Consider the following 55,411-nt stretch of genomic DNA (forward strand, 5'->3'; position numbering starts at 1 on the left):
GGAAAAGTTTATTCACAAAAATCTCCTGCAGAGCTTCAACACGAACTTCAAAAGCCTTACGATACTACCTATATACATACGTAGTTATCCCTAAAGTCAAACCCGCACTTCCGCTTCCCTGCACCAACATGGACATTGATTACCGCCTGGCATTCGACATGGCTCCCGTGGGTCTGGTGCTTTCGCGCAACCGGGCCATTGTCGACTGCAACCAGCATCTGTGCGAGATGTTCGGCGCCACGCGCGAGCAACTCACCGGCCAGTCGTTCCAGATTCTCTATCCAAGCGCGGACGAGTATGAACGCATAGGTGCGCGCATGTTGCCCATCCTCAACGCCAAGGGGCATTACGCCGACGACCGCATCATGAAACGCGTGGACGGCCGCCTCAAGGGCGAGACCTTCTGGTGCCATGTCACGGGGCGAGCGCTGAACCGGGCCTCACCGCACGAGTCCGGCATCTGGACCTTCGAGGACCTCAGCTCGCGCCGGCCCGTCAAGGCCGAACTCACCGCGCGCGAGCGCGAGGTGGCCGCGCACCTGATGGACGGGCTGACGTCCAAGGAAATCGGCCGCGCCCTCGTCATCAGCCACCGCACGGTGGAAATCTACCGGGCCCGCCTGATGCGCAAGTACAAGGCGTCGACCACGGCCGACCTGGTGCACAAGCTGATGGCGGGTTGAACACAACGCTACTTTATTAATAGCGCTTCCCGCTTGCCTGAAAAGGGCTGGCGGCCTCCTAGATCATCACCCTGGAAACGCGCGCAGACTTTTCATCGACGGTTTCCGGTCCGTCGCTGCCGTCTGTCGCGGCCAGCTCGCCGAACGGCAGCGCCTGCTTGACCAGCACCACCGTGCACGGCGCCGCCATCGCGACCCGGATGGGCACCGTGGCCAGCAGCCGCTGCATCTGCAAGCCATGGGTGGCCGCACCCATCACGATCATGCTGACCTGGTTGCCTTGCGCATAACGCAGCAGGGCCTGAGCGACGTCACCGTTTTCGAGGATGTGGAAGGAGACGGTCTGGCCGCTCAAGTCCAGTGGCTGGGCCCATTGCCGCAGCATGCCGAGGTAGCGCCGGTGAACCGTGGTCTCGCTGGAGGCAGCATCGTGGCCCGGCGTTTCACCGGGGTTGATCACACTCACACAGGCGAGCCGGGCGCCAGGCACGGTCCCGAGGGCACGCGACACCGCCTCGCGCAGGGAATACAGGGTGGCATCACTCACGTCGCGGTTGGGAACGGCCACCATGATGATGGGAACCTCGTCAATCTGCCGGGATGGCAATACGCTGGGCTGGTAGTGCATGCCGGCGGCGCGTACCCAGCGTTTCAGGTGCGCCCAGAAGCCTGTGGCTCGGACGCGCCGCCCACGGTCGCTCACCTGCACCTGCTGCGGGTGCGAGAGATCAAAAGCCAGATGCGCGGCAGAGGCGTAACGCCGCGCGGCCTCCGGTTCCAGGCAGCGCAGGATCACTTCCTGCAGCCATTCGGGCAGTTCCGGGCGCCACTTGCGCGGCGGCACCGGGTCCATCCACAGGCGCTGGCGCAGCCCGCCGCTGGTCTGCGGATTGCCAAAAGGAAGCTCGCGCGTGGCCATTTCATACAGCATGACACCGATGGCAAAAATGTCGCTGCGCGGGTCACCGCGCACGCCCACCACCTGCTCGGGTGCCATCCAGGTCGGTGATCCCACGGCCGGGCGCAGTTCCTCGGCCAGCAGGTCCGGATAGTGGGCGTGGCAGGACAGGCCGAAGTCGAGCAGCACCGCCCGGCCGTCCGGCCGTATCAGTACATTGGCCGGCTTCAGGTCCAGGTGGCAAACGTCCTGCAGGTGCAGGCTGTGCGCGGCCTGCGCCACGGCCGCGCCCAGCCGGGCGATCTCTTCAGCGGCCATCGGCGCGGGCTCGTCGTCCAGCCACTGCTGAATGGTGCGTCCGGTCACCTCTTCCATGACCAGGTACGGCAGAGTCGCCAGGTCACCGGCGGCCACCAGGCGCGGCACGTGCGGACCGGTGAGCACCGACAGGATCTGCAGTTCCACCTCAAACCCGACGATGTTCTCCGCGCCGTCGCCCTCGGTCATGCGCGGCACCTTCATGACCATCGGAAACGGCACGCGCTGCGCAACGCAGGCATAAGCGACCTGGTAGATGTGGGCCATGCCCCCGGCATGCAGGCAGTCACCGACCTGGAAGCCGTCAATCACCGTCCCGGGGGTGAGCAGTTTCACAAGCCCTGCTCCAGCCGTTTCGCAAAATCCTCAGGCAGCCCTGCCGCCCGGACATCGGCCGCAGCCGCGAGATGGTCGTAGGCGACCCGATGAAAGGTCAGTTCGGCGCGCGCCGCGTCAAACATCGCATACATCGCGTCGGTGTTGCCATCCCGTGGCTGCCCGACCGACCCCACGGTGGCAATCCAGCGGCGATGCGGCGGTAGCGGAATGGTGGCGCCCGCCGTGGGCTCAAAACGCAGGAGCTTTTGGCTGGCGCCGCGGAAATAAAGGGTCTGCTGATGCACGTGGCCGCCAAAAACATAACGCACCCGCGTGTCGGTGCATGCCGCATGCAGGCTGGCCTCGGCGCGGTGCCCGCTGTCGACATACAGCCAGCGCTGCGGTGCATCGGCACTGGCATGCACCAGAAACACGGCGCCGTCGGTGGCGGTCAGCGGCAACCCGGCCAGGAAGTCCAGGTCTGCGGGCGCCAATTGCGAGCGGGTCCACGCCGCGCCAGTCGCGTCCATCTTTCCAGCTTGCACGAGCGGGGCCGCCGCCATCGCATCGTGGTTGCCCTGAAGGACGATGGCGCCGTCCTGCGCGAGCTCGCGCACCCGGCGCACCACCTGCGCAGGCTGCGCCCCGTAACCCACCAGATCGCCAAGCACGGCGAAACGCTGCGCACCCTGGGCGGCGGCGTGGTCCATGCAGGCGTCCAGCGCACGCAGGTTGGAATGGATATCGGACAACAAGGCGATTTTCATGGCTCGTGGGCTACATCATCGGCCCCGAACCTGATGCCAGGCTTGCATCGGACCCCGGCCGGCATGGGGCGACCCCCACGCCTGCGGGTCACACCAACTCCAGGCCAACTTGCTATCATATTTATAGCTATGTGCGCTTGAACCCATTGGGCTGAAGGCCAAAAGCACTCGAAAGCGAAAGCTGGCTCCAGGGCCAACGCCAGTTGCTGGCGGCGACCTACCGGGAGCTCAGAGGGTGCCGGGATCGGGTTCACGGCGGATGGAATCCCGTGAACGGTGGTCGCGCAGCTTGTCCAGCGTGTGTTCGAGCACCCGCTTGAGTTTCTCGCTCGCGCCCCGGAAGGCTTCGTCCTGGCTGGAGGCATGGTGGTTGACTGCCAGCGGCTCGTGGTGCGCAAGCCGGGCCTCGATCATGCAGCGCTTGTGGTCGGCACTGACCTTGTCGCTGTTCTCGTCGCTCATGTGCACCTCAATGCGGGTGATGTCATCCTTGAAGCGGCTCAGCGACGCATTGAGTTCCGTGCTGGCCCACCGCTCAAACGACTCACCGGTGTGGATCGTGTGGTTGGAGTTGACTTGAACTTGCATGTGTTTTTTCCTTTCAGGGTCTGCAACCCGCGCCGTGAAAGCCGGGCTGCCATGAAGTCACACGGTGGTGACTGGAAATTCATTGTGCGCCCTGCCCGCCCGAGGGCGTGTAGTCCGCATTCCCCCGCAAAAGTAGGTGACTCAAATCCGTGGCACTTGCTGCGACATCACTTCCCTTCCCGGTAGCGGGAAGAATTTTCCGCTTGCAAGCCTTCCGGGAAGCGGGTGACCGACCTCCAGGCCATCGCCATACACAAAAGGGATGTGCAGGATCTGCATGGCAGGACATGGCAAACCCAGGCAGAAGAAAGCCTGGCACGTCGCCCCGCCCCCCTACTTGCCGTCGATCACCTCGGCCGCGCTGCGGAAGGCGTCCACCGCCGTGGGCACACCGCAATAAACGGCGGCATGCAGCAAAACCTCCTGAATCTCGGCAGCCGTTGCGCCATTGTTGAGCGCACCACGCACATGGGCCTTGAGTTCATGCTGCTTGCCGAGCGCCGTGAGCATGGCCACGGTGATCAGGCTTCGCGTCTTGCGCTCCAGGCCCGGTCGCTGCCAGACATCGCCCCAGGCCTTGGCGGTGATGTGTTCCTGAATGGGCCGGGTGAAGTCGGTCACATTGGCGAACGCATTGCTTACGAAGTCTTCGCCCATCACCTGCTTGCGGGTGGCGAGGCCTTTGTCGAATTGGGAATCCATGGGTCAAGTTCTCCTGGGTAAATCGCCAGCATAGCCGCTGACGTCCCCTTCAGCCTGCGCCGGCAAGCCGAACCCTCAGTGTCAACCGGACCTGAACGTATCATTGCCGGACCATTCACCCGCAATGAGACAAACCATGCCCACAAGATATCCCCTGCCCGACCTCAATAGCCTGCCCGATGACATCAAGGCCAAAGTGCTGGAGGTGCAGGAAAAGGCCGGCTTCGTACCCAATGTGTTTCTGGCGCTGGCGCGCCGACCGGCCGAATGGCGCGCCTTTTTCGCCTACCATGACGCACTGATGTTGCGCGAAGAATCGGGCCTGAGCAAAGGCGACCGCGAGATGATCGTGACCACCACCAGCGCGGCCAACCACTGCCTGTATTGCGTGGTGGCGCATGGCGCTCTCCTGCGGATCTACGAGAAAAAACCGCTGGTGGCCGACCAGGTGGCGGTGAACTACCGCAAGGCCGACATCACGCCGCGCCAGCGCGCCATGCTGGACTTCGCAATGAAGATCTGCCAGACGTCGGACGAGGTGGAAGAAGCCGACTTTGCCGCACTGCATGCCCACGGCTTCAACGACGAGGACATCTGGGACATCGCCGCGATCACCGCCTTTTTCGGCCTGTCCAACCGCATCGCAAGCTTTTCCAGCATGATGCCCAACCCCGAGTTTTACCTGATGGGCCGGGTTCCCAAGCAGAAGTGATCTGCGTTTTTGCCATTTTTTTTGTAGCTGCTTTCGCCCACCCAAAAAGGGCTCAGACCCGATTTGATGCTTAACTGACGATGGCGCGCATCCAGTCGGGCAGGTTCGCCGCTTTCTGGCTCGGGAAGTCCACCCAGATCGTCGTGGCGCCGCCTGCTGCGCAAATCACCCCGGGCTGATCGGCGCGCTCCATGGTGCCCCAGCTCTCGAAGGTGGTGCGGCCCGGGTCGCTGACATACATCTTGACCAGTACGTCGCCAGGGTATTCGAGCTGCTTGTAGAAATTGCAGAACGCATTGACGATGACCGGGCCTTCGCCTTTCGGATCGGGCACACAGCCAACGGAATGCATCCAGTCGATGCGCACCGTTTCCAGATAACGGAAATAGCTGGTGTTGTTGACATGGCCCATGGCGTCCATGTCACCCCACCGGATGGGAACGCGCATTTCAAAAACCAGTTTCTTGATGTCGGGAATTTCAATTTTCATGGGACTGTGACGGCGACGGAAAGTCGGGTGAGAAAGAACAAAAGAAAGAGGGTTGATGAACAGGTACCCGGCGGCGCAGGCCTCAGGCCCCGAAGCCGTCGTCCGCCGCAATGACAGCGCCGTTGATGAAGTGACTCTGCCCACTGGCCAGCATCACCAGCAATGCATCCAGATCCTCCGGCTTGCCGATGCGCTTGCGCGGCAGCATCTGCACCAGCTTCTTGCCCTGCTCGGTTTCCCAATGGTGGTGGTTGATCTCGGTGTCGATATAGCCCGGGCAGATGGCGTTGACATTGATGCCGAACCTGCCCCACTCCAGCGCCATGGCCTTGGTCATCTGCACCACCGCCGCCTTGCTCATGCAATACACGCCTATCTGGGGCAACACGCGCAGGCCGGCCATGGAAGCAATGTTGATGATGCGCCCGCCGGAAAAAGTGCCCGGCGCCGCGCCGCGCGACCGTGCCAGCATGCGCTTGCCGACTTCCTGGGCCACAAAAAAAGCGCCCTTGACGTTGGTGCCAAAAATGAAGTCGTAGTCGTCCTCACCCACGTCCTGCAGGCGCTGCGTGGTGCTCACGCCGGAGTTGTTGACAAGGATGTCGATGGGGCCGACCTCGGTCTCGGCGTGCGCCACCGCCGACTTGATGCTGGCATGGTCCGTCACATCCAGCAGGACCACATGCGCATCGCCGCCCTCGGCCTCGATCTGCGCGCGCAGATCCTTGAGCTTGTCCATCCTGCGACTGGCCAGCACCACCGCTGCGCCCGCACGGCTCAGGGTCCTGGCGAACTGCGCACCCAGACCGCCGGAGGCGCCGGTCACGAGCGCGACACGCCCTGAAAGATCCAGGCTGTAAGCCATTAGAGAGTCCTCCCGATAAAAGTGGACCGATGCGAACGAGCGCTCGCATCGGTGGATTCACGACATAAAATCAGCTGCTGCGCTGCGGCCGTTCCCTGACGGACAACCGTTCCTGAAATTGATTATCAGCGAGTCCACCATGAATAACCAAGAGATCCTGGCCCAGTTCGGCCCCCGTGAAGCGATGGAATACGACGTCGTCGTGGTTGGGGGCGGCCCCGGTGGTCTGGCCACGGCCATTCGCCTGAAGCAGCTGGCCGCAGAAAAAGGCACGGAGCTTTCTGTCGTGGTGCTTGAAAAAGGCTCGGAGCCCGGCGCGCACATTCTCTCCGGCGCCGTGATGGACCCCAAGGCGCTCACCGAACTGATTCCGGACTGGAAACAACTCGGAGCCCCCCTCAACCAGCCCGTGACCAGCGACGAAGTGCTGTTCCTCAGCGAAACAGGGGCGACCAAAACTCCGGCCTTTTTTGTGCCCGAGTGTTTCCACAACGAAGGCAACTACGTGGTCAGCCTCGGCAATGTGGTGCGCTGGCTGGCGCAGCAGGCGGAGAACCTGGGCGTTGAAATTTTCCCCGGCTTCGCAGCGGCCGAGGTGCTTTACAACGACAACGGATCGGTCAAGGGCGTGGCCACCGGCAACCTGGGCGTGGGCAAGGACGGCCAGCCCAGCGACCATTTCCAGCTCGGCATGGAACTGCACGGCAAGTACACCATCTTTGCCGAAGGCGCGCGCGGCCACCTGGGCCGCCAGCTCATGGCGCAGTTCAAACTCAATGAGGGCAAGGACCCGCAGGCCTATGCGCTGGGCGTGAAGGAACTCTGGGAAATCGATCCGGCCAAACACAAGCCCGGCCTGGTCGTGCACACCGCCGGCTGGCCCATGGACAGCCAGACCTACGGCGGCGGCTTCATGTACCACCTGGAAGACAACAAGGTCACGCTGGGCCTGGTGGTCGGCCTGGACTACAGCAACCCCTGGCTCAGCCCCTTCGAGGAAATGCAGCGCTGGAAGACCCACCCAAGCATCAAGGCTTACCTCGAGGGCGGCAAACGCATCAGCTATGGCGCGCGTGCCATCACGGCCGGCGGGCTGGTGAGCCTGCCCAAAACCGTGTTCCCTGGCGGCGCGCTGATCGGCTGTGAAGCGGGCTACCTCAATGCCGCACGCATCAAGGGCAGCCATGCCGCCATCAAGACCGGCATGCTCGCGGCCGAAGCCGCCTACGAGGCAGTCACCGCCGGGCGCCAGCATGACGAACTGAGCGCCTACCCGCAAGCCTTTGCAAAAAGCTGGCTGCATGCCGAACTGAACCAGTCGCGCAATTTCAAGCAGTGGTTCAAGAAAGGGGTGTACGTCGGCGCCTTCATGACCGGTATCGAGCAGTGGCTGCTGCCCAAGCTGGGCATCCGCAACCCGCCGTGGACGATTCGCCGCAAGACGGCCGACCATGCGATGCTCAAACCGGCGGCCGAATGCCCGCAGATTGTTTACCCCAAGCCCGACAACAAGATCACCTTTGACCGCCTCAGCTCGGTGTTTGTGTCCAACACCAACCATGAAGAGCAGCAACCGGCGCACCTGACCCTCAAGGACGCCAGCGTGCCGGTCAACATCAACCTGGCCATCTACGCCGGACCTGAATCGCGCTACTGCCCGGCCGGCGTTTACGAGTACGTCAAGAACCCCGACAACAGCGACCGCCTGCAGATCAACGCGCAGAACTGCGTGCACTGCAAGACCTGCGACATCAAGGACCCGACGCAAAACATCGTCTGGGTCACGCCAGAAGGCGGCGGCGGTCCCAACTACAGCGGCATGTAAAGGCTCTACAAGGCGGGCCCACCGCCCCAAAAGCGCAAACCGCCGGGACGGCGCCAGCCCTGCACAATTTCCGATCAACCTCCAGAGACCCCCGATCCCATGAACATTGTCATTACCGGCGGCGCCGGTTTTCTGGGCCTTCGCCTGGCCCGCGAACTGCTCCAACAAGGCACGCTGTCGCTGGCCGGCAGTCCTGCACAAGCCATCACCCGCGTCACCCTGGTGGACCGGGCAGCACCACCGGCCGAGCTGATGGCCGACCACCGGGTGCGCGCCATCGAGGGGGACCTGAACGCCCTGCTCGAAGCCGCCCCGGACGCCGGCCCCGTGGTTGCCCGGGACACGGCGGTGGTTTTTCACCTTGCCGCTGCGGTCAGCGGCGAATGCGAGGCTGATTTCGACCTCGGCATGCGCAGCAACCTCGACGCAACCCGTGCCCTGCTGGAGGCCTGCCGCCGCCTGGGAAGCTCACCGACGCTGGTATTTGCCAGCTCACTGGCCGTGTTCGGCAATTCACCGCAGCAGCCCTTGCCCGCGGTGATTGAAGACACCACCCTGCCGACGCCGCAAAACAGCTACGGCATCCAGAAATTCATTGGCGAGCAACTGGTGGCCGACTATGCGCGCAAGGGGTTCATCCGCGGGCGCAATGTGCGCCTGATGACCGTCAGTGTGCGTCCCGGCAAGCCCAACGGCGCGGCCTCCAGCTTCCTGAGCGGCATGATCCGCGAGCCGCTGGCCGGCGTGCGCGCCGTGTGCCCGGTCGCTCCCGACACCCCCGTGGCGCTGTCCTCGCCCAGCCGCACCATCCGCGGCCTGATCCGGGCCGTCGAAGCCAGTGACGCCGATTGGGGCGCGCGCACGGCCATCAACCTGCCCGCACTCAAGACAACACCCGGCGACATGGCGGCGGCACTGGAGCGTATGGCAGGCAGGGAGGTGGCCGCGCTGATCGACTGGACGCCGGATGCCGCGATTGCCAACATCGTGACCAACTGGCCGGCCCACATCGACGCGGCGCGCGCACGCCGACTGGGCTTGCTGCCCGACGACAACTTCGATGCCATCATCGCGGAATACTTGGAAGTGACCCCGACGCGTTCTTAAGCGAAAACCCCTAGGCGGCGCGGTCCGCCAGCAGGTGAAAATCCCAAGTTGTATGACAACTTTTCCCTCCACCCCTTTTTCACCCCGAGGAGACATTCCATGACTTTTTTCAAACCTATGCTGACCCGACTTGCCCTGGGCATGACGCTCGGGCTTGGCCTGGTGGCCGGCGCCGCGGCGCAAACGACCATGAAGATCAGCATCTCGACGTCGCAGAACTCCCACCAGGGCGTGGCCATTGACACCTTCGCCAAGGAAGTGGAAAAACGCACCGGCGGTCGTTACAAGGTCCAGACCTTCTACAACGGCGCACTGGGCGGCGAGCGTGAATCCATCGAAGCCGTGCAGCTGGGCACCCAGGAACTGGCCTTCTCCTCCACCGGCCCGGTCCCCAACTTCGTGCCGGAAACCAAGATTCTCGACGTGCCCTTCCTGTTCCGTGACAAGGCCCATGCACGCGCGGTGCTGGATGGCCCGATTGGCCAGGAATTGCTGGGCAAATTCGATGCCAAGGGTTTCAAGGCACTGGGCTGGGCTGAGAACGGTTTCCGCCACATGACCAACAGCAAGCGCGACGTGAAGGCGCCCGAGGACCTGAAGGGCCTGAAAATGCGCACCATGGAAAATCCGGTGCACATTGCCGCCTACAAGGGCTTCGGCATCATCACCACCCCGATGGCTTTCCCCGAGGTGTTTACCGCCCTGCAGCAGGGCACGGTTGACGGCCAGGAAAACCCGCTGTCGGTCATCATTTCTGCCAAGTTCGACCAGGTCCAGAAACACCTGACGCTGACCGGCCACGTCTATTCGCCCTGCATCTGGGTGATGAACAAGGGCGCGTTCGACAAACTCAGCGCTGCCGACAAGAAGGCCTTCCTCGAAGCGGCCACCGAAGGCACCAAGGCCAACCGCGCCCGTGTGGACGAAGACGATGCCAAGGGTGTGGCCGACCTGCGTGCCAAGGGCATGACCGTGATCGACAACGTCGACAAGGCCAAGTTCGTCGCGGCGCTGGCCCCGGTGAATGCCGAATTTGAGAAGCAGTTCGGCAAAGCCAACATCGAAAAAATCCGCAGCGTCAAGTAAGCCACCCCGTTCGCTACACTTTTTGTAGCTGAACACGCCCGCAGCCATTAGGCTGGCGGGCGTTTTCCTTGTAGAACCGGGATTTCCATGAAAAACACCTTTCTCAGACTCGAACGCTGGACCACCGGCTTCGCCACGCTGGTGGCCTGCCTCATGCTCGTCATCGCCTCCGCGCTGGGCATGTTCCAGATCGTGACGCGTTTTGTACTCGAGCAACCTGCCGAGTGGAGCGAGATCCTGATCCGCCTGTCGCTGATCTGGATGGTCTTCATGGGCATCCCGGCCGCTTTCCGCCAGGGCGCCATGGTGAGTGTCGATGTGCTGTACCGCTGGAGCCCGATCAAGGTCAAACGCGTCCTCGACTGGGTGGTCTGCCTGGCCGCCCTGGCACTGATCGGCGTCATCATCTGGTGGGGCTGGGACTACGCCGTGCGCGGCCGGGTGCAGTCCATGGCGGGCCTGGAGTCCATCTCCATGTTCTGGGGTTATGTGGCCATGCCGATAGGCGGCATGTTCTGCGTGATCGGCATCATCGGCAACCTGCTCGATCCGCAGCGCGAGGAACTGGAGACGGCGACATGAACGGCATCTTCAACAACACTGACAGCATCAACTTTTTCCTGGAGCTCGCCCAATGACCGCCGTCATGCTGACCACCATGATCGTGTGTTTCGCACTGACGATCTCCGTTGCCGTGTCCATCGGCCTGGCTTCCATCTTCGGCATCCAGGCAACCAATGCCCACATGCTGATCTCCGTCAAGGAGATGTTCAACGCCATCAACAAGTTTCCGCTGGCGGCCATTCCGTTTTTCATCCTGGCCGGCAACCTGATGGAGACCGGCGGCATTTCGCGCCGCCTGGTCGAGTTTGCGAAAAGCATTGTCGGCGGCGTGCAGGGCGGCCTGCCCATGACCTGCGTGCTGACCTGCATGATTTTTGCTGCCGTTTCCGGCTCGTCGGTGGCCACCACCTTTGCGGTGGGCGCGATCCTGATTCCCGCCCTGATCAAACATGGCTACCCCACCAGCTACGCCGCGGCCCTGCAGGCCACCAGCGCCGAACTGGGCGTGATCATTCCGCCCTCGATTCCGCTGATCCTGTACGGTGTCAGCGCCGAGGTCTCGATCGGCGAGCTGTTCATTGCCGGCGTCGGCCCGGGCATCCTGATCAGCCTGGCGCTGATGGCTTTTGTCTATGTGTATTGCAAGATCAAGGGCTGGGGCAAGAACGACGGCGACGGGCGCCTCGGTTTTTTCAAAGCCACCTGGCAGGCCGGCTGGGCCTTGCTGATGCCGGTGATCATCCTCGGCGGCATCTACGGCGGCATCTTCACGCCGACCGAGGCGGCGGCCGTGGCCGTGTTCTACGCGCTGATCGTCGGCGTGGTGATCTACCGCGAAATCAAGCTGCCGACGCTGGTGCTGGTGCTTCGCAAGTCGGTGATCTCCAGTGCCGTCATCATGTTCATCATCGCCAACGCCGGGCTGTTTGCCTTCCTGATCACACGCGCCGGCGTGCCCGATGCGATCGGCCGCTGGCTGGAGGCCGTGCTGCAGTCGCCGACCCTCTTTCTGCTCGGGGTCAATGCCGCACTCTTCTTCATCGGCATGTTCATCGAAACCAGTGCCGCCATCATCGTGCTGGCGCCCATCCTGGCTCCCGTGGCCATGCACTTCGGCATCGACCCGGTGCATTTTGGCCTGGTCATGGTCGTCAACCTGGCGCTGGGCATGATCACTCCGCCGTTCGGCGTGAACCTGTTCGCCGCCTGTACCGTCGCCAAAATATCGCTGGACCGCATCATCCCCCACCTGCTCCCCTTCGTGCTGGTGATTCTGGCCTGCCTCATGGTGATCACCTATTTCCCGGCCATCTCGCTGACCTTGCGGGATCTGGTCTATAGCAAATAGAGCCCCCACGGTCACTCACTGCGTGTAGCTCCCGAGGCCTTGCAGGCCGCGGCTCGCGAGACGCTTCGCCTCTGTCGCCTGTCCAAACCTGCTCAAGCAGGATTGGAGCCGCAGGCTCCAGCCCCTCGGGGCCGCTGCGCCTGCGGGCCGATCCCGGCCTTGGGCTACACTTGCGCGGTCAGGAGAGAGTTTTCCCCGTGAAAACCGCCGAAGGCGCATGTACCCCCCCAATGGTGTGCTTAACGCTCAGGCAAAAGGACTGGCAACCGCCACCCGGGCGACCATCTCCCGGGCGGCGTTCCCTACTGGAGAGAGGCCACTTTCGAGGTGGTCCACCGAAGGAGCAAACCTGCATCGCCAGGCGAATCTCTCAGGTAAAGCGGACAGCAGGGGCAGCCCATGGCTTATCGCCATGTTGTATGTTTGCCCCGGAGAATGCCCGTGTCCGCCACCGACCCCGTCCTGTTGAAAACACCGCTGCATGCGCTACACCTCGAACTCGGGGCGCGCATGGTGCCGTTTGCCGGGTATGCCATGCCGGTGCAGTACCCCGCCGGTCTGATGGCCGAGCACCACCACACCCGCCAGGCCGCCGGGCTTTTCGATGTCTCGCACATGGGCCAGCTGCGCCTCGTCGGTCTTGACGCTGCCGCCGCGCTGGAGACGCTGATTCCGGTCGATGTGATCGACCTGCCCGCCGGCAAGCAGCGCTACGGCCTGCTGCTCAATGAGGACGGCGGCATCATCGACGACCTGATGTTCTTCAACCGCGACTACCTCAACGGCGGCGAAATCTTCGTCATCGTCAACGGTGCCTGCAAGATCGGCGACATCGCGCATATCCAGCAGAAAATCGGCACACGCTGCGAGGTCATCCCCATGCCCGAGATGGCGCTGCTGGCACTGCAGGGCCCGCAAGCCGTCACCGCGCTCTCGCGCCTGGCGCCCGGCGTGGAAAAACTGGTGTTCATGACCGGCGGGCGTTTCAGCGTGGCCGGCTGCGACTGCTTTCTGACCCGCAGCGGCTACACCGGCGAAGACGGTTTCGAGATCTCCGTACCCGCCGCACAGGCCGACACGCTGGCCCGCGCCCTGCTGGCCCAGCCCGAAGTCAAACCCGTCGGCCTGGGCGCGCGCAATTCGCTGCGGCTCGAAGCCGGCCTGTGCCTCTACGGCAACGACATCGACACCACCACCACACCGGTCGAAGCCAGCCTGAACTGGGCGATCCAGAAAGTGCGCCGCACCGGCGGCGTGCGCGCCGGCGGCTTTCCGGGTGCGGACAAGGTGCTGGCGCAGCTGGCCGACCCCGCCACCTTGACCCGCAAGCGTGTGGGCCTGGTGGCGCTGGAGCGCATTCCCGTGCGTGACCACACAGCCCTGCAAAGCCTGGACGGCACGCCGATTGGCGAGGTCACCAGCGGCCTGCTGGGGCCCAGCATCGACAAACCCGTGGCCATGGGCTACGTGAAGCCCGAATTCTCGGCAATGGGTACACGCGTGAACGCCATCGTGCGCGGCAAACCCGTGCCCATGGAAGTCAGCGCCATGCCTTTTGTTCCGAATCACTATTTCCGCGGTTGAAGTTTTTATTATTCTGGAGAACCCCATGATCAAGTACACCGAAGACCACGAATGGATCAACGTTGACGGCGACATCGCCACCGTCGGCATCACCCACCACGCGCAGGACGCACTCGGCGACGTGGTGTTTGTCGACCTGCCTTCCGTTGGCAGCACGCTGGCGCAAAAAGAAGTCGCGGGTGTCGTCGAGTCGGTCAAGGCCGCGGCCGACGTCTACATGCCCATCAGCGGCGAGGTCACCGAAGTCAACGAAGCCCTGCGCGACGACCCTTCGCTGGCCAACACCGACCCCTTGGGCGCCGGCTGGTTCTTCAAGGTCAAGCTGGCCGACAAGGGCCAACTCGACGCGCTGATGGACGAGACCAGTTACACCGCTTTCTCCGCAACTGCATAAATAGCCCTACCGCCCCACCGTCCGGACTGAGCCTGTCGAAGTCTTGCCTCTCGTTCACCGACCCTTCGACAAGCTCAGGGCGAACGAATCCTGGAAACTGCCATGCTGATGCCCACCGCCAAGCCGCTGCGCGAGCTTGAAAATACTTCCGAGTTCATTGCCCGCCACATCGGCATTGATGAGACCGACGAAACCCACATGCTCAGCGTCGTGGGTTCCGCGTCGCGACGGGCGCTGATCGACGGCATCGTGCCGCGCAGCATTGCCCGTAGCCAGGCGATGGCGATCCCGGCACCCGTCACCGAAGCGGCGGCACTGGCCGAGCTCAAGGCCATGGCGGCGAAGAACAAGGTGTTCAAAAGTTTCATCGGCCAGGGGTATTACGGCACGCACACACCCGGCGTGATCCTGCGCAACATCCTTGAAAACCCCGCGTGGTACACCGCCTACACCCCCTACCAGGCTGAAATTTCGCAGGGCCGCATGGAAGCCCTCATCAACTTCCAGACCATGGTCTGCGACCTGACCGGCATGCCGATGGCCAACGCCTCCATGCTGGACGAGGCCACCGCCGCCGCCGAAGCCATGACGCTGGCCAAACGCAGCGTCAAGAGCAAAAGCAATGTCTTCATCGTGGCCGGCGACTGCCACCCGCAGACCATCGAGGTGATCCAGACGCGCGCCAAACCACTGGGCATCGAGGTCAAGGTCAGCACCGCCGCCGCGACCGTGCCGCAGCTGATGGCCGAGGGCAACTACTTCGGCGTGCTGGCGCAGTACCCGGCCACGACCGGCAGCATCCATGACCTGCGGCCACTGGCTGGCCAGGCGCATGTGGACGGCGCCGCCCTGTGTGTGGCCGCCGACCTGCTGGCGCTGACCCTGCTGGCGCCGCCCGGCGAATGGGACGCCGACATTGTGCTGGGCAACACCCAACGCTTCGGCGTGGCCATGGGCAACGGCGGGCCGCACGCGGCCTACCTCGCCTGCCGCGATGAGTTCAAGCGCTCCATGCCGGGCCGGCTGGTCGGCGTCAGCATCGACGTGCACGGCAACCCGACCTACCGGCTGGCGCTGCAGACCCGCGAGCAGCACATCCGCCGCGAGAAAGCCACCTCCAACATCTGCACCGCGCAGGTGCTGCCGGCCGTGCTGGCCAGCATGTACGCGGTCTACCATGGCCCGCAGGGCCTCAAGCGCATCGCTCAGCGCGTGGCGACCTACACCGCGATATTTGTGCGCGGCATGCAGCAGATGGGTTACGAGATCGCCAACAGCAGCGCTTTCGACTCGGTCACCATCAAGACCGGTGATGCTACCAATTCAATAGCTGAACGCGCCCGCCAGTCGGGGGCTAACCTGCGTTTTCGCTTGAACAACCACCTGGGCGTGTCGCTCGACGAAACCACCACGCGGGAAGACCTGGAGATGCTCTGGGCTTTCTTCGTCAAGCCCGGCCAGCCCATGCCTCGCCTGAGCGACTTTGAAAAAGGCATCGAGCCGCTGATCCCCGAAGCGCTGCGCCGCACCAGCGACTTCCTGACGCACCCGGTGTTCAACACGCACCACTCCGAGACCGGCATGCTGCGCTACATCCGCATGCTCAGCGACAAGGACCTGGCGCTGGACCGCACCATGATCCCGCTGGGCAGTTGCACCATGAAACTCAACGCAACCAGCGAGATGATTCCCGTCACCTGGCCCGAGTTTGCCAACATCCACCCGTTTGCGCCGCAGGACCAGTTGCAGGGTTACGCCGAGCTCGACCAGCAGCTGCGCGACTGGCTGTGCCAGGCCACGGGTTACGCCGGCATCAGCCTGCAGCCCAATGCCGGCTCGCAGGGCGAATACGCCGGCCTGCTGGTCATCAAGGCCTGGCTGGACGCGAACGGCCAGGGCCACCGCAACATCTGCCTGATTCCCTCGTCGGCCCACGGCACCAACCCGGCCAGCGCGCAGATGGCCGGCATGACGGTGGTGGTGACAGCCTGCGATGCGCAGGGCAACGTCGACATGGCCGACCTGGAGGCCAAGTGCGAGCAGCACAGCGCGAACCTGGCCTGCATGATGATCACCTACCCGAGCACCCACGGCGTGTTCGAGACGCAGGTGAAAGAACTCTGCGCGCTGGTGCACAGCCACGGTGGGCGTGTTTACGTGGACGGCGCCAACATGAATGCACTCGTCGGCGTGGCCGCCCCGGGCGAGTTCGGCGGCGACGTGAGCCACCTGAACCTGCACAAGACCTTCTGCATTCCGCACGGCGGCGGCGGCCCCGGCGTCGGCCCGGTCTGCGTCGTGGCCGATCTTGTGCCTTACCTGCCCGGCCATGCGACGGCAGGCCTGCCGGTCAACGGCGTGGGCGCCATCTCGGCCGCACCGCTGGGCAATGCGGCCGTGTTGCCGATCAGCTGGATGTACTGCCGCATGATGGGCCCCGAAGGCCTGCAGCAGGCGACTGAAGTAGCCATCCTCAGCGCCAACTACATCAGCGCTCGGCTGAAGGACCACTACCCGACGCTGTACGCCAGCGAGAACGGTCATGTCGCGCACGAGTGCATCCTGGACCTGCGCCCGCTGAAGGAAACCAGCGGCGTCAGCGCCGAAGACGTGGCCAAACGCCTGATGGACTACGGCTTCCACGCGCCCACCCTGAGCTTCCCCGTGCCCGGCACGCTGATGGTCGAACCCACCGAAAGCGAAACCCTGGCCGAGCTGGACCGTTTCATCAACGCGATGGTTGCCATCCGCGAAGAGATCCGCAATGTTGAAAACGGCACCTGGCCGCAGGACAACAACCCGCTCAAACACGCGCCCCACACCGCCGCCAGCCTGCTGGGCGCGGACTGGGACCGGCCATATTCGCGCGAAACCGGCGCCTTCCCGCTGGCCACGCTCAAGCAGGTCAAGTACTGGCCGCCGGTGGGCCGCGTCGACAACGTCTATGGCGACCGCAACCTGTTCTGCAGCTGCGTGCCGGTGGCCGATTACGCGTGAAGCCAAGCGTCCCGGGCACAAGCAGCCCGGGGACTTTTTACTATTGATTCCATAGCTGTCTCCGCCCGTCTCAGATGGGCGGGAGGCCGATTTCCCTTGTAACCCGGGAGTTGGCAGGCCATCGCGCTAGCGCCTGTGCACCCTTGCTGGCGATCGAGGCCGCGCCGCCGCACCTGCACCACAGCCGGTTCCTGGACAGCCAATCTACCGGGCGGTTTCCTGTGTTTGAGGGGAGGCCCCTCAGCAAGGGGTCAGGCCTCACTGCCCCCTTGTCATCACTGCAGAAGCCCAAGCTCCCTGGGTCCGGCGGGCGTTTCTATCTCGGCCACCAGTGAGCAGGCGTTGGCGTAAAAGACCGCTACTTCAGGCCAAGGCGCCAGACCCATCCTGGCGAACGCCGCCAAGACTTGTGCCGGCTCGGGATGATGAATGCGCAAACGGCGCAAACGCAGGCCGACATCGGCCAGCCTGCTGGCCGGATGGTCGTGAGATGAGCGCTGAATCAGTGCAGGAACCGCCCCCTGAAATGGAACGCTGCCGTCGGCAGTGAGAGTCATCTGCCAGGTAAACCCCGCACGGCTCATCGTCTCCACAGTCCCCATCTCGGGGATCACCGCGCTTTCGATGTTGTCTGTGCCTGCCACCCAGGCGGCAAGGCGGGGAATGCCGGAGCGGGAAACCTGGTCCAGACCAAACCACCTGGGTCTGGCGACCGGCGGTGCGTCGGGGTCCGGCGCGATGACTTCCAGGTAAACCCGCTCCCCCAGCGCGAGCAGGCGGTTGTGCGTACCCATGTCGGGGTGTTTTCTGCCGGGGAACGGTTCGATACCAAGGGCCTGGTGGACGAAGCGTGAGCCGGCGTCGAGTGACGGTGCAACGACGGTGATGTGGTCAAGGCAAGTGGGCATGTCGGTGAGGTTGACGTCAGTTAGACCACAAATGGTCGCGCAATAACTCGCGGACCTCCTCTGCAAAACCTGTCATGAACCATTTTTCCGCTTGAATGAGTCGCTACATTAAAGATAGCGGCAAACGCTCGCAGTCCGCGAGCGGTGGCTGGATTCCCCCCGGAGGCGATTCTGCATCGCCCGATGTGGTTTGAACACCCCCCATCGGATGGGGCTGTGAGTTTTTCCGCCCTCCCCCCAACCTGGATAATGCATCCTGCCGTCCGCCCGCCCAAAGACCCGCGCCCTGCGCCCACCCAAGCACCCGCCATGTTCGACCACCTGATTCTTTTCCTTCTGCACTGGGCCATCACCGCGCTGTCGCTCTGGCTGGCCAGTCGCGTCTTTCGGGGCATCAGCTTTGCCGATACCTCGTCGCTGGTCATCTCGGCCCTGCTGCTCGGTTTTGCAAATGCGATTGTCAAGCCGCTGCTGATTGTGCTGACCCTGCCGCTGACCCTGGTGACCTTTGGCCTGTTTCTGCTGGTCATCAATGCCCTGATGATTCTGCTGGTCTCCGCGCTGGTGCGCGGCTTCAAGGTCTCCGGTTTCTGGACGGCTTTTTTTGCCAGCATCTTCATCGCCGTGCTGAGCTGGGTGATAGGCGCCTTCGTGCTGGTGGGCAGCGGGCCCGATGCCGTCCCCATGCAGATGCCCCGCAACGGCGTGTGGCTCTGAGTCCGGCAGGCACCGGTTCAACAAAATAACACGCCAAACTCCCCCCCAGCCCCTACAAGGCGGGCCCAAGCAGCTATCTTTTCAGCAGCACACCCGGCCCGCCAACAGCCCCTGACAGCGAGTTGCTAGCGCCCCTTGACTACGGGCTCCAGGTCGTTTTTTTCTGAAATTTTCGGAGGTTGACCGTTACTGGCTTTTCACCGCTTTGCTCCTTCATTTGGAGGATGCGTTCCGGTCGGCACGCGATCAGAATTGCGCAATAGAAGGGACGGGTCCCTGCAAAGGAGCTTCCATGCGCCACCTGATCATTCTTTCGCTCGCCGTGTTGTGTAGCAGTTGCGCGCAACTTCCTCCTGCCGCGGTGGCGGATGCGCCGCCCAGGCAGGCGCAGGCCGTGGTGTTCGACATCGACGGAACGCTCACACCCGCCGTGTCGACCATTTTTGAAGCGCGCGAGGATGCGGCCAAGGCTGTGCGTATGTTCGCCGACAAGGGCTACAACGTCATCTACCTCAGCACCCGGGCCAGCTGGTTTTCGGCCAACATTCCTGGCTGGCTGAAAGACAACGGTTTTCCTGCCGGCAGCCTCCATGTGGCACAAACGGATGAAGATCGCAGCCGCCCCGATGTCTACAAGACGCGCATGTTGAAAGACTTCATGGCCCATGGCTGGCAGCTCAGGTTTGCCTATGGCGACTCCGACACCGATTTTTTGGCCTACGCCGCAGCCGGCATCCCGAAGGAAAGTGTCTTCGCGCTGCTGCGCAGGTACGAGGCCGATTGCCAACCGGGTCAGTGGAAGGTTTGCCTGAAGGGGTGGACTGAACACCTGGACTTTGTGACGCGATCCGTGCCGTCTGTGCTGGACAACTGACGGCCTCTTTTTCGCCCAGGCTGCCCGTTGGAACCGCTATCGATTCAATAGCTGCTTGCGCCCGTGACACAAGGGCCAGAGGCCAAAAAGGTTTCATTTTTCCAGCCAACTACTCGCTGACCCCACCCTTGCCGCGTGACGCCTTGATTTCCGAACGCTGACTTTTCCCCGCCAGGCGTCGCTGCTTCGAGCCATAGGTCGGCTTGGTGGCACGGCGCACGCGCGGCGGGGTGGCGACGCTGTTCACGATTTCGTTGAGCCGGGCCAGCGCGTCGGCGCGGTTCATCTCCTGGCTGCGGTGTTGCTGGGCCTTGAGCACCAGCACGCCTTCCTGCGTGATGCGGCTGTCGCGCAGGCAAAGCAGCCGCTCCTTCACGCCCTCGGGCAGCGAAGAGGCCATGATGTCAAAGCGCAGGTGCACCGCGCTGGACACCTTGTTGACGTTCTGCCCGCCGGCGCCCTGCGCGCGGATGGCGCTGATCTCGACTTCGGCTTCGTTGACTTCCAGGGGCATGCGGCATTCTAGAAGAGACGCTGCTGTTGGAGGAAGCAAGTTGGTGGCCTCCTCGTGCCTTCTATTGAACGCTACCAGGCCGGCTCTCCCCCCTCACCGGGGATCACCGGCATCACGCTGCGCCTGCGGTCCGCGCTGGACAGTAGATGCGACTCCCCACTCCCTCCCCCCGCCCCTCCCTCGCCCCGCTGGGCGATGGCGGGGAGCTTCATCTGGCCGCGTTTGTTGCGCTCGCGTGCAAACATGAGGGCCGCTTGACTCCGACATGACGCGCCTTGCGCGTCATGTCTCCCCGCACCCGATCTCGAACCCGCATTTGTTCCCCCACCCGTCGGGCTGGGCCGAGGAGCGCAGGCAAAAGCGGATCAGGGCTGGCGTTGTTTGAGCCGCAGGCGAGTTTAGCCAGACCCCGCTTTTGCCGAGCACCACAGGTTGCCCGCAGCGAAGCGGAGGGACCCAGACCATCGGGTCGCCTTTCTTTTGGGTACTTTTCTTTGGCGAAGCAAAGACAAAGTGCCTCGCCCGCCGGGGCGAGTCCCGGCTTGCCCGAAGCACCACAAAGACAACACGGCCAAAGGCCTCAACCAGCGCGCGCCGTGTTCCCTGCACACCGCGCCGGAATCCCGGACAATCCCTGATCCGACCGGCCTTTCATGCACACCCGACACTTCCTCCAGCTTATCGCCCTGTCCGCCCTCTGGGGTGGCTCCTTTCCCCTGCTTCGCATTGCCAGCCCGGCGTTCGGTCCCTGGCTGCTGGCCGGGGTGCGCTGCATGCTGGCTGCGCTGGTGCTGACGCTGCTGATGCGCGCGCTGCGCGAGCACTGGCCGCCGCGTGCCGCCTGGCCGCGCCTGGCGCTGCTCAGTGTGCTGACCGTGGTCGCGCCTTTTGTGCTGTTCAACTGGGCCGCGCTGGTGATCCCGGCCGGGTATTCGGCCGTGCTCAACGCCACGGCGCCGCTGTTCGGCGTGCTGGGCGCCGCGCTGGCGCGCGAGGAGCGGCTTTCGTCGCGCCGGCTGCTCGGTTGTGCCGTGGGTTTTGCCGGTGTCGCCCTGCTGGTGCAGCTGGGGCCGGTGGCGGTGACGCCGCGCGTCGTGCTGGCCGCGCTGGCCTGCACCGCCGCTGCCGCCGCTTATGGCTTTGGCGCCATCCTGATGAAACGCGCGACCATGGCGCACGACCCGCTGCCGGCCTCGGCCGTGGTGCATGTGGCGGCCGCGCTGTTCCTGCTGCTGCCCTCCGGTGTGGCCCTGCCCTCGGCCCACTACACCAGTGGCGCACTGATCGCGGTGGCGGTGCTGGGCATCTTCACCTCGGGCCTGATGTACTGGATCAGCATGCGCCTGATGCGTGAGATCACGGCCAGCGCCGCCACCTCGGCAGCGTTCATGATTCCGCTGTTCGGCGTGGCCTGGGGCGGCCTGTTTCTCGGCGAGCCGGTCACCTGGGGCATGGCGCCGGGCTGCGTGCTGGTGCTGGCCGCCACCGCGCTGATCACCGGCTTCAACCCCTTCCGCGCCCCGCCGGAACGCTAAACGGCTCAGCGCCGTACGCTACAGTATTGATAGCTGCTTGCGCCCGCGGGACAAGGGCTAGAGGCCTGAAACGCTTGTAGACCTGCCGCTTGTCAGGGTGCGGCAGCGCCCAGGCTGCGCTGCACGCGCCAGGCCCGGTAGGCACAGGCCGTCGCAACCAGGCTGGCGGCCAGGCAGGCCCAGTACACGCTGACCAGCCCGAACGCCGAACTCAGCAATCCGCCGACCAGTCCACCCAGCACACCCGGCAGGCCGTAAGCCACCACCACGTAGAGCGCCTGCCCGCGGCCACGCAGCCGTCCGGGGAAATGGTGCGACAGCAGCGCGATGCAGACCGTGTGGTGCGTCGCAAACGTCAGCGCATGCAGCGCCTGCGCCACCAGCATGAGCAGCAGCACGCCGGGCCAGACGGCGGTGATGCCCATGCGCAGCGCCATGGCGGCCGAACACACCATCAGCCAGGCGGTCAGGCTCAGCCGTGGCAGCCAGCGGCCCTGGGTGTAGAACCAGCCGATTTCTACCACCACCGAAAACGCCCACAACACGCCGATCATGGTTTTGCTGTAGCCATTGGCGTCGAGGTAGAGCGAGAAAAACACGTAGATGCTGATGTGCGCCAGCACATGAAAAAACGCCGATGCAAAAAACCACAGCACGGCGCGCTGGCGAAGAATCGGCAACACCGGCAACTTCAGGTCGTGGGGACTGACCGCCTCCTTCAGGTCCGGCAGCAACCAGACACTGACCGTCACGGCCAGCAGCGACAGAAAGGTCCAGGCCGGGAAGTGTTTCATGCCGAAGATCTCGAACCAGCTGCCCGCGGCAAACACCGTGAACAGAAAACCCAGCGAACCCCACAGGCGAACGCGGCCGTAACGCCGCGCGTCAAAGGCACCGCCCTGGCTGATCAGGTGCGCCATGGCGGCTTCACTCATGGGCATCATGGAACTGGTGTGCGTGAACATCACCAGCAGCACCGCCGTGAGCCACCAGACGCCGTAGCTGGATTCAAAGTCCAGCCACAGGCCGAGGGAGGAGATCAGCGCCACAGTGGCGCCGTAACGCAGCAGCTTGACGCGCTCGCCGGTGTGGTCGCTCAGCGCACCCCAGCCGTAGGGGGCAAACAGGCGCGTGGCGGCCTGCACCGAGGTCAGCAGGCTGATCGCCAGGATGCTGAAGCCCAGGTCCTTGAGCCACAGCGGCAGGTAGGGATTGAAAAACCCGATGTGCGCAAAATAACTGGCCGACAGCGCCGCAAACGGCACCAGCTGGCGGCGCCTGGCCGCAGCTTCAGGCATGGTCAGGACCTGTTCACACGGAGCCCTTGATCGCCTGCATGGGCGGCACCACGTCGCCGCATTGCGCGCGCTGGCGCAGGGCATGCTCCATCACCACCAGCGCCAGCATGGCCTCGGCAATCGGCGTGGCGCGTATGCCCACACACGGGTCGTGCCGGCCCTTGGTGCTGACCGAGGTCGGCTGGCCGGCCATGTCCACCGACTCGCGCGGCGTGAGGATGGAGCTGGTCGGCTTGATCGCCATCGACACCTCCAGGTCCTGCCCGGTGCTGATGCCGCCCAGCACACCACCGGCGTTGTTGGACTTGAAGCCCGCGGGCGAGAGCGAGTCACCGTGTGTGCTGCCGCGCTGTGTGACGCTGGCAAACCCGGCGCCGATTTCCACACCCTTGACCGCGTTGATGCCCATCATGGCAAAAGCGATGTCGGCGTCGAGCTTGTCGAACAACGGCTCGCCCAGGCCCACCGGCATGCCCGTGGCGGTGATACGAATGCGCGCGCCACAGGAGTCGCCAGCCTTGCGCAGCTGGTCCATGTAGGCTTCCAGGGTTGAAACGTCAGCCACCGGGGCAAAAAACGGGTTGTTCGGCACGTGCTCCCAGGATTCGAAGGGAATGGCGATGTCGCCAATCTGCGTCATGCAGCCGCGAAAGGTGGTGCCGTATTTCTCCAGCAGCCACTTTTTGGCCACCGCACCGGCCGCCACCATGGGCGCGGTCAACCGGGCCGAGGCCCTGCCACCACCGCGCGGGTCGCGGATGCCGTACTTCTGCAGGTAGCTGTAGTCCGCATGGCCGGGGCGGAAGGTGTCCAGGATGTTGCCGTAGTCCTTGCTGCGCTGGTCGGTGTTTTTGATCAAGAGGCAGATCGGCGTGCCGGTGGTTTTGCCTTCGTAGACGCCGGAAAGGATTTCCACCGCGTCCGGCTCGTTGCGCTGCGTCACATACTTGCTGGTGCCGGGCCGGCGCCGGTCCAGGTCGCCCTGGATGTCGACCTCGCTCAGGGCCATACCGGGCGGGCAGCCGTCAATCACACAGCCAATGGCCGGGCCGTGGGATTCACCGAAGTTGGTGACTGCGAATAGGGTGCCGAAGGTGTTGCCGCTCATGCGGGGGATTATCCCAGATGGGCCTGGTGCCGACCTCGGTCACCGACTGCCGTATCACACCCGGCTTTCAGCCGCCCTGTACCGGCAACGCAAAATGAAACACCGCCCCCTGGTCCACCTTGCCTTCCGCCCACACCCTTCCGCCGTGGCGCGTGACCACACGGCGCACGGACGCCAGACCGACGCCGGTGCCCTCGAACTCCTGGTCGGTGTGCAGCCGCTCGAACACTTCGAAGAGTTTGTCGTAGTGCGCCATGTCGAACCCGGCGCCGTTGTCACGCACGGTGTAGACGGCTTCCGCGCCCTCGACGCGTCCACTGACCTCGATCTGCGGATTGGCGGTCAGGCTGCTGTACTTCACCGCGTTGGACAGAAGGTTCACCCACACCTGTCGAAGCAAGCCCGGGTCGGCAGGCGCCGGCGGCAGCAAACCGAGCTGGATGACAGGTTGGGGGGCGCCCGGGCCGCCGACCGGCAGGTCGGCGACCACCTGCGCAGCCAGGGCGTTCATGTCAACGTCGGTTTTCTGGACCTCCTGCAGGCTGAGCCGGGAAAATGACAGCAGGTCGTCGATCAGCCTGGCCATGCTTTTGACCCGGGAGCCGATGACGGACAGATAGTGCAGGCCTTTTTCGTCCAGGCGGTCGGCGTAATTTTTCACCAGCAGCCCCGCATAACCGCCAATGATGCTCAGCGGGGAACGCAGGTCATGCGAGGCTGCCGAGGTGAAACTCTCCAGGCTCTTGTTGGTGGCCTCCAGCTCGTCGGCACGCAGCTTCAGGGCGGAATGAAGGTCGGCAATCACCTTTTCCAGCTCCTTCTTCTCGGTGATGTCCTCGGAGATGCCCAGCACATGGGTGGGCTCGACGGCTTCGCCAAAAACCGGCACCTTGCGTGTGTGCAGCAGGCGCAAGCCTTTGCTTTGCGAGAAAAACCGGTCTTCCGGAATCTCCTCGATGAGGCCGCTGGCCAGCACCCGCTGATCCTGGGCGGTGAACCGGTCGGCTTCTTCCTGGCTGAAAAGATCGTGGACGGATTTCCCCACCATGTCCTCGCGCGCGATGCCCGTCAGTTGCTCCTCCGCGGAGTTGACACGCACATAACGAAGCTGGGCGGCATCCTTGATGAACACCGGCGTCGGGATGTGCTCAATCATCGAGTCGAGAAAACGGTTGGCTTCCAGCACCTCCGCCGTGCGTTCGCGCAACTGCTGGCGGCTTTCGTGAAGCTCGTTGTTGCGCTGCATGGCCGCGTCGTAGGTGGACATCAGCAGGTTCAGTATCTGGGTGCGGCTGGCAGTGATCTGGTGCCGCTCGCCGTGGAAAAAAATCTCGGCCGGCGGTCCGTCTTCCGTCATATGCGCGACGTCGCGGTTGCTCAGGGCGTGCTCCACCCGCGCCAGCATGTGGCTTCGCTCGTAGGGCTTGATGACGAAGCTGTCGGCACCACACTGCAGGCCAAGCAAGACCTCGTTGGGGTCGGACAGGCTGGTGACGAGAATCACCGGGACCGGGGAGAGCCCGGGCCCGGCCTTGATCTGCCGGCACAGCTCATAACCGCTCATTTCGGGAATGGCCACCCCGCTGATGATGAGCGCGGGGCGAATCGCCCTCGTCATTTCCAGCGCGGCCACGCCGTTGTCGGCAGTGCTGACCTGGTAACCCTCTTCTTCGAGGATATGTTGCAGCATCAAGGCCTGCGCCGTGATGTTTTCCACGATCAGGATATGTCGGGGCGAGGCACCACCGGATTGCACAGTAGCCATGTTTTTTCTTCCCTTCCAGTGTCAGCCAAATAGCTCCACCTATTTATGGAATGGATAGTACTGGGTAAGCGGTTCCTGTGCGAAGCGCCCGGCCTTTTCAGTCCGCCGGGCATGCCCCTGCCCCTGGTCGACGGCAACGTGCGCAAAGCCAACATGGTCCGCCGCACCTTATGGACGACCGTTGAGGGCGAGCGCAAGGACACCGGCTCCGTCGGCCAGACGGTGGTGGCGCAGGACCTGTGCCGCCGCATCCGCCCAAGACGGGTGTGGGGTACCACGGCGTGTTCAGTGGCCGCCAGTGGACTACGCAGATTCATCCGCGGGTGCGGGAGATGATTCATGCAGGCACGGGATGAATTTGAAGCAAAATCTGCCTCCAGCCCTTTACGGGTGGGCGGTAGCAGCTATAGCATTTGCAGCAAAAGGCAGTGCACCGGTGGCCGGTTGGAGGCTTTCACCGCTGGCCTGCCGCGGGAAGCGGGGGTCAGATCCACCCGTCGAGGCCCTTCCCGGCCCGCGTCAGAGAAGGGGTGCCTGGTTCGGCTCTTCCTCGGCCGGCCAATCGCGAATGTAGGCCTTGAGCATCTTGTTCTCGAAGTTCTGGCCATCGACCACCGCCTTGGCCACGTCGTAAAACGAGATCACGCCTTCGAGGACCTTCTTGTTGAGCACCGGCATGTAGCGCGCGTGGCGGCCCAGCATCATGCGCCGGACTTCGTCGATCTCGGTGTCCGGTGTGCAGGTCAGCGGCGCATCATCCATGGCCGTGCGTACCAGCGTGTTGCCGATCTCACCGCCGTTTTTGACAATGCACAGAATCACCTCCCGGAAGGTCAGCATGCCGACCAGGTCGCCGTGCTCCATGACGACCAGCGAGCCGATGTCTTTTTCCGCCATGATCTGGGTCGCCTTGGACAGCGGCTCATCGGGCTGGACGGTATAAAGCGTGTTGCCTTTGACGCGCAGGATATCAAGGACTCTCATGGGGCACTCCTTCAGGAATTTGTCTCGGCAGTCTGCAGGTTCTTCCCCGGTGCGGGCCGGCGGAAAATTCAGTTCAAATATAGCCCACAATCTGTTCGCAAGCCACCTCAAGTTGTTTCAGGCTGGCTGCTGTTTTTCACCGATCCTTCCGCTTTTTTCTGGAGACACCATGTCTGGCTACTCTGACCCGGGCTTTGACACGCTGGCCCTGCATGCCGGCGCCGCGCCCGACCCGGCCACCGGCGCGCGCGCCGTGCCGATTCACCTGACCACCTCGTTTGTCTTCGAATCCAGCGACCACGCCGCCAGCCTGTTCAACCTGGAGCGTGCCGGCCACGTCTATTCGCGCATCAGCAACCCGACCAACGCGGTGCTGGAGCAACGCGTGGCCGCCCTCGAAGGCGGCATAGGCGCCATCAGCACCGCCAGCGGCCAGGCGGCGCTGCACCTGAGCATTGCCACCCTGATGGGCGCGGGCTCGCACATCGTCGCCTCGACCGCGCTTTACGGCGGCAGCCAGAACCTGCTGCACTACACCATGCGGCGCTTCGGCATTGAAACGACGTTTGTCAAGCCCGGCGATATCGACGGCTGGCACGCCGCAGTGCGCCCCAACACGAAACTCTTCTTTGGTGAAACCGTCGGCAACCCCGGGCTGGACGTGCTGGACATGCCCACCGTGTCAGCCATCGCACACGAAGCCGGCGTGCCGCTGCTGGTGGACTCGACGCTGACCTCACCCTGGCTGGTCAAGCCTTTCGAGCACGGGGCCGACCTGGTCTACCACTCGGCCACCAAGTTCCTGAGCGGTCACGGTACGGTGATTGGCGGCATCGTCGTGGACGGCGGCAGCTTCGACTGGGAAAAGTCCGGCAAATTCGCCGAACTGACCGAAGCCTACGACGGTTTTCACAACATGGTGTTCAGCGAGGAAAGCACGGTCGGCGCCTTTTTGCTGCGCGCGCGCCGCGAAGGCCTGCGCGACTTCGGCGCCTGCATGAGCCCGCACACCGCGTGGCTGATTTTGCAGGGCATCGAAACCCTGCCGTTGCGCATGGCGCGGCACATGTCCAACACCGAGAAGGTCGTGACCTTTCTCGCCAGCCACCCGCTCGTTTCACGCGTCGGCCACCCGATGCTGGAGACCCACCCCAGCCACGCGCTGGCCAAAAAGCTGTTGCCACGCGGCGCCGGCTCGGTGTTCAGCTTCGACATCCGGGGCAACCGGGAGCAGGGCAAGGCCTTCATCGAAACCCTCAAGGTGTTCAGCCACCTGGCCAATGTCGGCGACTGCCGCAGCCTGGTGATTCACCCGGCCAGCACCACCCATTTCCGCATGACCGACGAGGCGCTGGCGGGCGCCGGCATCACGCAGGGCACCATCCGACTCTCGATCGGCCTGGAAGATCCGGACGATTTGATTGATGACCTCAAGCGCGCGCTGAAGGCGGCCGAGAAAACCGGGACCTGAACATGTACCTCGACGTCAACGGCCACAGCACCTACTGCTATACCGGCGGCAAGCCCTTCGATGCCGCCAAACCCACGGTGGTTTTCATCCACGGCGTGCTCAACGACCACAGTGTCTGGATTTTGCAAAGCCGCTACCTGGCCCACCATGGCTGGAACGTGCTGGCAGTGGATCTTCCGGGCCACTGCAAAAGCGCGGGTGACGCACCCTCGACGGTGGAAGAAGCCGCCGACTTCGTGGCTGCCCTGCTGGCCGCGGCCGGCGTGCAGCGGGCCGCCCTGATCGGCCACAGCTGGGGTTCGCTGATTGCGCTGGAGGCCGCCTCCCGGCTCAAAGAGCGGGTGAGCCACCTGGTGCTGGTCGGTATTGCCTACCCGATGAAGGTGTCCCCGGCCCTGCTGGAGGCCGCCCTGAACGAGCCGATGAAGGCGCTCACCATGATCAATGTTTTTTCGCGCAGCACCCTGGCCGCGCCGCCGTCAGCGCTGGGCCCGGGCACCTGGGTCTACGGCGCCAGCATGGCGCTGGGGCGGCGTGTGCTGGCGAGCAACACCCAGGTCAATGTCTTTCACCGCGGCTTCAAGGCTTGCGACAGTTATGCCAACGGCGACAAGTCCATCACGCAGATCACCTGTCCGGTGCTGTTCCTGCTCGGTACGCAGGACCAGATGACCCAGGCCAGAGCCGCTCAGCCCCTGGTTGAGAAGGCGCGGGCCAGTGGCAAAACCGTGCAGGTCGCCAGCCTGCCGGTCGGCCACCACCAGATGACCGAGGCGCCGGAAGAAACTTTGTTTGCGATGCGGGACTTTCTGAAAACCAGGTGAGCCCGGCGGCAAGACGCGGTTGCGGCGCCACCTCTCGTGGCCGCACCGGCGTCGGGGGGATGTCCGATGAATGCGCTCAACTGTTGATGACCGTCAAGTTCCAGCCGGAACCGGCCGGTACAGTGGCTGTGCCATCACGCACAACCCACTACATCCACGATTGCCATGACCTCCACCTCACGCCGCACTTTTGTCATTCACGCCCTCACCGCCAGCGGAGCGCTGGCGGCCAGCAGCCTGGCGCTGTCCCAGACGGCGGCCGCGCCCATGGTCCAGGACACCGACGCCAACGCTGTCGCCCTGGGTTACAAGGCCGACGGCAGCAAGACCGACACCAAAAAATACCCGAAGTACGCCGCCGGCCAGAACTGCGCCAACTGCGCGCTCTACCAGGGCAAGGCAGCTGACGCGGCGGCCCCCTGCCCCCTGTTCGCCGGCAAGCGGGTCGCGGCCAAGGGCTGGTGCAGCGCCTGGGCGAAAAAAGCCTGATAGCCGTCCGGGCGCCTGCGCTGTGCCGTCAGGCGCGCGGGCTTCGGGCCAGGTGCGCCCTGCACCAACTGCCGGGGCTTCAGGCGGCGCAGTGGCAGGCAAGCGCTGACCCTCTCGCGATCCAGCAAAAACCACGCCCTGCCGCGGTCTAAACAGCCCGCTACCATGGGGGCATGACCGAGTACACCTCCCCGTTTCCTCACACCCCGCACCAGCGTGGCCTGCAGGGACCCGGTGCCACGGCCTGCCCCATCCGGCCACCAGCCTTGGCGGGCTGCGCATGAACCTGCCGAGCTGGCTGCCGGACGTCCTGCGAGAGGGCCTGAACCTGGTGCCCGTGCTCGCCACCTTGCTGCATCTGGCGCTGGCGCTGGGAGTGACCCTGCACGCGTTGCTGACCCGGCGCCATGTATCGACCACCGTCGCCTGGATCGGGCTGGCCTGGCTGGCACCGGTTGTGGGGCCACTGCTTTACCTGGTGCTCGGCGTCAACCGCATCCAGCGCGCCGGCGTGGCGCTGGGCATGAAAGAGGCCTGGCAACGCGAACACCAGCGCGCACACGGCGGTGCGCCTGCCATCGGCGCGGCCGCCGGGCCCGATGCGCCTTGCGCCCCGGCGCTGGCCGGCATCAACCGCCTGTCCCGGCAGACCACCGGCAACGCCCTGCTGGCCGGCAACGCCGTGACGCCGCTGATTGACGGCGACCAGGCCTACCCCGCGATGCTGGCAGCCATCGCCGGCGCCCGCCGGTCGATCACACTGGCCACCTATATCTTCGACCTCGACGAGATCGGCAGCGCCTTTGCCGATGCCCTGCTGCAGGCCAGCGAGCGCGGCGTGGCGGTGCGCGTGCTGGTCGATGCCGTGGGCGGGCGCTACAGCCGCACCCGCATGGTGGCGCATCTGCGCGCACGCGGCGTCACGGCCGCGGCCTTTTTGCCGCCACGTTTTCCCGGTCTGCTGGCCTATGCCAATTTGCGCAACCACCGCAAGATCATGGTGGTCGACGGTGCGCTGGGCTTCACCGGCGGCATGAACATCCGCGCCGGACACCAGCTGGCCCTGCACCCGGCCCATCCCGTGCGCTGCCTGCACTTCGCGGTGCAGGGGCCGGTGGTGGCCGACATGCAGCGCGCCTTTGCCATCGACTGGGCCTTCAGCACCGGCGAGGCCCTGCTCGGCGACACCTGGTTTGCCGCAGGCCAGGCCTGCGGGCCGGTGCTGGCGCGCGGCGTGTCCGACGGCCCCGATGGCGACATCGACCACATGCGGCTGGTGCTGCTGGGCGCACTGGCCAGCGCGCAGCGACGCGTGTGCATCCTGACGCCTTATTTCCTGCCTGACGAAGTCCTGCTGACGACGCTGCAGATCACCGCGCTGCGCGGTGTGGCGGTGGACATCCTGCTGCCGGCGCGCAGCAATCTGCCGCTGATGGACTGGGCCATGCGGCCACAGCTGGGCGGCCTGCTGCATGCGGGTTGCCGCGTTCACCTGTCGCCGCCGCCGTTTGACCATTCCAAGCTGTTTCTGGTGGACGATGACTGGTCGCTGATCGGTTCGACCAACTGGGACGCGCGCAGCCTGCGGCTGAACTTCGAATACAACCTGGAATGCCACGACGCCGGGCTGGTGAAGCAGCTGGACGTGCTGGTGCAGCAGCGTCTGGCGCAGGCCCGTGCTCTTGATGTGGCGCTGCTGGACCGTCAGCCGCTGGCCGGCCAGCTGCGCGACCGGCTGACGGGCCTGCTGTCGCCTTACCTCTGAACCGGGTAACCCGGCCGCTGCGTGCAAAATCGGGAGCATGCAACCCATGACCCCCATCACCCCGCCGATGTCGCCCGCACGCGCACGGGACATTGCCGCCAGCTTCGACCTGCGCGCCCTGCCCGCCGACTTCTACGCCAACCCCTACCCGGTTTACGCGCTGCTGCGCGAGACCGCGCCGGTGCGGCGCATGCCCGACGGCTCGTATTTCCTCACGCGTTACGCCGACCTGGTGGCGGTCTACCGCGATGCGCAGACCTTCAGTTCGGACAAGAAGGTGGAGTTCACGCCCAAGTACGGCGCAGGCGCGCCGCTGCTGGAGCACCACACCACCAGCCTGGTGTTCAACGATCCGCCGCTGCACACGCGGGTGCGCAAGCTCATCATGGGCGCCCTCACGCGGCGGGCCATCACCGACATGGAGCCGGGGCTGGTCACCCTGGTGGACAGCCTGCTCGATTCCATCGAAGCCCGGGGCGGCGGCGACCTGATTGAGGACTTTGCCTCGGCGATTCCGGTGGAGATCATCGGCAACCTGCTGGGCGTGCCGCATGCCGACCGCGGGCCGCTGCGCGACTGGTCGCTGACCATTCTGGGCGCGCTCGAACCCAAACTCACACCCGAACAGGAAGCGCTGGGCAACCACAGCGTGAGCGAGTTCACGGCCTACCTGCAGGCGCTGGTGGCCGAGCGGCGGCGGCGCCCCGGCGATCCCGAGCACGATGTGCTGACGCGTCTGATCCAGGGCGAGGAAGCCGGTGAAAAACTGAGCGAAACCGAGTTGCTGCAAAACTGCGTTTTCATCCTCAACGCCGGCCACGAAACCACCACTAACCTGATCGGCAACGCCCTCGTCGCCCTGCAGGAGTGGCCCGGCGCCCGGGAACACCTGCTATCAAAAGTGAAGCTGCCTGCGCAGAACCCACAACGGCTGGAGCCTGATTTGACTGTAGAAATTGACGAGTTCCTGCGTTTCGAGTCGTCCAACCAGCTCGGTAACCGCCGCGCGCTCAAGGCCTGCCAGGTCGGCGGCGTGGACCTGCCCGAAGGTGCGCTGCTCACGCTGTGCATAGGCGCGGCGAACCGCGACCCGGCGCAGTTTGACCACCCAGAACAGCTCGACCTGACGCGCGAAAACAACCGGCACCTGGCCTTTGGTTTCGGCATCCACCAGTGCGCCGGCCTGAGCCTGGCGCGGCTCGAAGGCCGCATCGCCGTCGGGCGCTTTCTTCAGCGTTTTCCCGACTACCACCTCACCGCTGCACCAACCCGGGGCGGGCGCGCACGTTTCCGCGGCTTTCTGAACGCGCCGTTTGCCGCAGGCTCAAGCTGAACTGAGCCGCCGGTGCAGCGCCTGCACCAGGTCCGTCAGCGCCGGATCGGCCGAACCGGCGACCGCGGCCTGCTTGTCCAGCGACGCCAGCAAACGCGACAAGGTTGCGGCATGCGGCAACATGGGCCCGGCGAAGCGAAGCGCCGCGCCATCGGCAATCAGCAGCGTCGGAAAGGTCTCGATGTCGAGCTCGCCCACCAGTTCGGCCTCGTCTTCGATGTCCAGCCAGAGAAAACGCAGGCCGGGGTGCGCCGCGACCACCTGGTCAAACACCGGCCGGTAATCCCGGCAGGTGCCGCACCAGCCGGCACAAAGACAGGCGACCCAGCGCCCGTCGGGAACCTGCAAAGAAGGAAGCATGTCAGCCATTGTGCGCGAGCGTCGTTATCATGGCGCAACAAGGACTATTCCGGAGACACGCCATGGACACCGCCACCCGCCCTGATGCAGCCGCTGCACCCGCTGCAGCCGATGCCAGAACATTTCAGAGCTTCGCCGAGTTTTACCCGTTTTACCTGAGCGAGCACAGCAACCGCACCTGCCGCCGCCTGCACTTTGCCGGCTCCAGCCTCTCGCTGCTGTGCCTGGCCACGCTGCTCGCCACGCGCAACCCGTGGTGGCTGCTGGCCGGCCTGCTGTGTGGTTACGGCTTTGCCTGGGTCGGCCACTTCGTGTTCGAGAAAAACAAACCCGCGTCCTTCAAGCGCCCGCTCTACAGCTTCATGGGCGACTGGGTGATGTACAAGGACATCTGGACTGGCAAGGTCAAGATCTGATGAACACCAACCAGGGCATCCCCATGCAGCTCGACCCTCGGGCGGTGGACATTCTTTCCGGCATCACCACCGCCACCCTGACCACGCTGCTGCTGAAAAAAGGCCTGCGCAACGTCTGGCTGCGCGGCGCCCGGCCGCTGCGCACCGGCCAGCCGCGCCTGGTGGGCCGCGCCTTCACCCTGCGTTTTGTGCCGGCGCGCGAGGACCTGGCGACACCCGAGTCGTGGTCGTCGCCGATCTCGACACGCGCGGCGATCGAAGACATGCCGGCGGGCTGTATCGCCGTGGTGGACGCGATGGGTGTCAGCGACGCCGGGATTTTTGGCGACATTCTGTGCGCCCGCATGCAAAAGCGCGGCGTGACGGCGCTGGTGACCGACGGCGTGGTGCGCGACCAGGCGGGGGTGCTGGGCACCGGCCTGCCGGTCTGGTGCAGCGGCGCCGCCGCGCCGCCTTCGGTGGCGGGCCTGACCTTTGTGGACTGGCAGCGGCCGATCGCCTGCGGCGGCGTGGCGGTGTTTCCGGGCGATGTGATCGTGGCCGATGACGACGGCGCGGTACTGATCCCGGCGGCACTGCTGGAGGACATGCTGCAGCTGGCGCCCGAGCAGGAGCGGCTTGAGTCCTGGATCATGAGCGAGGTCGACAAGGGTGCCGCCCTGCCCGGCCTGTACCCGCCCAACGCCGAGAACAGGGCGCGTTACGAGGCGACGAAAAAAACCGGCCCGTGAGCGCCTGCGGCCGATGCCCGCAGCGCTATCATTTTCATAACACGTCGCGCAGGCGCAGCGCGGAGAAACGACCGTTTTCCCATAAACTTTTCATGGACGGGTCCTGGCTCAGCAGCAGTTGCGCCAGCAGCGGCTCCAGCGCGGTGGAGGCCGGATCGGCCAGCAGCAGGTAACGCGCCTCGTGTTCGTCCTCCGGGTCGGTCAGCTGGCCTATCCAGTCCAGCGCCATCAGGGTCTCGAGCACGGGTTCGAGCTGCAAGGCATCCACCTGCAGCGCCCGCGCCAGCTCCGAGCCTTCCAGCCCGATACGTGCGGTCCCGCGCGCCCGGTGCAGTTGCTGCAGCAGTTCCACCGCCAGCTGGAACTGCCAGCCGTGCGCGCTGCCGCGGCGCGCCACGCCGGCCAGCAGGCTGGGCAGGTAGGCGGCAATCACTGCGCCCATCAGCACAATGACCCAGGCCACGTAAATCCAGACCAGCAGAATCGGCAAGGTGGCAAAGGCGCCGTACACCAGCGAATAGGTCGGCACGCTGCTCAGGTACAGCGTGAGCACCTTCTTGGCCAGCTCGATGCCGGCCGCAACAAACAGGCCGCCGGCCCAGGCGTGGCCCCAGCGCACAAAGGTGTTGGGCACATAGTGGTACAGGGCCGCCATGCCGCCGGCCAGCAGAAAGAACTGCAGCACATCCAGCAGCACACGCAGCCCGCCGGGCATGTCGCCCACCACGCCGCGCGAGCCGGAAATGACATACGACGTCACTGCCAGGCTGGCACCCAGCACCAGCGGGCCGAGCGTGATGGCGGCCCAGTAAATCAGCACGCGCTGCGCCAGCGGACGTGGTTTTTTCACGCGCCAGATGCCGTTGAGCGTGCGGTCTATGGTCAGGATCAGGGCAATCGCCGTGACCAGCAGCACCGCCAGACCGGCGACGCCCAGCTTGTTGGCCTGTTTGGCGAACTGCGTCAGGTAGCCGAGGACCTGGCGCGAGATGTTGTCGGGGATCAGGCTGTTGACCAGCCACACCTGCAGCGCGCCCTGCAGCTTGGAAAACATCGGAAAGGCGGTGAAGATGGCCAGCGCCACCGTGAAAAACGGCACCAGCGCGATGCTGGTGGTGAAGGTCAGGCTGCTGGCCGTCAGGCCCATGTGGTCGTCGCGAAAACGCTGGCGCAGCGTGATGGCGGTGTCGCGCCACGGAAAGCGCGACAGGTCCGTCAATAACTGCTGCAGGGACTGCTGGAATGTCATCCCCGGTATCATGCCATCGACACAAGCATCAACATGACTCTCAACAAAACAACACAGATTGACGCCACACGCTGGCTCGCCGTGGGCAGCCTGGCCGCCCTGATCATTCTCGGCCTGGCCTGGGAGATGTGGCTGGCGCCGCTGCGGCCGGGCGGCTCGTTGCTGGCCCTGAAGGTGCTGCCGCTGTGTATTCCACTGGCCGGCCTGCTGAAAAACCGCATGTACACCTACCGCTGGCTCAGCCTGATGGTCTGGCTCTATTTCACCGAAGGCGCGGTGCGCGCCTGGAGCGACAAGCCGCCCGGCAACTACCTGGCCATGGCCGAAGTGGTGCTGTGCCTGCTGCTGTTCACCGCCTGCGCCCTGCATGTACGTATCCGCCTGAAAAATGGCGTGAAAACCATCCAACCGGCTGCCTGAAAAACCTATGGACAAGATTCTCGACGCCTTGCGCGCCATCGTCGGCGACGCCCACGTGTTGACCGGGGGCGACCTCTCCGCCTGGGAGCTGGACTGGCGCAAACGCGCACGCGGCAAGGCGCTGGCCGTGGTTCGCCCTGCCGACACGGCGCAGGTGGCGGCGGTCGTCAGGGCCTGCGCCGCGGCCGGCGTGCCCATGGTGCCGCAGGGCGGCAACACCGGCCTGGTCGGCGGCTCGACACCCGACGCCTCCGGCCGCCAGGTGGTGCTGAGCCTGCAGCGCATGAACGCGGTGCGCGCCATCGACAGCGCCAACCTGACCATGACGGTCGAGGCCGGCTGCATCCTGCAGACCCTGCAGGAAACCGCCGAAAAAGCCGGCTTCCTGTTTCCGCTGAGCTTGGCCGCCGAGGGCAGCTGCACGATTGGCGGCAACCTGGGCAGCAATGCCGGCGGCACACAGGTCGTGCGTTACGGCAATGCGCGCGACCTCTGCCTCGGGCTGGAAGTCGTCACCGCGCAAGGCGAGGTCTGGGAAGGCCTGTCGGGCCTGCGCAAGGACAACACCGGTTACGACCTGCGCGACCTGTTCATTGGCAGCGAAGGCACACTGGGCATCATCACGGCCGCGACCATGAAGCTCTACCCCCAGCCGGCTGCGCAACTCACCGCCTGGGCGGCCGTGCCGTCGATGGAGGATGCCGTCACCCTGCTCGGGCTGGCGCACCGCCACCTGGGCGCGGGCCTGACGGGCTTTGAAGTGATGGGCCAGTTTGCGCTGAGCCTGGTGGCCAAACACTTTCCGCAACAGCGCATACCGTTCACCAACAACGCATCGGCGCAGGGCCGCCCCAAGCCGGATGCAGCCCCCTCGGGGGGCAGCGAACCACACGAAGTGGGGAGCGTGGGGGCTTATTTTGTGCTACTGGAAAACTCCGACCACGAGTCGGAAAGCCATGCGCGCGAGCAGTTCGAGCGCCTGCTGGAAACCGCCATGGAAGAAGGCTGCGTCACCGATGCCGTGGTCGCGGAAAACCTGCAGCAGGCGCACCAGCTCTGGCATGTGCGCGAAAGCATCCCGCTGGCGCAGGCCGAAGAAGGCCTGAACATCAAACACGACATCTCGGTGCCGGTCTCACTGATTCCCGAGTTTGTGCGCGTCACCGACCAGCTGCTGGAAACGGCCATCCCGGGCGTGCGCCTCGTCAACTTCGGCCACCTCGGCGACGGAAACCTGCACTACAACGTGCAGGCTCCGGCCGAGGGTGACGCGGCCGCTTTTCTGCGCGAGCAGGAAGAAAACGTCAATGGCCTGGTCTACGACTCGGTGCAGGCCTTCGGCGGCTCGATTTCGGCCGAACACGGCGTCGGCAGCCTCAAGCTCGACAAGCTCGAAAAGCACAAATCGCCGGTGGCCCTGGGCCTGATGCGGGCCATCAAACGCGGGCTGGACCCCGAGAACCTGATGAACCCCGGGCGAGTGTTGCGCATATAATATGCGCATGAATCATGGAGATAGACCATGCTGAAATTTGACCATGCGCCCAAAAAAGCGACCAACCTGACGCTCAACGTCAAGGTGCTTGCGCTGGCGCGCGAGATGGGCATGAACGTTTCCCAGACCGTTGACACGCTGCTGGCCGCCGAGGTGAAACGCCTTTACTGGGAGCAGTGGAACGAGCAGAACCGGGAGGCCGTCGCGGAGTACAACGCACGCATCGCCAGCGAAGGTCTCCCGCTTGCGAAATACCGGACCTTCTAGCCATGGCACGTTACGACGTCTATGCGCATCCCGATGCCACACTGGGCAAAATCGCACCCTTTCTGCTGGATGTGCAGAACGACTACATCAACAGCCTGGATTCACGCGTTGTCATTCCCCTGCGTCCGGCCGCGCTGTACCCGCATCCCATGCGTGACTTGAACCCGGTATTCCAAGTCGGCGGAAAAACAGTGGTGCTGGACACCGCCGCTCTGGCCGCGTTTCCGGCGCGGGAATTGAAAAAGCGCGTCGCCGGTCTGCAAGACCAGCGTGAACTCATCGTTGCCGCCATGGACTGCCTGTTTGGAGCTTATTAACGTGTCACCCCGCCCTATCCGCTCCCAGTACGAACACTTCATGCGCCATGTGGACACCCACGGCGTGTTCAAGGCCGACCGCACCGGCACCGGCACCAAAAGCGTGTTCGGCTACCAGATGCGTTTTGACCTCAACGAAGGCTTCCCGCTGGTCACGACCAAAAAGGTTCACCTCAAGTCCATCGTGCACGAGCTGCTGTGGTTTCTGCAGGGGTCCAGCGACAACAACTGGCTGAAAGAGCGCGGCGTGACCATCTGGGACGAGTGGGCGCGCGAAGACGGCAGCCTGGGCCCGGTCTACGGCGTGCAGTGGCGCAGCTGGCCGACACCGGACGGCGGCCACATCGACCAGATCGCCGAGGTCATCCAGACCCTGAAGACCAACCCGGATTCGCGCCGCATCATCGTCAGCGCCTGGAACGTGGCCGAGCTGTCGAAGATGGCGCTGATGCCCTGCCATGCGTTTTTCCAGTTTTATGTGGCGCCGGCCACCGAGCCCGGCGGCAGGGGCAAGCTCAGTTGCCAGCTCTACCAGCGCAGCGCCGACATTTTCCTGGGCGTGCCCTTCAACATCGCCAGCTATGCCCTGCTGACCCACATGGTGGCGCAGCAGTGCGACCTGGACGTCGGCGACTTCATCTGGACCGGCGGCGACTGCCACATCTACAGCAACCACGCCGACCAGGTGGCGCTGCAACTGAGCCGCGCGCCCTTTCCCTACCCGACGCTCCATATCAAGCGCAAGCCGGCATCGGTCTTCGACTACGAGTTCGACGACTTCGAGTTCCTCGAATACGAACACCATCCGGCGATCAAGGCGCCGGTGGCGGTGTAAACACGATGCTTTTAAACCTGCGCAACCTGGGACCGGCTTCTGAGCGCATGCTTGATCGGGCCGGCATCACCACAGAGATACAGCTACTCCAGATCGGCTCGGTCAAGGCATATCGCGCCGTGCAGGCCACCGGCCAGAAGCCCTCTCTCAACCTGTTGTGGGCCATCGAGGGCGCGCTGACTGACCAGTCCTGGCAGGCCATTTCCCAACAGGACCGCCTGTCGCTTTTGCTGGCCTTGGAGCAAACATCGTGACCATTGGCATCAACCTCATCTACGCCCGCGCGGCCAACGGCGTCATCGGCAAGGACGGCGCCATGCCCTGGCACCTGCCGGAAGACCTGGCGCACTTCAAGCGGCTAACCCAGGGCTGCCCGGTCATCATGGGCCGCAAGACCTGGGACTCGCTGCCACCGAAATTCCGCCCGCTGCCCGGGCGGACCAACATCGTGATCACGCGGCAAAGCGACTGGCAAGCCGAAGGCGCGCAGCGCGCCGCCAGCCTGAAAGAAGCCTTGCAGCTGGCCGGCGCCGCCCCCGAGGTCTGGATCATCGGCGGTGCGCAGATTTATGCCCAGGCCGAGCCCTTGGCGAGCCGCGCCGAGGTCACCGAGATTGCGCAGGATTTCGACGGTGATGCCTATGCACCGGTGCTGGGCCCGCAGTGGACGGAAGCTGCGCGCGAGGAGCACACAACGTCGGCCGGCCTGAAATTCAGCTTCGTTACCTACAACAAACGCAGGGAGAATTGAGATGTCAGGAGCCGGATTTCACGTGCACGGGCCGCACGACCACGAGCTGGAACACGCCGCGCAGGGCGGGCACGATAAAGGCGGCGGCATGATCGCGCAGATCGCCGTGGTGACTGCCATCATTGCCACCGTCGGTGCGCTCTTTTCCTACATGGGCGGCGCCACCCAGGCCAACGCCGGCCTGTATAAAAACAACGCAGCGATCAAGAAGACCGAAGCGTCGAACCAATGGAATTACTTTCAGTCAAAAAGTACCAAGCAGTCTTTGGCTGAATTTGCGCGCGACCTCGCGCCTGAGGACAAAAAGGCCGCGTACAAGGGCAGGATTGACCGCTACGAAGCCGAAAAGAACGAGATCAAGGTGGCCGCCGAAAAACTCGAATCCGAAGCGACAGCCTGGGACAAGTCCTCCGACGAGCAATTGCATTTGCACCATCGCTGGGCGCAGGCGACCACCGTGCTGCAGGTGTCGATTGCCCTGGCGGCAATCGCCCTGCTGACACGCAAGAAGTGGCTGGAGTACGGCATGTTCGCACTCGCGGGCGTGGGCCTGCTGGTAGGCGCCCTGGCATTGCTCCATATTTGATAGCTACTCACGCACACAGTCAAAGGGCTGGAACACCAAATCCATGAAAATCGCGACCTGGAATGTCAACTCGCTGGCGGTGCGCCTGCCGCAGGTGCTGGACTGGCTGGCCGCCAACCCGGTAGATGCCTTGTGCCTGCAGGAACTCAAGCTCAGCGACGACAAGTTCCCGCTGGAGGCTTTGGCAGCCGCCGGTTACCAGTGCGCCGTCTTCGGACAGAAAACCTACAACGGGGTGGCCATCCTGAGCCGCACGCCGCCGCGCGCCATCGTCAAAAACATCAACGGCTTCAGCGACGAGCAGTCGCGCGTGATTGCCGCGACGCTGGACACGCCGCAGGGCGAGCTGCGGCTGGTCAACGGCTATTTCGTCAACGGGCAGGCGCCCGGTACCGAGAAGTTTGAGTACAAGATGAAATGGCTGGACGGCCTGCGCAACTGGCTTCAGGCCGAACTCGCGGCCCACCCCCGGCTGGTGCTGGTGGGTGACTTCAACATCACGATGGACGACCGCGACACCTATGACGCCGAGGGCCTGCGCGAAACCATTCACCACACGAGCGAAGAGCGTGAGCACCTGAAAGCGTTGCTGGGGCTGGGCCTGCACGACGCCTTCCGCCTGTTCGATCAGCCGGAGAAAAGTTACTCTTGGTGGGACTACCGCGAGTTCGCCTTCCGCCGCAATCGCGGCCTGCGCATCGACTACATCCTGGTCAGCGACACCCTCAAGCCTGCGGTGAAGAGCTGCGTGATCGACAAGCTGCCGCGAAAAAACGAGCGGCCCAGCGACCATGTGCCGGTGGTGGCGGATCTCGATTTGCTATAAATAACAGAGCTGCTCACGCCCGTCCCACCTGGGCTGGAAGCCGATTTGATCCTTTAATTGCGGGCCACCCGCCCGGGAGACTCGACGGACTCGGCGATCACGCCTTTGGCGTGTCGCTGGCCGTTGCAGACCTCGTGGCTGATGGCCAGATTCTCCGCGTGGCTGTTGCCGCCCTCGCTCAGCGGCCGAATGTGCTCCAGCGTCGCAGCCGCCGGCAGCACATGCTGGCCGCAGACCCAGCAAGGCACCTGGCCATGCAGCTGGCGCGCCACGGTTTTATAGATCTTGTCGCGGGTCAGTGCTAAACGGCTCATGGCAGGACTTTAAATCACGCGGCGTCATCGAGGCGCTGCGAAACTAACCTCACGGCGCGGGCGGATGCGAGACTCCCCTTCAAGCAGGGGCCGCGGATCCGGCTTTGCCGGGCCGCAGGCGCAGCGCCCCCTCGGGGGGCAGCGCAGTACGCGAAGCGACAAGCGTGGGGGCTCGTCTACTCCAGATTGAGCTCCTGGATCTTGCGCGTGATGGTGTTGCGCCCTATGCCCAGTTTCTGCGCGGCTTCGATGCGGCGGCCGCGCGTGTTGAGCAGCGCCGTCTGGATCAGCTTGGACTCGAAGCGCCGCGTCAGCACATCCCACACGTCGCTGCGACCGGTCGCCAGCAAGGCCATGGCCTCGGCCTCGAGCCCGCTTTCCCAGGTGCCGCCGCCGGAGGCCGGCACGGGCTGGCCGGCAGCTTCGGCGAGCGGCGCCGCTGCGCCGGTGTGCGACACGTCGGGCGCGGCGGCCCGTGGCAACTCGGCCGGGGGGCGCTGTGGCGCCGTGCCGCTGTCAACCGGCACCGGCGCCCTGCCCGGTTCGGCCACAGCCCCCAGCACCTCGGGCGGCAGGTCCTTGGCTTCGATGACCTGGGCCGGCGCCATCACGGTCAGCCAGTGGCAGATGTTCTCGAGCTGGCGCACATTACCCGGAAAGCTGAAGGTGCTCAGTTGCTGCAGGGCGGCATCGGAAATGCGTTTGGGCTCCACGCCGAGTTGCTTGGCGCTTTGCTGCAGGAAGTGGCGCGTCAGCATGAACACGTCTTCGCGCCGCTCGCGCAGGGCCGGCAGGCGCAGGCGGATCACGTTGAGGCGGTGGAACAGGTCTTCCCGGAAGCCGCCCTCCTTGACGCGCTGCTCCAGGTCCTGGTGCGTCGCGGCAATCACGCGCACATTGGTCTTGACGGCGTTGTGGCCGCCGACGCGGTAGAAGTTGCCATCGCTGAGCACACGCAGCAGACGCGTCTGCAGGTCAAACGGCATGTCGCCGATTTCGTCGAGAAACAGCGTGCCACCGTCGGCCTGCTCAAAGCGGCCGCGGCGCATGGTCTGCGCGCCGGTGAAGGCGCCACGCTCATGGCCGAACAGTTCGGACTCGAGCAGGTCTTTCGGGATGGCGGCCGTGTTGATGGCCACAAAAGGCCCGTTGGCACGCGGCGAATGTTTGTGCAGGGCGCGCGCCACCAGCTCCTTGCCGGAGCCGGACTCGCCGGTGATCATCACTGTCACCATGCTCTGGCTCAACCGGCCGATGGCGCGGAACACGTCCTGCATGGCCGGTGCCTGGCCCAGCATTTCGGGGGTGGCGGCCATGCGCTCTTCGGCCACTTCCTCGCGCTGGCTTTCTTCCACCGCGCGGCGTATCAGCTCGACCGCCTTGGGCAAATCAAACGGTTTGGGCAGGTATTCAAAAGCGCCGCCCTGGAAGGCCGACACGGCGCTGTCCAGGTCGGAGAAAGCCGTCATGATGATGACCGGCAGGCCGGGCAGTTTTGCCTTGACCTTTTCGAGCAGGTCCAGGCCCGAACCGCCGGGCATGCGGATGTCGCTGACCAGAATCTGCGGGCCGTCTTCTTCGGTGGCGGTCTCCAGCGCGCTGAGCACTTCACGCGGGTTGGTGAAACTGCGCGTCGGCAGGCCTTCACGCAGCAGGGCTTTTTCCAGCACAAACCGGATGGACTGGTCATCGTCCACAATCCAGATCGGTTTCATGTTCTTGTCCCTTTGGTACTACCGGTTATCTGTGGAAGACAACGGAGTTCAAGGCAGAGGTATCAGCAACTTGAAATCCGTGCGGCCGGGGACGCTCTCGCACTCGATCAAGCCGTGATGTTGCTGAACAAAGGTTTGCGCCAATGTCAGCCCCAGTCCGGAGCCGCCTTCGCGCCCCGAGATCAGGGGATAGAAAATACGGTCCTTGATGGAGTCCGGAACACCCGGTCCATTGTCGATAACATGCAATTCCAGTGCCAAGCGATAGCGCTGTTTGCCAAAAGTTACCTGTCGGGCAATTCTTGTCCTGAAAGTGATCTGCGCATCCCCTGCAGCCACCCGGTCAGCGAGCGCCTGCGCGGCGTTGTGCGCGATGTTGAGCACCGCCTGGATCAGTTGCTCGCGGTCACCGCGAAAGTCGGGAATCGAGATGTCATAGTCGCGCATGACACGCAGTCCGCGCGGAAACTCCGCCAGGATCAGCGAGCGCACCCGTTCGCACACCTCGTGGATGTTGACGTCGCCCACCAGATGCGGCCGGCGGTGCGGGGCCAGCAGCCGGTCCACCAGGGACTGCAGGCGGTCGGCCTCATGGATGATGACCTGGGTGTATTCGGTCAGTTCCTTGTCGATCTCCATCTGCAGCAGTTGCGCCGCGCCGCGAATCCCGCCCAGCGGGTTCTTGATCTCGTGCGCCAGGTTGCGGATCAACTCCTTGTTGGCCTGCGCCTGGTCGATCAGACGCTCCTCGCGGTCCTGCTTGGCCTGCTGCTCCAGCGGCAGCAGCTCCACGATGGCCTCGCCCGGTGTGTCGGTCTGCGCCACCACCACGTGCACGGGCATGGGTTCGCGGTTCAGCGGCTTGAGCCAGGCGTCGTAACGCAGCGCGGCAAATTCATTGCTGCCAGCGCCTTCGAGTGCGTTGTGCAGGATGGTTGGCTCGGTGAAGCAGTCGGGAAGCTGGGAGCCTTCGATGGTGCGGCGCGAGGTGCCCAGCGCATCTTCGAGGGCCGCGTTGGCAAACACCACCACACCGTTGGTGCGCACGACAGCCACCAGTGTGGCCAGCAGGTCAAAGGACTGGAAACGGGGGATGGCCGCAGCAGCGGCGGGTGCAGAAAGAATGGGCTTTTTCAAGCCTTCCATTCTGACGCAGAACGTCTTATTGACGGACGGTGTTTGCGGGCAAACGGGAAATTTCGCGCTTCAGGCCGGCGATGTCGCTCTCGTGGCGGGCGATGCTTTCCTTCATTTCGGCCACACGGTCGAGGTAGCGCTGGTAGTTGCGCCCTTCGATGCCCTGCTTCTCCGGCTGGCCGTTGTTGAACTCTTTCTGCTGCTCGGAAAGCCGCTGCTCTGCCTTCTTGAGTTCGGACTCCAGGATGGCGCGTGTGTCGCTGTCCCGGGCGCGTTGTGCTTCGTTGCCCGCGGCAGGCGATGCCTGCGCCGCTGCCGCAACACGTACTGCAGGCCGGCTCTGGGCCAGACCCTGGACCACCGTCACATTGCCGCCTTCAATGAGTCTGCAGCCGCGCGACTGCGCATCCCGGGCATTGTTGATGTACTCAGGCGCTGCGCCTTCCTTGCCGCCACAGCGGTAGATGCGCTCCTGCGCGAACGCGGCGGACACGCTGCCGGCGAGAAGAAGGGTCGAAATTGAAAGAAGTACTGTAGGTTTCATGCGTAACCCCAAGCGCCTGTTAGGGCAAGGACGGTCTGTCAGTATCCCGCAAAGGTGTGGAAAAGCAAAATCGGCGACAGGATAACCTTGCGGCCCAATGAAAAAGGACGGCTTTCGCCGTCCTTTTTTGACCACAGACTGTAAAAAATTACAGTGAGTAATACATGTCGAACTCGATCGGGTGCGTGGCCTGGCGCAAGCGCGTGACCTCCCCCATTTTCAGCTCAATGTAGGCGTCGATCATGGAATCGGTGAACACACCGCCCTTGGTCAGGAAGCTGCGGCCCACGTCGAGGCAGTCCAGCGCCTGGTCCAGGCTGTGGCACACGGTTGGCACTTTGGCGTCTTCCTCGGGCGGCAGATGGTACAGGTCCTTGGTGGCGGCTTCGCCGGGATGGATCTTGTTTTCCACGCCGTCGAGACCGGCCATCATCAGAGCCGAGAAGCCGAGGTAGGGGTTCATCAGGGGATCGGGGAAGCGTGCCTCGATGCGGCGACCCTTGGGGTTGGCGACGTAAGGAATGCGGATCGATGCCGAGCGGTTTTTCGCCGAGTAGGCCAGCTTGACCGGCGCCTCGTAACCAGGCACCAGGCGCTTGTAGCTGTTGGTGCCGGGGTTGGTGATGGCGTTCAGCGCACGGGCGTGCTTGATGATGCCGCCGATGTAGTACAGCGCAAAGTCGGACAGGCCGGCGTAGCCGTCGCCGGCAAACAGGTTTTTGCCGTCTTTCCAGATCGACTGGTGCACGTGCATGCCGGAACCGTTGTCGCCAACGATGGGCTTGGGCATGAAGGTCGCGGTCTTGCCGTAGGCATTGGCCACGTTCTGCACCACGTACTTGAGGATCTGCGTCCAGTCGGCGCGCTGCACCAGCGTGCTGAACTTGGTGCCGATTTCATTCTGGCCGGCGCCAGCCACTTCATGGTGGAACACTTCGACCGGGATGCCCAGCGACTCAAGAATCAGGGACATCTCGGCGCGCATGTCCTGCGTGCTGTCGACCGGGGGCACCGGGAAGTAGCCACCCTTGACGGTGGGACGGTGGCCGCGGTTGCCGCCTTCGAGCTTGGCGCCCGAATTCCAGGGGGCTTCGTATTCTTCGATCTTGAAGAAGGTGCCCGACATGTCGGTGTTCCAGCGCACGTCGTCGAAGATGAAAAATTCCGGCTCGGGACCGAAATAGGCGGTGTCGCCCAGGCCGGAGGCCTTGAGGTAGGCCTCGGCGCGCTGTGCGATGGAGCGCGGGTCTCGGTCATAGGCCTTGCCGTCGCTGGGCTCGAGCACGTCGCAGCTCATGAACAGCGTGGTTTCCTCGAAAAACGGGTCGATATTGGCCGTCTTCGGGTCAGGCATCAACTGCATGTCGGACGCTTCAATGCCTTTCCAGCCGGCAACAGAAGAGCCGTCAAAGGCATGGCCCGAAGTGAATTTGTCTTCGTCAAAGTGGGACACAGGCACGGTCACGTGCTGCTCTTTGCCCCGGGTGTCGGTAAAACGGAAGTCAACAAACTTGACTTCGTTTTCCTTGACCATTTTCATGACGTCTGCGACGGTCTTTGCCATCAGAATCTCCTGTTGCTGGATGGTGGTTAAAAAATTGTTTCGGCGTGGTCGAATGCACTTTTTGTGCCAAACCTTCCTCGCGGGTGTTTGCCGGTGATTTAAAGCCAAGCCCCTGATTGTGCCGTCATCCAGCCCCTGTTTGGGGGGCGGCGGCCGGTCGAGACCTGAAAAGCAGAGAGAAAATTAGCGCACCGATAAGGTGCAATCCGGGTTTGCACCTTATAGGTGCATTTCATCAGCGCACCAATTCAGGGCCGAGCTTGGCATTAAAAGTGTGCAGCCCTGCCAGCAGCGCCGGGTAAGCGAGGTTGACGGCTTCAGGCGCACCCTTGACGCCCAGCTCAATATGCCGGCCGTACTCGGGGTGGTCCACGCTGGGCAGGCTGAACACCTTGACCCCGCTGTGGCGGGCCTCGATGTCAAGCATCAGTGGCGTCAACGCGGCTTCCATGGCCCCCATCACGATCACCGACTTTTCCGAATAAGCCAATTTTTGGTGCAAGCCGGCATAGTGCGTATCGAGCAGCCACGCCATCATCGGCCAGGCCATGACCGGAAACCCCGGCATGAAATGGACGGCGCCGGCCCCCGCCTGCACACTGAAGCCCGGAATCTTGTTGTAGGGGTTGGGAATGATGGCGGCGCCTGCCGGGAACATGCCCATGTTCAGGCGGTGAATGTTGTCGTGCCGGTCCGGCTCATAGGGCACACCCTGCTCCCGGGCGATGTCCTGCATGCGCTCCCGGATCAGGCGCTCGGCTTCGGGGTGCAACGCCAGCTCCACGCCCAGCGCCCGTGCCGCGCACTGGCGGGTATGGTCGTCCGGCGTGGCACCAATGCCGCCGGTGCAAAAGACCACATCCCCCGTGGCACGGGCGGCGGCGAAGGCACGCGCCAGCGTGGCCGTGATGCGTTCGGGGTCGTCGCCCACGTAGTCGGCATAACTGAGCGGCAGGCCGCGTGCCGCCAGCAGTTCAATGACCTTGGGCAGGTGTTTGTCGGCGCGTTTGCCCGACAGGATTTCGTCGCCGACGATGATGAGTCCGAAATGTGTGGTCATGGGAAGAAAAGGAAAGTCAGGGCTGGGAACCGGGTCCGCCACGCGGCGTACCCGGTGTCGGCGCGGGGCCCGCGGGGCCTGTGAGCAGGAGCTCATCAGCTATCGTTTCAATAGCATCCTGCGCATGAGGGCCGGGGGCCAGGGCATTGTTCTGCTTGCGAAGCTGCTCCAGCGCCGCCAGGCAGTAGTGGGAAAACCAGAGGGACGAAAAGGCAAACACCAGGGTGTAGATCCAGATCGCCACCGGCACAAGAATGGGCGCCATGGCGATGAACATCGCGCCCGAGGCCCAGATCAGGCTGGGCGCGGCGCCCAGGTAGCCGCTGAGCACGCCGATGCCCAGCAGGCTGCCGCGGTGGCGACGAAAGAGTTCGCGCCGTTCTTCGGCACTCGCATGGTCGACCAGCGCGTCGTAGGCCATCACGCGGTAGGTCAGCCAGCCCCAGATCAGCGGCGGCAGGATCAGAATCAGCGGCGGGACCAGCCACAGCGGCATCGAGACGACCAGCGCGATGGCGGCCAGCAGGGTCGAGCTGAGCGACCAGAACAGGCTGGCGATGAGGGAGCCGCCTTTTTTCCGCTCCAGCATCGGAAAACGACGCTCGGCCACCAGGGCGACCATGGCCGGCGTCATCAGCAGCGCGACAAACAGCAGTGCGGCGATCACGATCACCGGAATCGCCATGAAAAGCAGCAGCGCCGGCGCCAGCACCACCCGCAGGTTGCCCAGCCCCAGGCCCTCGAGCCAGCGCGCCATGGTGCTCAGCAGCTCATAACTTTCCAGGCCACTGCGCACGGCGGCCAGGGCGTCTGCCCAGAAGAAGTAGCCCACCCCGAGCGAGATGACGACCATGATGATCAGCGGCAAAAACGACAGCGCAATCACCCGCGGGTGCAGGCAGTACATCGTCGCCCGCCAGAACGAATCGAGGAGCTTGTTCATGAATGAAGTGTAGCCCCGCTGAATGTGGAGCCCCCACGCTCCGCCGCTGCGCGGGTCGCTGCCCCCCGAGGGGGCGCTGCGCCTGCGGGCCGGCGGAGCCGGACCCGCGGCCTCTGCTTGAAAAGAGTGCCTGCGCGATCGCTCTTTGTTTCTCCGTTCGTCCTGAGCTTGTCGAAGGATACCCACCCCACAAAGCCGCTGCGCCTTGAGTCCCTCGCTGGAATCAGGCCCTGCCGACGAGGCGTTTCAGCCCCAGCCACTGCTGCGACCAGAAACCGCGGCCGTAGTCGCGCGACTGCTCGACCTGGTCGCGTATGCCGGTAGGCTCGTACCGCCGCTCGAAGTTGGCGGTGCCGAAAAACACGTCCCACCAGGGCAGCAACACCCCGAAGTTGTGGCCCCTGGCGGTGTTGTTGCCCGCCGGCTCATGGCCGGTGCCTATGCTGTGGTGCATCCGGTGGAAGCGCGGGCTGACCCACAGCCGCTCGCCGACCCGCCCGAACCAGAGCCGCACATTGGCATGCTGCAGGCTTTCGCTGAGCTGGGTCAGGGCCACGATGGCGATGAACTGGCCGGGCGCCACACCGACCAGCTGCGCGGCCAGCACCAGCAGGCAATCGACCGCGATGTCGTCGAGCAGGTGGTTGCGGTTGTCGCTCCACATCGTCATCTGGCGCTGGGCGTGGTGCAGCGAGTGCAGGCGCCACCAGACATCCCATTGGTGCTGACCGCGGTGAATCCAGTAGCCCAGGAAGTCAAACGCCACCAGGTAGATCAGGAAGCTGGCCACCGCGCCATCGGTCACGCCGGGCCAGAGCTGATCCAGGTGAAAAGTGCCGTAGCCGGCGGTGCGCAGGACACCAAACAGTTCGTCAAAGACCGGTTCCAGCGTCAGGAACAGCGCAATGCGAAACAGGCCGAGCCGGTGGATGAGGGTGTAGAGGATGTCGGTGCGCACGGTGGCGCGGTCCTGCACCGGCTCCACCGGTCGCCAGCGCTGCAGCGGGCCGAACACCAGCAGCAACACCAGGATCTGAAGGATGCCGACCATGAACCAGGCCGTTCCCAGAAAGGCGTCTTCCAGAAAGTTCGCCAGCCCGAGCGCAAACAGGGCCGGCTGCACCACGGCCTCGAACAGCCATTGCTGCACGGCAGAAAAGGCGTTGCTCACCGGGTCGATCAAGCTGTCCATGGTGCTATTTTGCTGCGGGGGGCGCCGTAACGGGCCCGCTGCGGCCGACCCAGGCCTGGTAGCGCGGGTGCTCGCGCAGGGTCGCAAAACAGAAGCCGCGCTCTTTCAGCCCGACGATCAGTGGCTCCAGCACCGCGGGTGCCCAGGCGTCCTGGCGCGACCAGATACCCAGATGTGCCAGCAGAATGTCGCCCGGCCGGATGTCCCGCAGCGCTTTTTTCAGCAGCAGGTCGTTGGGATAGGCGCCGCTGGGCATTTCGTCGCCCAGAAAGCCGGCGGGCGACCAGCCCACATGTTCGTAGCCGCAGACTTTGGCCGCCGCCAGCAAGGCCGGCGAGGTCTTGCCGCCCGGTGCCCGGAACAGCGGCAGTGGTTTTTTGCCGGTGATGGCCTCCAGTCGCGCGCTGGAACGGCCAACCTCCTCGCAGTACTGCGCGGCCGTCCAGGTGAATTCCCGGCCCTCGGACGGGCCAGCCGAGGGTTTGATCCTGAACTGCACCGGCCCGCCCGCTGCCGGCTGCACGTCGGCGCGCCAGTAGCTGTGGTCCCAGGTGTGGGAGGCGAATTCATGGCCCTCGGCGGCGCGTGCCTTCCACCAGGGCGCCCAGGCCGTGCCCAGGCTACCGTCACCGGTTTTGGTCCGCTCGTTAGCGGCAAAAAAGGTGACCTTGACCTGGTGCTTGTTGAGAATGTCCGCGATCAGCGGCGCCACTTCCATGTGGCCGGTGTCCAGCGTCAGGTAGACCGGCTTGCCGGGCTGGCCTTGGGCATCCAAACAGCCGTCAGCCCATACTGGACGTGCGCCAGCAGCTATGAAAAACGTAGCAGCCAGAAACACCACAAGAGACCGAACCGTGTTGGGCGCCCCGGGGAGGTATTCAGACCAGCCGGGGCCGCGGGTCCGGCTTTGCCGGCCCGCAGGCGCAGCGCCCCCCTCAGGCGACAGAAGCGAAGCCTCCGGCGAGCGGCGGCCTGCAAGGTGCGGCGACCCACACGAAGTGAGCAACCGTGGGGGCCTATCTAGGGGCGTGATCCAGCGTCCAGACGCCATGAGGGCTCTTTCCAACATTGACCTGGCGCACCACCTTGCGGCTGGCCATGTCGATCACCGTGAGTTTGCGCGCCCAGCGCGACGTGACATAAATGAATTTTCCGTCGCGCGAGACATCCATGCAGTCGGGCCCGCCGGGTGCCGGGAAAACGTCCACCACGGCCATGGTCTGCAGGTCGATCTTGCTGATGGAGTTGCCGACGCGGTTGCTGACCAGCACATGGCGGCCGTCGCCCAGCGCGCGAAAGGCGTGGGCGCCCGCGCCGGTCTTGATGAGGCGGGTGCGCTGCGGCTGCTTGCCACTCACATCGTAGACCTCGACCGAGTCGCTGCCGGTCAGCGCGACGAGCATGAATTTGTCGTCGGCGGTGCCGAACACGTCGGCAGGCGTCAGGCCCGTCGGTGTGCGCCACTTGATGGTCTGCGTGGCCAGATCGATCGCGACCAGTTCGTCGCTGTCCTGCATCGACGAATACACGGTGGTGCTTTTGCTGTCTATCCACAAATGGCTGGGCGTCCGGCCAGTGGGGACGCGCTTGGCCAGCGTGACATCGGCACCGTCCCAGCGGTAGATGTCGATGTGGTTGAGGCGGTTGGCCGCCGTGACAAACCACTTCATGTCGGGCGAGAAGCGCAGGTGGTAGGGGTCGATGATGCCGCGCACCACACGCTGGACTTCGGCGGTCCGGGGGTCAATGAAGGTCAGCGTGTCGGACAGCGCGTTGGCCACAATCACCGACTTTTCGTCAGGTGTGAGGTACAGATGGTGCGGCTGCTTGCCGGTCGGGATGCGCCGGGTTTCCGTCCAGTCGGCCGGATTGATCACGCTGACGCTGTCGCTGAGCGAATTGAGCACCAGCAGGGGCATGGTCGAGGTCGAGGTCGAGGTCGGCGGCGAATGCGGGCTCGGGGTCTGGGCCAGGACAGCGGCGCCGGCCAGGCAGGTGCCCAGCACGGCGGCAAACAAACGGAAGGGGAAATTCACGCAGCGACTTTCTTCGGACAAGCGGCAAGTTTACCGGCAGGCCTTTATCAACGCGCCAGGGGCCCCGGCCGCTTACATCCCTTACGATCGGGCCATGAATTTTGTCGAGATTGCCGGCACCCGGCTTGAAATGCAATCCATCGCCGGTTCAGCCGGCCTGGCGCCACTGGTTTTCCTGCACGAAGGCCTGGGTTCGGTCAGTCTGTGGACCCAGCGCGGCCGCAACTGGCCGCAAGCCGTCTGCCAGGCCACAGGCCGCGCCGGTCTGGTGTATTCGCGGCGCGGTTATGGCCAGTCCGACCCCGTGACCGATGTGCGCGGCGCCGGCCGGCTGGCGCCCGACTACATGCACCGCGAAGCCTGGGAAGTGTTGCCGGCCCTGCTGGCCAGCCAGGGCCTCAACCACCCGGTGCTGCTGGGCCATTCGGACGGCGCGAGCATCGCCCTGCTCCATGCGAGCCGGCACCCGGCGAGTGCCGTCATCGTCATGGCGCCGCACCTGATGGTCGAGGACATCGCCGTGCAGGCGATTGGCGAAGCCACGGCAGCCTTTGAGTCGGGAGGATTGCGGGAAAAACTGGCCCGCCACCATGCCGACGTGGACAGCGCCTTCTGGCAATGGAACGACGTCTGGCTGTCGCCCGGCTTTCGCAGTTTTGACATCCGGCCCGACTGCCGGCGCATCAGCGCACCGCTGCTGGCCATCCAGGGGCTGGGCGACGAATACGGCAGCATGGCGCAACTCGACGAGCTGGCCCTGGCCGCGCCGCAGACCGTGCAACTGCGGCTGCCCGATTGCGGGCATTCGCCACAGCGCGACCAGCCCGACCGCACGCTGGAAGCGGTGGCCGCCTTCCTGCGGCCGCTGCCGTGATGCTATTGATTCAATAGCTGCCTGCGCCCGCTGCATAGGGGCCGGAGGCAGTTTTTATCATCAACCTCAGGGGTTTGCGGCACTCAGCCGGCAATGCTGGCCAGGTCCTGCGCCGTCAGCCAGCGCCACTGGCCGGGCTGGAGGTCGGCCGGCAGGTCCAGCGAACCGATGCGCGAGCGGTGCAGGCCCGCCACGTCCTCCACGCGGTTGCCCACTGCAGCAATCATGCGTTTGACCTGGTGGTACTTGCCCTCGGTGAGCGTCAGGCGCAAGGTCTGCTCGCCGGTTCTTTCGCAGGCAGCGGCGCGCACCGCTTTGGGGTCGTCGTCCAGCACCACGCCGGCCAGCAGCTTCTCGACCTGCTGGTCGTCCACCGGGTGTTTGGCGGTGACCTCGTACACCTTGGGCACATGGTGTTTGGGTGAACTCATGCGGTGGATGAACTTGCCGTCGTCCGACAGCAGCAGCAGGCCGGTGGTGTCCTGGTCCAGCCGCCCGACGGCCTGCACACCAGCGGCGGCGCCGCCGCCGCGCTGGCGGATCGGCGCCGGCAGCAGGGTGTAGATGCTCGGGTAGGTGCTGGGTTTTTGCGAACACTCGTAGCCGGCCGGCTTGTGCAGCATCAGGTAGGCCTTCTCGTGGTACGCCCAGTCCACGCCCTGAACCGTGAATTTCAGCCCTTCCGCTACAAAATCCATAGCTGGCTCCGTACAGGGGATGCCGGCCACAGCCACAAAACCCTGTTGAATCAGGCCGGCGCAGACGCGCCGCGTGCCAAACCCCTGGGAGAAAAGAATGTTCTGCAATTGCATGTTTTTTGCCATGCGCCTATTGTCGCCGGGCCGGACAGGGTGCTGACCTACCGCGTGACAGCCCGTCGGCTTTCAGCGATGAACCGGGCGTCTGGATAAGCTTTTCCCGATCGACGCCAGCGACACTGGCACGCCTTGACCCGCCAGCCCATTTTCCGACCCATCATGAAAAAGACCCGCCCTGTGCTGACCATTCTGCTCACCTTCCTGATCACCGTGGCCGGCATGCTGCTCGTATTGAATTTCAGCACCGGGGAAAAAAAGGTCAACCGCGAGTTGCCGCGCCTGTACGCCACACAGGACCCCCAGTTCCGGCGCGCCATGGGCGCCCTGCTCGGCCCTCCCCTGGTGGGCGGCAACCGGGCCCGGGAGCTGCTCAACGGGGACCAGATCTTCCCCGCCATGCTGCAGGCCATCCGGGGCGCGCAGAGCAGCATCACCTTTGAAACCTACATCTACTGGTCTGGCGATGTCGGGCGCCAGTTTGCCGATGCACTGGCGGAACGCGCCCGGGCCGGCGTCAAGGTGCATGTGCTGCTGGACTGGGTGGGCAGCGCCAAGATCGATGACGCGTTTCTGCAGGAAATGGAAGCGGCCGGCGTGGAGATCCGCAAGTTCCACAAGCCGCACTGGTACAACCTGGCGCGCATGAACAACCGCACCCACCGCAAGCTGCTGGTCGTTGACGGCAAAACCGGCTTCACCGGCGGTGTGGGCATTGCGCCCAAGTGGACAGGCGCCGGCCAGGATGCCGACCACTGGCGCGACTCCCATTTCCAGATCGAGGGCCCGGCCGTCGCCCAGATGCAGGCTGTTTTCATGGACAACTGGCTGAAAGTCGCGGGCAAGGTGATGCACGGCGAGGCCTACTTCCCTGCCCTGCCGGCAGTCGGCAACAGCGACGCCCAGGTGTTTTCCAGCTCCCCCTCGGGCGGCAGCGAAAGCATGCAGCTGATGTACCAGCTGTCCATCACGGCGGCCGGACGCAGCATTGACCTGTCGAGCGCCTACTTTGTCCCCGACGAGCTCACCACCCGGGCCCTGACCGATGCACTCAAACGCGGCGTGAAGATCCGCATCATCACGCCCGGAGAAATCATCGACACCAACACCGTGCGTGCGGCCTCCCGCGGCAGTTGGGGCCCGCTGCTGCAGGCCGGCGCGCAGATCCATGAGTACCAGCCCACCATGTACCACTGCAAGGTCATGATCGTGGACCAGCTGCTGGTCTCGGTCGGCTCGACCAACTTCGACAACCGCTCCTTCCGCCTCAACGACGAGGCCAACCTCAACGTCTACGACGAGATCTTCGCCGCGCGGCAGACCCGGGTGTTCGAGGACGACCTCAAGCGCTCCCGGCAAATCACCTATGAGGAATGGACCAACCGCCCCCTGAAGGAAAAGGCCATGGAGCGGCTGGCGCTGCTGCTCGAGTCCCAGCTCTGAAGCCGGGGCAGGTTTCTGGCAGTCACAAAACCCCGCCATTGACCGGTCCGGGCTGAGATGGGCCCAAGAAAAAGGCCGCTGACTATCTCTAGTTAGCGGCCTTTGTCATGCGGTATGGTGGGCTGGGGTCAATTGAATGATCGCTTGAAAGCCCCGTGAAATCTAGAATTCAAATCAAGCAACCACTACTTATACCCCCGCTTGTACCCCCGGTTTGCAGTCACTATGCGGAGGCCAAGGAAGTCCATCCAAGTCCGACGGCTCCATCTTCCAATTTGCCGGCCAGGTGTCCCCGCTGGCCGGGTCTTCGTACCCGATAGAACTCAGTTGAACGTCGCTCACCAGTTCACCAGTATCCATCAGGTAGCGTAGGTACATCTCAGGTATCTCATGCCGGTCCACCCAGCCCCATACGCCCGCCTCAGACAAGCCAAAGACCTTGGCGACCTGCCCCACCCCTCCATGCTCTTCCAGCTTCTCCCAGACCCCGTTTAAGCCTTGGATGATGCGTGGTTGGTTGGTGATTGGATTGGCTTCGACATATTGCTCACCGATCTTGTCCTGTAGAAGTCGCAGCGTAAATGGGGGGCTCATCCGCAGCTCCTGAGCTTCTCAAGTTCGATGCCCGAGAGCGCTGAAAGTTGCCTAGCCTTGTCGATATTTGAGATCCGGCCGGCTCTGATCCACTTA

The 55,411-nt window shown here is 64.2% G+C and carries 58 protein-coding genes, 1 pseudogene and 2 riboswitches (1 of these 61 running past the window's edge); of the genes and pseudogenes, 32 read left to right on the plus strand and 27 right to left on the minus strand.

Annotated features, from left to right (window positions below; translation table 11 throughout):
* Positions 1-16, minus strand: the beginning of a protein-coding gene (locus PSV26_RS13980; protein ID WP_300518622.1) for a CoA transferase subunit A. Its footprint begins 689 nt before the window's first position; the window shows 16 of its 705 coding nt (coding positions 1-16); it begins with the start codon at positions 14-16; its stop codon lies off the left edge, out of view.
* Between the two features lie 112 nt (positions 17-128).
* On the opposite strand from PSV26_RS13980, the gene PSV26_RS13985 reads away from it, so the two are divergent.
* Complete coding sequence (locus tag PSV26_RS13985; RefSeq protein WP_293595501.1) at positions 129-683, plus strand: PAS and helix-turn-helix domain-containing protein; 555 nt, start codon at positions 129-131, stop codon at positions 681-683.
* A gap of 58 nt (positions 684-741) precedes the next feature.
* Here the strand turns inward: PSV26_RS13985 and PSV26_RS13990 are convergent, their stop codons facing one another.
* The 4 genes from PSV26_RS13990 to PSV26_RS14005 form a co-directional block, all read right to left on the minus strand.
* A complete protein-coding gene (locus PSV26_RS13990) occupies positions 742-2,235 on the minus strand; it encodes a bifunctional serine/threonine-protein kinase/universal stress protein (protein WP_300571554.1) in 1,494 nt (497 codons plus the stop codon).
* Positions 2,232-2,984, minus strand: coding sequence for a metallophosphoesterase (locus tag PSV26_RS13995; protein WP_300571556.1), 753 nt, complete (start codon positions 2,982-2,984; stop codon positions 2,232-2,234). Before PSV26_RS13995 ends, PSV26_RS13990 begins: the two co-directional genes overlap by 4 nt.
* Positions 2,985-3,212: 228 nt before the next feature.
* The gene (locus PSV26_RS14000) at positions 3,213-3,572 is read right to left on the minus strand and encodes an HPF/RaiA family ribosome-associated protein (RefSeq protein WP_300518613.1); all 360 of its coding nucleotides are present in this window, start codon (positions 3,570-3,572) and stop codon (positions 3,213-3,215) included.
* A gap of 333 nt (positions 3,573-3,905) precedes the next feature.
* Positions 3,906-4,274, minus strand: coding sequence for a carboxymuconolactone decarboxylase family protein (locus PSV26_RS14005; protein ID WP_300518610.1), 369 nt, complete (start codon positions 4,272-4,274; stop codon positions 3,906-3,908).
* Between the two features lie 136 nt (positions 4,275-4,410).
* Between PSV26_RS14005 and PSV26_RS14010 the strand changes: the two genes are divergently transcribed.
* The gene (locus PSV26_RS14010; protein WP_300518607.1) at positions 4,411-4,986 is read left to right on the plus strand and encodes a peroxidase-related enzyme; all 576 of its coding nucleotides are present in this window, start codon (positions 4,411-4,413) and stop codon (positions 4,984-4,986) included.
* Between the two features lie 70 nt (positions 4,987-5,056).
* Here the strand turns inward: PSV26_RS14010 and PSV26_RS14015 are convergent, their stop codons facing one another.
* Entirely contained in the window at positions 5,057-5,476 is a 420-nt protein-coding gene (locus PSV26_RS14015; RefSeq protein ID WP_300571558.1) for a thioesterase family protein, read from the minus strand.
* Between the two features lie 82 nt (positions 5,477-5,558).
* Entirely contained in the window at positions 5,559-6,341 is a 783-nt protein-coding gene (locus PSV26_RS14020; RefSeq protein ID WP_300518603.1) for an SDR family oxidoreductase, read from the minus strand.
* A gap of 139 nt (positions 6,342-6,480) precedes the next feature.
* Here PSV26_RS14020 and PSV26_RS14025 point away from each other — a divergent pair, with 139 nt between their 5' ends.
* The 8 genes from PSV26_RS14025 to gcvP all read left to right on the plus strand — a co-directional run bounded on the left by PSV26_RS14025 (position 6,481) and on the right by gcvP (position 17,246).
* Complete coding sequence (locus PSV26_RS14025) at positions 6,481-8,166, plus strand: electron transfer flavoprotein-ubiquinone oxidoreductase (RefSeq protein WP_300518600.1); 1,686 nt, start codon at positions 6,481-6,483, stop codon at positions 8,164-8,166.
* A 99-nt stretch (positions 8,167-8,265) separates the two neighbouring features.
* Positions 8,266-9,273: a D-erythronate dehydrogenase gene (denD, locus tag PSV26_RS14030; RefSeq protein ID WP_300571560.1), complete on the plus strand. Its 1,008-nt coding sequence runs from the start codon at positions 8,266-8,268 to the stop codon at positions 9,271-9,273.
* Positions 9,274-9,390: 117 nt separating this feature from the next.
* Entirely contained in the window at positions 9,391-10,359 is a 969-nt protein-coding gene (locus tag PSV26_RS14035; protein ID WP_300571768.1) for a TRAP transporter substrate-binding protein, read from the plus strand.
* A gap of 87 nt (positions 10,360-10,446) precedes the next feature.
* Positions 10,447-10,941, plus strand: a complete 495-nt coding sequence (locus PSV26_RS14040; RefSeq protein WP_300518592.1) for a TRAP transporter small permease — start codon at positions 10,447-10,449, stop codon at positions 10,939-10,941.
* 52 nt (positions 10,942-10,993) lie between these two features.
* Positions 10,994-12,271 carry a TRAP transporter large permease gene (locus PSV26_RS14045; RefSeq protein WP_300518590.1) on the plus strand — a complete coding sequence of 426 codons (1,278 nt, stop codon included), beginning with the start codon at positions 10,994-10,996 and terminating at the stop codon, positions 12,269-12,271.
* Positions 12,272-12,440: 169 nt separating this feature from the next.
* Positions 12,441-12,543, plus strand: a riboswitch (glycine riboswitch).
* A gap of 23 nt (positions 12,544-12,566) precedes the next feature.
* A riboswitch (glycine riboswitch) is annotated at positions 12,567-12,668 on the plus strand.
* Positions 12,669-12,706: 38 nt separating this feature from the next.
* On the plus strand, positions 12,707-13,855 hold the full coding sequence (gene gcvT / locus PSV26_RS14050) for a glycine cleavage system aminomethyltransferase GcvT (RefSeq protein ID WP_300571562.1): 1,149 nt from the start codon (positions 12,707-12,709) through the stop codon (positions 13,853-13,855).
* A gap of 25 nt (positions 13,856-13,880) precedes the next feature.
* On the plus strand, positions 13,881-14,249 hold the full coding sequence (gene gcvH / locus PSV26_RS14055) for a glycine cleavage system protein GcvH (RefSeq protein ID WP_300571564.1): 369 nt from the start codon (positions 13,881-13,883) through the stop codon (positions 14,247-14,249).
* Between the two features lie 102 nt (positions 14,250-14,351).
* Positions 14,352-17,246, plus strand: coding sequence for an aminomethyl-transferring glycine dehydrogenase (gene gcvP / locus PSV26_RS14060; RefSeq protein WP_300571566.1), 2,895 nt, complete (start codon positions 14,352-14,354; stop codon positions 17,244-17,246).
* A gap of 275 nt (positions 17,247-17,521) precedes the next feature.
* Here the strand turns inward: gcvP and PSV26_RS14065 are convergent, their stop codons facing one another.
* A complete protein-coding gene (locus PSV26_RS14065; protein ID WP_300518579.1) occupies positions 17,522-18,154 on the minus strand; it encodes a VOC family protein in 633 nt (210 codons plus the stop codon).
* A gap of 309 nt (positions 18,155-18,463) precedes the next feature.
* On the opposite strand from PSV26_RS14065, the gene PSV26_RS14070 reads away from it, so the two are divergent.
* On the plus strand, positions 18,464-18,871 hold the full coding sequence (locus PSV26_RS14070) for a phage holin family protein (protein ID WP_300519616.1): 408 nt from the start codon (positions 18,464-18,466) through the stop codon (positions 18,869-18,871).
* Positions 18,872-19,163: 292 nt separating this feature from the next.
* Positions 19,164-19,745 carry a hypothetical protein gene (locus tag PSV26_RS14075; RefSeq protein WP_300571567.1) on the plus strand — a complete coding sequence of 194 codons (582 nt, stop codon included), beginning with the start codon at positions 19,164-19,166 and terminating at the stop codon, positions 19,743-19,745.
* Positions 19,746-19,854: 109 nt separating this feature from the next.
* Here PSV26_RS14075 and arfB read toward each other — a convergent pair whose 3' ends face one another.
* Positions 19,855-20,259: an alternative ribosome rescue aminoacyl-tRNA hydrolase ArfB gene (gene arfB / locus PSV26_RS14080; RefSeq protein WP_300571569.1), complete on the minus strand. Its 405-nt coding sequence runs from the start codon at positions 20,257-20,259 to the stop codon at positions 19,855-19,857.
* Positions 20,260-20,912: 653 nt separating this feature from the next.
* Between arfB and PSV26_RS14085 the strand changes: the two genes are divergently transcribed.
* Positions 20,913-21,794 carry a DMT family transporter gene (locus tag PSV26_RS14085; protein ID WP_300571570.1) on the plus strand — a complete coding sequence of 294 codons (882 nt, stop codon included), beginning with the start codon at positions 20,913-20,915 and terminating at the stop codon, positions 21,792-21,794.
* 92 nt (positions 21,795-21,886) lie between these two features.
* Here PSV26_RS14085 and PSV26_RS14090 read toward each other — a convergent pair whose 3' ends face one another.
* The 3 genes from PSV26_RS14090 to PSV26_RS14100 form a co-directional block, all read right to left on the minus strand.
* Entirely contained in the window at positions 21,887-23,092 is a 1,206-nt protein-coding gene (locus tag PSV26_RS14090; RefSeq protein ID WP_300571572.1) for an MFS transporter, read from the minus strand.
* Between the two features lie 13 nt (positions 23,093-23,105).
* Complete coding sequence (gene aroC, locus PSV26_RS14095) at positions 23,106-24,200, minus strand: chorismate synthase (RefSeq protein ID WP_300571574.1); 1,095 nt, start codon at positions 24,198-24,200, stop codon at positions 23,106-23,108.
* Between the two features lie 67 nt (positions 24,201-24,267).
* Positions 24,268-25,965, minus strand: a complete 1,698-nt coding sequence (locus PSV26_RS14100) for an ATP-binding protein (RefSeq protein ID WP_300571576.1) — start codon at positions 25,963-25,965, stop codon at positions 24,268-24,270.
* Between the two features lie 156 nt (positions 25,966-26,121).
* Here PSV26_RS14100 and PSV26_RS14105 point away from each other — a divergent pair.
* A pseudogene (locus PSV26_RS14105) lies at positions 26,122-26,321 on the plus strand (polyhydroxyalkanoate depolymerase); the annotation flags it as partial.
* 163 nt (positions 26,322-26,484) lie between these two features.
* Here the strand turns inward: PSV26_RS14105 and PSV26_RS14110 are convergent.
* Positions 26,485-26,949, minus strand: a complete 465-nt coding sequence (locus PSV26_RS14110; protein WP_300571578.1) for a CBS domain-containing protein — start codon at positions 26,947-26,949, stop codon at positions 26,485-26,487.
* Between the two features lie 169 nt (positions 26,950-27,118).
* Between PSV26_RS14110 and PSV26_RS14115 the strand changes: the two genes are divergently transcribed.
* The 5 genes from PSV26_RS14115 (at position 27,119) to PSV26_RS14135 (ending at position 32,831) form a co-directional block, all read left to right on the plus strand.
* Entirely contained in the window at positions 27,119-28,420 is a 1,302-nt protein-coding gene (locus PSV26_RS14115; protein WP_300571579.1) for an O-acetylhomoserine aminocarboxypropyltransferase, read from the plus strand.
* Positions 28,421-28,422: 2 nt separating this feature from the next.
* Entirely contained in the window at positions 28,423-29,244 is an 822-nt protein-coding gene (locus tag PSV26_RS14120; protein WP_300571581.1) for an alpha/beta hydrolase, read from the plus strand.
* Positions 29,245-29,409: 165 nt separating this feature from the next.
* The gene (locus PSV26_RS14125; RefSeq protein ID WP_300516347.1) at positions 29,410-29,733 is read left to right on the plus strand and encodes a high-potential iron-sulfur protein; all 324 of its coding nucleotides are present in this window, start codon (positions 29,410-29,412) and stop codon (positions 29,731-29,733) included.
* Between the two features lie 280 nt (positions 29,734-30,013).
* Entirely contained in the window at positions 30,014-31,498 is a 1,485-nt protein-coding gene (locus tag PSV26_RS14130) for a phospholipase D-like domain-containing protein (RefSeq protein ID WP_300571582.1), read from the plus strand.
* Between the two features lie 37 nt (positions 31,499-31,535).
* Entirely contained in the window at positions 31,536-32,831 is a 1,296-nt protein-coding gene (locus PSV26_RS14135; RefSeq protein ID WP_300571584.1) for a cytochrome P450, read from the plus strand.
* Here the strand turns inward: PSV26_RS14135 and PSV26_RS14140 are convergent.
* Positions 32,823-33,191, minus strand: coding sequence for a thioredoxin family protein (locus tag PSV26_RS14140; protein WP_300571586.1), 369 nt, complete (start codon positions 33,189-33,191; stop codon positions 32,823-32,825). The two genes, PSV26_RS14135 and PSV26_RS14140, sit on opposite strands and share 9 nt — an antisense overlap.
* Before the next feature lie 62 nt (positions 33,192-33,253).
* On the opposite strand from PSV26_RS14140, the gene PSV26_RS14145 reads away from it, so the two are divergent.
* Both PSV26_RS14145 and PSV26_RS14150 read left to right on the plus strand, forming a co-directional pair.
* On the plus strand, positions 33,254-33,607 hold the full coding sequence (locus PSV26_RS14145) for a DUF962 domain-containing protein (protein WP_300516355.1): 354 nt from the start codon (positions 33,254-33,256) through the stop codon (positions 33,605-33,607).
* On the plus strand, positions 33,607-34,338 hold the full coding sequence (locus PSV26_RS14150; protein WP_300571587.1) for a ribonuclease activity regulator RraA: 732 nt from the start codon (positions 33,607-33,609) through the stop codon (positions 34,336-34,338). Before PSV26_RS14145 ends, PSV26_RS14150 begins: the two co-directional genes overlap by 1 nt.
* Before the next feature lie 34 nt (positions 34,339-34,372).
* Here the strand turns inward: PSV26_RS14150 and PSV26_RS14155 are convergent, their stop codons facing one another.
* The gene (locus PSV26_RS14155; protein ID WP_300571589.1) at positions 34,373-35,587 is read right to left on the minus strand and encodes a YihY family inner membrane protein; all 1,215 of its coding nucleotides are present in this window, start codon (positions 35,585-35,587) and stop codon (positions 34,373-34,375) included.
* Between the two features lie 33 nt (positions 35,588-35,620).
* On the opposite strand from PSV26_RS14155, the gene PSV26_RS14160 reads away from it, so the two are divergent.
* Genes PSV26_RS14160 through xth form a run of 9 tightly spaced genes read left to right on the plus strand, consistent with a single transcriptional unit; the run spans position 35,621 to position 41,084 of the window.
* Positions 35,621-36,007, plus strand: coding sequence for a DUF2069 domain-containing protein (locus PSV26_RS14160; RefSeq protein WP_300516361.1), 387 nt, complete (start codon positions 35,621-35,623; stop codon positions 36,005-36,007).
* 7 nt (positions 36,008-36,014) lie between these two features.
* The gene (locus PSV26_RS14165) at positions 36,015-37,502 is read left to right on the plus strand and encodes an FAD-binding oxidoreductase (RefSeq protein WP_300571591.1); all 1,488 of its coding nucleotides are present in this window, start codon (positions 36,015-36,017) and stop codon (positions 37,500-37,502) included.
* 27 nt (positions 37,503-37,529) lie between these two features.
* Complete coding sequence (locus PSV26_RS14170; RefSeq protein ID WP_300516367.1) at positions 37,530-37,769, plus strand: type II toxin-antitoxin system CcdA family antitoxin; 240 nt, start codon at positions 37,530-37,532, stop codon at positions 37,767-37,769.
* Between the two features lie 2 nt (positions 37,770-37,771).
* The gene (locus tag PSV26_RS14175) at positions 37,772-38,086 is read left to right on the plus strand and encodes a CcdB family protein (protein ID WP_300516369.1); all 315 of its coding nucleotides are present in this window, start codon (positions 37,772-37,774) and stop codon (positions 38,084-38,086) included.
* A 1-nt stretch (position 38,087) separates the two neighbouring features.
* Entirely contained in the window at positions 38,088-38,921 is an 834-nt protein-coding gene (locus PSV26_RS14180) for a thymidylate synthase (protein ID WP_300571593.1), read from the plus strand.
* Between the two features lie 5 nt (positions 38,922-38,926).
* Complete coding sequence (locus PSV26_RS14185; RefSeq protein WP_300571595.1) at positions 38,927-39,175, plus strand: TfoX/Sxy family protein; 249 nt, start codon at positions 38,927-38,929, stop codon at positions 39,173-39,175.
* Positions 39,176-39,177: 2 nt separating this feature from the next.
* Positions 39,178-39,672: a dihydrofolate reductase gene (locus PSV26_RS14190; protein ID WP_300571770.1), complete on the plus strand. Its 495-nt coding sequence runs from the start codon at positions 39,178-39,180 to the stop codon at positions 39,670-39,672.
* Between the two features lies 1 nt (position 39,673).
* Positions 39,674-40,258, plus strand: a complete 585-nt coding sequence (locus PSV26_RS14195) for a DUF4337 domain-containing protein (RefSeq protein WP_300571597.1) — start codon at positions 39,674-39,676, stop codon at positions 40,256-40,258.
* A 43-nt stretch (positions 40,259-40,301) separates the two neighbouring features.
* A complete protein-coding gene (gene xth / locus PSV26_RS14200) occupies positions 40,302-41,084 on the plus strand; it encodes an exodeoxyribonuclease III (protein ID WP_300516378.1) in 783 nt (260 codons plus the stop codon).
* A gap of 53 nt (positions 41,085-41,137) precedes the next feature.
* On the opposite strand, the gene PSV26_RS14205 is transcribed toward xth, so the two are convergent.
* From PSV26_RS14205 to PSV26_RS14250, 10 genes are all read right to left on the minus strand, one after another.
* On the minus strand, positions 41,138-41,398 hold the full coding sequence (locus PSV26_RS14205) for an HNH endonuclease signature motif containing protein (RefSeq protein ID WP_300516381.1): 261 nt from the start codon (positions 41,396-41,398) through the stop codon (positions 41,138-41,140).
* 176 nt (positions 41,399-41,574) lie between these two features.
* Complete coding sequence (gene ntrC, locus PSV26_RS14210; protein ID WP_300571599.1) at positions 41,575-43,113, minus strand: nitrogen regulation protein NR(I); 1,539 nt, start codon at positions 43,111-43,113, stop codon at positions 41,575-41,577.
* A gap of 48 nt (positions 43,114-43,161) precedes the next feature.
* On the minus strand, positions 43,162-44,259 hold the full coding sequence (glnL, locus tag PSV26_RS14215; RefSeq protein WP_300516387.1) for a nitrogen regulation protein NR(II): 1,098 nt from the start codon (positions 44,257-44,259) through the stop codon (positions 43,162-43,164).
* A 16-nt stretch (positions 44,260-44,275) separates the two neighbouring features.
* Entirely contained in the window at positions 44,276-44,794 is a 519-nt protein-coding gene (locus PSV26_RS14220; RefSeq protein WP_300516390.1) for a hypothetical protein, read from the minus strand.
* 148 nt (positions 44,795-44,942) lie between these two features.
* Positions 44,943-46,358, minus strand: a complete 1,416-nt coding sequence (gene glnA, locus PSV26_RS14225; protein ID WP_300571601.1) for a type I glutamate--ammonia ligase — start codon at positions 46,356-46,358, stop codon at positions 44,943-44,945.
* A 235-nt stretch (positions 46,359-46,593) separates the two neighbouring features.
* Positions 46,594-47,418, minus strand: a complete 825-nt coding sequence (locus PSV26_RS14230) for a molybdopterin-binding protein (protein WP_300516395.1) — start codon at positions 47,416-47,418, stop codon at positions 46,594-46,596.
* A 16-nt stretch (positions 47,419-47,434) separates the two neighbouring features.
* Complete coding sequence (locus tag PSV26_RS14235; protein WP_300571603.1) at positions 47,435-48,361, minus strand: EI24 domain-containing protein; 927 nt, start codon at positions 48,359-48,361, stop codon at positions 47,435-47,437.
* 223 nt (positions 48,362-48,584) lie between these two features.
* Positions 48,585-49,553 carry a sterol desaturase family protein gene (locus tag PSV26_RS14240; RefSeq protein WP_300571605.1) on the minus strand — a complete coding sequence of 323 codons (969 nt, stop codon included), beginning with the start codon at positions 49,551-49,553 and terminating at the stop codon, positions 48,585-48,587.
* A gap of 4 nt (positions 49,554-49,557) precedes the next feature.
* Entirely contained in the window at positions 49,558-50,328 is a 771-nt protein-coding gene (locus tag PSV26_RS14245; RefSeq protein ID WP_300571607.1) for a polysaccharide deacetylase family protein, read from the minus strand.
* A 241-nt stretch (positions 50,329-50,569) separates the two neighbouring features.
* A complete protein-coding gene (locus PSV26_RS14250) occupies positions 50,570-51,589 on the minus strand; it encodes a YncE family protein (RefSeq protein WP_366946009.1) in 1,020 nt (339 codons plus the stop codon).
* A 94-nt stretch (positions 51,590-51,683) separates the two neighbouring features.
* On the opposite strand from PSV26_RS14250, the gene PSV26_RS14255 reads away from it, so the two are divergent.
* Positions 51,684-52,463 (plus strand): alpha/beta hydrolase, encoded by a 780-nt coding sequence (locus PSV26_RS14255; protein WP_300571609.1) that lies wholly within the window; start codon positions 51,684-51,686, stop codon positions 52,461-52,463.
* Positions 52,464-52,546: 83 nt separating this feature from the next.
* On the opposite strand, the gene PSV26_RS14260 is transcribed toward PSV26_RS14255, so the two are convergent.
* Positions 52,547-53,275 carry a 16S rRNA pseudouridine(516) synthase gene (locus tag PSV26_RS14260; protein WP_300571610.1) on the minus strand — a complete coding sequence of 243 codons (729 nt, stop codon included), beginning with the start codon at positions 53,273-53,275 and terminating at the stop codon, positions 52,547-52,549.
* Positions 53,276-53,440: 165 nt separating this feature from the next.
* Between PSV26_RS14260 and PSV26_RS14265 the strand changes: the two genes are divergently transcribed.
* Complete coding sequence (locus PSV26_RS14265) at positions 53,441-54,721, plus strand: phosphatidylserine/phosphatidylglycerophosphate/cardiolipin synthase family protein (protein WP_300571612.1); 1,281 nt, start codon at positions 53,441-53,443, stop codon at positions 54,719-54,721.
* A 189-nt stretch (positions 54,722-54,910) separates the two neighbouring features.
* Here PSV26_RS14265 and PSV26_RS14270 read toward each other — a convergent pair whose 3' ends face one another.
* A complete protein-coding gene (locus PSV26_RS14270) occupies positions 54,911-55,315 on the minus strand; it encodes a hypothetical protein (RefSeq protein WP_300571614.1) in 405 nt (134 codons plus the stop codon).
* Between the last annotated feature and the right edge of the window lie 96 nt (positions 55,316-55,411).

The organism is Polaromonas sp., from assembly GCF_029945685.1.
Taxonomy (GTDB): Bacteria; Pseudomonadota; Gammaproteobacteria; order Burkholderiales; family Burkholderiaceae_C; genus Polaromonas.

Coding starts and splice junctions, on each gene's coding strand:
- glnA (WP_300571601.1), bottom strand. CDS start 46,358: ATGGCAAAGACCGTCGCAGACGTCATGAAAATGGTCAAGGAAAACGAA.
- PSV26_RS14205 (WP_300516381.1), bottom strand. CDS start 41,398: ATGAGCCGTTTAGCACTGACCCGCGACAAGATCTATAAAACCGTGGCG.
- denD (WP_300571560.1), top strand. CDS start 8,266: ATGAACATTGTCATTACCGGCGGCGCCGGTTTTCTGGGCCTTCGCCTG.
- PSV26_RS14025 (WP_300518600.1), top strand. CDS start 6,481: ATGAATAACCAAGAGATCCTGGCCCAGTTCGGCCCCCGTGAAGCGATG.
- PSV26_RS14195 (WP_300571597.1), top strand. CDS start 39,674: ATGTCAGGAGCCGGATTTCACGTGCACGGGCCGCACGACCACGAGCTG.
- PSV26_RS14035 (WP_300571768.1), top strand. CDS start 9,391: ATGCTGACCCGACTTGCCCTGGGCATGACGCTCGGGCTTGGCCTGGTG.
- PSV26_RS14100 (WP_300571576.1), bottom strand. CDS start 25,965: ATGGCTACTGTGCAATCCGGTGGTGCCTCGCCCCGACATATCCTGATC.
- PSV26_RS14220 (WP_300516390.1), bottom strand. CDS start 44,794: ATGAAACCTACAGTACTTCTTTCAATTTCGACCCTTCTTCTCGCCGGC.
- PSV26_RS14090 (WP_300571572.1), bottom strand. CDS start 23,092: ATGCCTGAAGCTGCGGCCAGGCGCCGCCAGCTGGTGCCGTTTGCGGCG.
- ntrC (WP_300571599.1), bottom strand. CDS start 43,113: ATGAAACCGATCTGGATTGTGGACGATGACCAGTCCATCCGGTTTGTG.
- PSV26_RS14265 (WP_300571612.1), top strand. CDS start 53,441: ATGAAAAAGACCCGCCCTGTGCTGACCATTCTGCTCACCTTCCTGATC.
- PSV26_RS14175 (WP_300516369.1), top strand. CDS start 37,772: ATGGCACGTTACGACGTCTATGCGCATCCCGATGCCACACTGGGCAAA.
- PSV26_RS14075 (WP_300571567.1), top strand. CDS start 19,164: ATGCGCCACCTGATCATTCTTTCGCTCGCCGTGTTGTGTAGCAGTTGC.
- PSV26_RS14015 (WP_300571558.1), bottom strand. CDS start 5,476: ATGAAAATTGAAATTCCCGACATCAAGAAACTGGTTTTTGAAATGCGC.
- PSV26_RS14240 (WP_300571605.1), bottom strand. CDS start 49,553: ATGGACAGCTTGATCGACCCGGTGAGCAACGCCTTTTCTGCCGTGCAG.
- PSV26_RS14000 (WP_300518613.1), bottom strand. CDS start 3,572: ATGCAAGTTCAAGTCAACTCCAACCACACGATCCACACCGGTGAGTCG.
- PSV26_RS14045 (WP_300518590.1), top strand. CDS start 10,994: ATGACCGCCGTCATGCTGACCACCATGATCGTGTGTTTCGCACTGACG.
- PSV26_RS14155 (WP_300571589.1), bottom strand. CDS start 35,587: ATGACATTCCAGCAGTCCCTGCAGCAGTTATTGACGGACCTGTCGCGC.
- PSV26_RS14040 (WP_300518592.1), top strand. CDS start 10,447: ATGAAAAACACCTTTCTCAGACTCGAACGCTGGACCACCGGCTTCGCC.
- PSV26_RS14160 (WP_300516361.1), top strand. CDS start 35,621: ATGACTCTCAACAAAACAACACAGATTGACGCCACACGCTGGCTCGCC.
- PSV26_RS14120 (WP_300571581.1), top strand. CDS start 28,423: ATGTACCTCGACGTCAACGGCCACAGCACCTACTGCTATACCGGCGGC.
- PSV26_RS14005 (WP_300518610.1), bottom strand. CDS start 4,274: ATGGATTCCCAATTCGACAAAGGCCTCGCCACCCGCAAGCAGGTGATG.
- PSV26_RS14150 (WP_300571587.1), top strand. CDS start 33,607: ATGAACACCAACCAGGGCATCCCCATGCAGCTCGACCCTCGGGCGGTG.
- PSV26_RS14145 (WP_300516355.1), top strand. CDS start 33,254: ATGGACACCGCCACCCGCCCTGATGCAGCCGCTGCACCCGCTGCAGCC.
- glnL (WP_300516387.1), bottom strand. CDS start 44,259: ATGGAAGGCTTGAAAAAGCCCATTCTTTCTGCACCCGCCGCTGCTGCG.
- xth (WP_300516378.1), top strand. CDS start 40,302: ATGAAAATCGCGACCTGGAATGTCAACTCGCTGGCGGTGCGCCTGCCG.
- PSV26_RS13995 (WP_300571556.1), bottom strand. CDS start 2,984: ATGAAAATCGCCTTGTTGTCCGATATCCATTCCAACCTGCGTGCGCTG.
- gcvT (WP_300571562.1), top strand. CDS start 12,707: ATGCCCGTGTCCGCCACCGACCCCGTCCTGTTGAAAACACCGCTGCAT.
- PSV26_RS14065 (WP_300518579.1), bottom strand. CDS start 18,154: ATGCCCACTTGCCTTGACCACATCACCGTCGTTGCACCGTCACTCGAC.
- PSV26_RS14070 (WP_300519616.1), top strand. CDS start 18,464: ATGTTCGACCACCTGATTCTTTTCCTTCTGCACTGGGCCATCACCGCG.
- PSV26_RS14235 (WP_300571603.1), bottom strand. CDS start 48,361: ATGAACAAGCTCCTCGATTCGTTCTGGCGGGCGACGATGTACTGCCTG.
- PSV26_RS14170 (WP_300516367.1), top strand. CDS start 37,530: ATGCTGAAATTTGACCATGCGCCCAAAAAAGCGACCAACCTGACGCTC.
- PSV26_RS14020 (WP_300518603.1), bottom strand. CDS start 6,341: ATGGCTTACAGCCTGGATCTTTCAGGGCGTGTCGCGCTCGTGACCGGC.
- PSV26_RS13985 (WP_293595501.1), top strand. CDS start 129: ATGGACATTGATTACCGCCTGGCATTCGACATGGCTCCCGTGGGTCTG.
- PSV26_RS14085 (WP_300571570.1), top strand. CDS start 20,913: ATGCACACCCGACACTTCCTCCAGCTTATCGCCCTGTCCGCCCTCTGG.
- PSV26_RS14230 (WP_300516395.1), bottom strand. CDS start 47,418: ATGACCACACATTTCGGACTCATCATCGTCGGCGACGAAATCCTGTCG.
- PSV26_RS14125 (WP_300516347.1), top strand. CDS start 29,410: ATGACCTCCACCTCACGCCGCACTTTTGTCATTCACGCCCTCACCGCC.
- PSV26_RS14115 (WP_300571579.1), top strand. CDS start 27,119: ATGTCTGGCTACTCTGACCCGGGCTTTGACACGCTGGCCCTGCATGCC.
- PSV26_RS14270 (WP_300571614.1), bottom strand. CDS start 55,315: ATGAGCCCCCCATTTACGCTGCGACTTCTACAGGACAAGATCGGTGAG.
- PSV26_RS14140 (WP_300571586.1), bottom strand. CDS start 33,191: ATGCTTCCTTCTTTGCAGGTTCCCGACGGGCGCTGGGTCGCCTGTCTT.
- gcvH (WP_300571564.1), top strand. CDS start 13,881: ATGATCAAGTACACCGAAGACCACGAATGGATCAACGTTGACGGCGAC.
- arfB (WP_300571569.1), bottom strand. CDS start 20,259: ATGCCCCTGGAAGTCAACGAAGCCGAAGTCGAGATCAGCGCCATCCGC.
- PSV26_RS14260 (WP_300571610.1), bottom strand. CDS start 53,275: ATGCAATTGCAGAACATTCTTTTCTCCCAGGGGTTTGGCACGCGGCGC.
- PSV26_RS14135 (WP_300571584.1), top strand. CDS start 31,536: ATGCAACCCATGACCCCCATCACCCCGCCGATGTCGCCCGCACGCGCA.
- PSV26_RS14010 (WP_300518607.1), top strand. CDS start 4,411: ATGCCCACAAGATATCCCCTGCCCGACCTCAATAGCCTGCCCGATGAC.
- PSV26_RS14165 (WP_300571591.1), top strand. CDS start 36,015: ATGGACAAGATTCTCGACGCCTTGCGCGCCATCGTCGGCGACGCCCAC.
- PSV26_RS14185 (WP_300571595.1), top strand. CDS start 38,927: ATGCTTTTAAACCTGCGCAACCTGGGACCGGCTTCTGAGCGCATGCTT.
- PSV26_RS14130 (WP_300571582.1), top strand. CDS start 30,014: ATGAACCTGCCGAGCTGGCTGCCGGACGTCCTGCGAGAGGGCCTGAAC.
- PSV26_RS14255 (WP_300571609.1), top strand. CDS start 51,684: ATGAATTTTGTCGAGATTGCCGGCACCCGGCTTGAAATGCAATCCATC.
- PSV26_RS14110 (WP_300571578.1), bottom strand. CDS start 26,949: ATGAGAGTCCTTGATATCCTGCGCGTCAAAGGCAACACGCTTTATACC.
- aroC (WP_300571574.1), bottom strand. CDS start 24,200: ATGAGCGGCAACACCTTCGGCACCCTATTCGCAGTCACCAACTTCGGT.
- gcvP (WP_300571566.1), top strand. CDS start 14,352: ATGCTGATGCCCACCGCCAAGCCGCTGCGCGAGCTTGAAAATACTTCC.